The sequence below is a fragment of the Hyalangium gracile genome (assembly GCF_020103725.1).
Classification (GTDB): domain Bacteria; phylum Myxococcota; class Myxococcia; order Myxococcales; family Myxococcaceae; genus Hyalangium; species Hyalangium gracile.
On sequence record NZ_JAHXBG010000016.1, the window covers coordinates 57672 to 114452 of the forward strand.

A 56781-nucleotide genomic window follows, 5' to 3' on the forward strand; every position below is an offset into this window, starting at 1 on the left:
GCCCCCTGGCTCAGAAGAAGCTGGCGATATCCTTCACCGGCTGCGGAGCAGCCTCGGTCTGGCTCAGCGCGCCCGTGTAGGCCCCGAACAGCAGGGAGGCAGGGTTGACGCGGCCCTTCGTGAAGGCCCCGACGACGCCCTCTGCGGCTCCCTTCCAGGTATTGAGCACCCCTTCCGCGGCGCCCTTGAAGACGCCCCCGACGCCACCCTCCGAGTTACCGATGCCCGTCAGGACATTGCTGACGCCCGGGAGGAACCACAGGTGCTTGCCCGCCTCGCCGGCGAACCACTGGAAGTTGTCCTTGTTGCTCCCGTCCGCCTTGACGTGGGTGTCATTCGTGGTGGGCAGCTGGTGCTCGCCCAGGAAGGAGTACCCCTGCTCGGCGAAGTCCTTGACCATGCCGGCCTCGGTGCCGTGCCGGGCATCGCCATCCTTGGTCAGGCCCTCGATGTTGCCGTCGCCCGTGCCGTTCTGGACCTTGTTCGACCGGTCCCCGCCATCGGCGGACTTGGCGCTGTCGATGAACTCCAGCACCTTGGCCAGCCGGTAGACGGCGTCGGGGTTCTGCTTCGCGTCCTTGATGTCGAGCTTGGGGTCGACGCCCGTCTGCTTACACAGGTCGTTCCACTTGATGTCCTTCTGGCGACCCAGCTTGGCCAGCACGGGGGTGTCCTCGACGATCTCCTTCGCCGACCGGGTGTCCCCTTCCGGCCGCTTGTCGTCGGCGCTCGGGACGAGAGACTTCTTGGGCTCGGCCTTGGCAGCGGGCTCGGCCTCGACCTGCTGCTCCTCCACCGGGGCGCCCTGAAGCTCAGGGGGCACGCCCATCATGGCCGGGTCCATCATCGGCGGGCCCATCATCGGCGGGCCCATCATGGCCGGGGGCATCATCGACGGGCCCATCATCGGGGGCATCATCGGCGGGCCCATCATGGCTGGGGGCATCATCGGCGGCATCATCGGGGGACCCATGAAGCCCGGGGGCATGCCGCCGCCCATCATGGCCGGCGGCATCATCGGCGGCATCATCGGCGGGCCCATCATCGGGGGCATCATCGGCGGGCCCATCATGGCCGGGGGCATGGCGCCGCCCATCATGGCCGGGGGCATCATCGGGGCCATCATGCCCATGGCGCCGGGCAGCATGCCGGCGACCTGGGCACCCGCGCCGGCAATTCCCGCCGCGCCACTGGCCACTCCGCCCACGACGTCACCCACGGCCGACAGCCCGCCGCCGAGCACGTCGCCCAGGCCGCCGAGGCCCTTCGGCTTGAGCTTGTCCAGCCCGCTGCCAGGCTTGAAGTTGTCGAAGCTGGCGCCGGGCTTCTTGCCGGGAACGTTGCCGTTGATGTCCGGGCGAGGCGAGGGGGTGGGCTTGGTGTCCGGCTTGCCGCTCGGCTTGCCGCTGGGCTTGCTGCTGGGGAGCGAGAGCTTGGGGATTCCTTTGCCGAGGCGCATGGACGTGACTCCTGGGGAAGACGAGGGGGGCGGGTGGTCGAGGGGGCTGCCTTTGACGGGAAGACCTCACTGCAGCGCGCGTGCCATGGCGGGAGGCCTCGGAACCGGACGTGTTTCCGGGGACTTACGCGCAGCCAGGCGCACACGCGGAGCCGGCTGTCACCAGCGGTGGCCCGGCGCGCAGGGTGAATCCACTCACCAGGGCGATGACGGTTGTCACCAGGGGCGGAGTGCTGGCGTTGGAACCACGGACGGATCAACGAGGCAACGCCGGGAGCCCGCTAGGGGGAGGCCCGGCGGCCGCGTCGCGTCGCTTTCGTTGGAGGGAGGCTCGAAGGCGCCGCGCCCGTTCCAGCCGTGACGAGTCGGAGCTCCGCGAGCACCGCGCGGACGTGATGCGAGAGGTCGCCGTGCTCCCCGGTGTCCTCGACCCAGCGCTCGAACGCGTTCTTGAAGATGGCGATCCCCGCCTCGGCGATGAGGCTGGCGGCTGGCCTGGCGACGCCACGAGCTCGCAGACTGTCGGCAATCGCCGATGCGAGCGATGAGAGCTTGATCAGCTCTCGTTCTCGAAGCTCGGCGTGCTCCGCGATGAGGGCCTGTCGCTTGCGCGCGTACGCGCGGCGCTCCTCGAACCCGGGCGTCGTGGCTTCGAGAGCGGTGGCGACGGTGTCGAGCGGCGCCATCGCCGGTGGAGCACTCTGGATGGCATCGACGATGAGCTTCTCGAGCTCCTTCGAGCCAGAGAACAGAACCTCGCGCTTGTCGTTGAAGTAGCGGAAGAAGGTCCGCTCGGTGAGCCCGGCGCGCGCGGCGATCTCTTCCACCGTGGTGCGGTCGTACCCGCGCTCCTGGAAGAGCTCCATCGCGGCGTGCCGCAGCCGTTCTTGCGCGTTGGGTTCCCAGCGGCCCATGCGCCCCAGTGTAACCGATTCCAGAAAGTTGATTGCAGGAACTGACATCAGTTGTTAGATGTGATGTCAGCTTCTGACATCAGGAGATTTCCATGCGTGTCTTCGTCACCGGTGCGTCCGGTCACATCGGTTCCGCTGTCATTCCCGAGTTGCTCTCCGCGGGGCACAAGGTCGTCGGTCTCGCCCGGTCCGACGCTTCGGCCGCCGCATTGGCGTCCGCCGGCGTCGAAGTGCGGCGCGGCAGCCTCGACGACCTCGCGGTTCTCCAAGAGGCCGCTGCCGCCGCGGACGGCGTCATCCACCTGGCGTTCAAGCACGATGTGGCCTTCACCGGCGACTACGCGGCCGCCGCGACCGCCGACCTCCGCGCTGTCGAGGCCATCGGCTCGGCGCTCGAGGGCTCCGGCAAACCGTTCGTGAATACGGCGGGCACGTTCTCGCTCGCGCATGCCGTGCGTGGTCGCGCCAGCACCGAGGAGGACGACGGCGGTGGGCCGCGCATTGCTTCGGAGAACGCCACGATCGCGCTCGGCAAGCGCGGCGTCCGGGCCTCGGTCATCCGCCTCGCGCCGACGGTGCACAGTGCGCTGGACCACCAGGGCTTCGTCCCGTCTCTCGTCGCGATGGCGCGGAGGAATGGTTTCGCCGCGTACGTGGGGGATGGGGCCAACCGCTGGCCCGCGCTGCACACGCTCGACGCGGCGCGCCTGTACCGACTGGCGTTGGAGGCAGCGCCGGCGGGCTCGCGGCTGCATGGGGTCGCGGACGAGGGGGTCCCCTTCCGGGAGATCGCTGAAGCCATCGGTCGCGGCCTCGGGCTGCGGGCCGTCAGCATCCCGGCCGAGGAGGCCGGCAAGTACCTCGGCTTCCTCGCCGCGTTCGCGCAGTTCGACAACCCCACGTCCAGTGCGCGCACGCGGGAGCTCCTTCGCTGGCAGCCGACGCACCCGGGGCTGCTCGCCGACCTGGCCGAACGGCACTACTTCGAGCCGTCACCGAAGGCTCCGTGAGCGCGGCCCACGAGCTCGAGCTCCTTGCCCGCCCTACTCCCTTGCGGCGTTCGCCGGGCCGTGGCCCGAGCACGCGCCGGCAGCTGGCTTTCAGAATTGATGACACTTTCCGCCCAAGCTCATGAGGGCCACGGGAGGAGTGTGTCGATGCTGGTGCTCATGATGGGGCAGTGCTGGCCGCCACTCCCCTCATGCCCCAAGAGCTGGAGCAGCAGGCCGCGCGGGTCGTGCAGACAGACACAGGTGGTGCGGGGTGGACAGAAGCAACCGGAGTTGGATGCGCTGCTCACCCAGGCGGCGAGACGGCTGGCGCGCGAGGCGCTGAAAGCGTCAGTGACCAGCGCGCCAGACCCGCGAGCGGCCACGGTGGCGGTGAGCTGGGAGGACGGCGCGGACCTGGTGACGACCACGGCGGCGGTGCGGGCGACAGCGCCCGAGCATGCCCTCGAGCTGCTGTAGGAGAAGAAGGCCGCGCTCGGCGGAGCGGCCTCACTGCTGGGGGTGGGCGTGGCCGTGGAAGGCACGCAGGTGGCGCTCGCGGTGCTGAAGCCTTCGCGAGAGCCGTTCAGGCCCCAGGCACTGGAGACATCCTCTGCGGCGAGCTGCTAGCCCCGCTGACGCACCCGAGCGTTCAGGTCGTCCGTCCGTCCGGCGCGGTGGAGTCGGTGCGGCTGGTGAGGCAGGCGGGGCGCTCCTTCTGTGCAGGGCTGGAGCTGCCCGCAGAGGGGGTCCACACAGTGGTGGTGAGCGCCGGCAAGGACGCGGCGCTGACGGTCGCGGGCGTGTTCCAGGTGCGCGTGGGGCCGGAGGCGCCAGCACCGTCCGAGCCTTCCACGGTAGAGGGAGCGCGGAACGAGGTCCTGTTGCGCATCAACGCCCTGCGCAAGGGCCAGGGCCTGACCGGGGTGAAGCGAGACGGGCTGCTGGAGCGGGTGGCCCAGGCCTATGCCGACCGCATGGCGCGTGAGGGCTTCTACGGCCCGCAGGCGCCGGATGGCACCACGCTGCGCGAGCGCCTGCTGGAGGGTGTCTCGGTGAGCTCTTCGGTGGCCGAGAACCTGGGGTGGGGCTCCGGGCCGCTCGCGGCGCACTTCGGCATCGAGCTGCTCTCCGAGTCGCGCCGAAACCTGCTCTCGCCGAAGCTGCGCCTGGTGGGCATCGGCCTGGCCTGGAAGCCTTCGAAGGAGGGGGGGCGCGAGGCGCTCGTCGTCGAGGTGATGGCGAGCGATTCACCCGTGCATCTCCAGGCTGGCAGCCCGGGCGAGGAGGCCTACCAGACGGTGGCGCGGCTGCGCGCGCTGCCGCGCGAGGCGAAGCGCCCTGCCCTCGTGCGCAGCCCGGTGCTGGTGTCCCTGGCGGCAGAGGTGGCCCGAAGCAATCACGCGCCTGGCGAGGTGGTCCACACCGCCCTGTACGAGCGAGCGATGAAGGTGCTCCCGGAGGCGCGCACGGTGGCCATCGAGCTCTACGAGGTGGCGGATGTGCTGAACCTGCCACGCGCCGCGGCGCAGGCGGACGCACCACCTCGCACGTGGGCGCGGCAGTGGTGCGCACCGAGGCTGGCAAGGGGGCGCCCACGTAACGGGTGGCCCTCGTCTACGCCGCCGGACCAACACCATATCGCGGATTGCCGCTCGACATGGTTTCATCAGTGGATACAACTGGATTGTTCAAGAAGAGGCACAGCCCGTCCCACAGTTTGAGCATGTGCTCAAGGGCCTTGCGAAACGCGCTGCCAGGGTCGGCTCGCTAGGCGATCGCCCACTGACAGATGCGCTCGACCAAGGGGGCCGACTGTCGTCGGACAGATACCTTCGATGAGCAGGCAGCAAGCGGTGACGTCCAGGACGTAGAGGTCATCGGCCGCAGTGGCACGGTAGCGAGCGACGGCGAGGGCGAATCCCGGATTCCCGCCACCACCACTTGCACGCCATGCTTACGGTTGATTAGCAACTTCCTCCATTCGTGCTGCACGTATGTCGCACGCGAGCGCCAGTGGCAAGGTCGTGTCAGCCAATCCGCCCCCTCCCGGCCGATGCCCGCCCACTTGCGGGCACGACGCAGCGGTCACTCCAGCTTGCCCGTCGCAAGCGGCTGCCGCAGGCCCGACAAGGGCCACTACCAAAGATTACCGCTCATCAAGCTTCTCTAGTTCGGCCTTTTTCCGCTCATCTTCCCGCTCACGAACTTCATTCCGTCGAAGGCGGGCAGCAAGCATCGCCGCCCAAGATCTAAATTGCTTCGGAAAGGTTTGTTCAGAAGCCCATCCCTCAAGCGCATGCGCCTGCTTGGCATAATGCTCAGAGACAGGACCCCAAAAAGTACCCGAGAGGAACTCAGCACTGAAAGCAGAAGCAAATGTGCTCGACGCGCCAAATCGCTCGAACATTGCCAATACCATGGGCAATGGAGCAGTAGGAACTATCATAGCCAGCACAGCTTGAGCTGGCTTGCCCTTATTCTGTGCCCACTCAAGGACAGCATCGACACCAAGTGCTTCGACTACCTCGGGCCCCAACAGCCTGACAACTCTCGGGTTGTACTCTTCTCCCACAACAGCATGCCCAAGACTTCTCATTGCCAGTTTCGAACCTACAGCAACAATGCACTCCTTGAAGACTTCAACAGCTTCATCATCAAACGCAATCCAATCATGCTTGTTTACGTTATCAAGCAGCATTGCCCCGATTTCAAAGGCACGTTTGGGCAGCGCGGCTCTCGCAACCTTGGCCCATTGGTGCGAACTGTGCCGCGGAACTCCCAGTCCTCTCTCAGTAAGTTCAAGCAGCAAATCACTATCCAACGACACCTTGCCATGAATAGCCATGCGTGCCGCATCAAGCGCAACTTCAACGCCCTCTGAACTATGCTCCAAGAGTGCACGCATAAGGACAGTCAAACCAACCTTATCAACGCGCGACGTCCATCCACCCAATTGAATTCCTGCGAGCCAACTGGGTGCAATCTGATGACGTCTGATGCGTTCACCAACATCTTCAAGAATGGCGCGACTGGGCTCAATCCCTGGAAGTGTCCGGCTACCCACCTCTACAAAAAAGCGATCACCTGAGGATAGGAGAGACAGCAAGAACTCCTGCTCCTGTGAACGTGAATGAAGATTACCCGACAGGTAGATGGAAGCGACCCATGCCGCTCGACTGTTGCCCCTCTGCCGCATGACTGAGCCCCAGAGATTTCGGCCCACATCAGCTCGGCCAAGTTCATATGCAAATGGCCCTGAGTTTTGTGCCTGCTCTGAAAGCAAGATCGAGACAACCTGATCCCCTAGGTCAGAGACGAGAACACGCCGCGCAAGTTCTGCCAAGCCAGGCCGCTGCCGGAGGCCAAACTCGGAGTGTTCATTTTCAAGGAGATCCCAACCTCCCGTAGCAAATCTGACTTCAGTCAACAAATCACTTGGTAGTTCTGCATAGAGGCGCTTTACGTCCTCCATGGCTTCGGGAGTAACTCTCTTCGCATCCCACGCGATAGCATGCTCTAGTTCTTCACGAACGATTGGCAATCCAAGCCCAACCAAACGAAGCGCATTTAGCGCCTCCACATGCAAGCCAACCCACAGCAATGAGCGGAAGTTTTGCACGATCTGCTTTGCGGCATTTCCCCTGATAGAACTATCATCATCAGCCAATGCTGCGGAGACAAAGTCGAGCGCCTCCCTTTTCGCAGCAAGCTTTTCGCCAAGAGACCGCGGCCTCCAACTTTTGCGAAGGTCTCGACCAAGAGGGGAAACAATCCCAGTCTCCCGAATCTCCAATCCCGACGCCACGGCATTAACCAGCAAGCGTCGAACTGGAACAACTCCTCTAGCAAAAAACTCCCGTGCAGTCTCGACTCGCTCTACATATGAAACCTGAGTCGGAGCGAGATGAATCAAGAATACCGCCTCAATCGATCCAGTTGCATTGTTGGCAACACCCGGTTCGGCCTCATCACATGCAAGGCGAAGCATTTGCTCAAAGGCGAAGCGGAACCAATCCGGATGCCACAGAAGTTCAAGCAGCAGATAGACGAGAGCACGGCGGACTGACACAGGGACATCGTTTATTTCAACTAACCGGCCCCATCGCTCAACCAAGGCCGCCGTACTAGATGTCGCAACCCGCGCAAGGCGGCAAACAGCACGGGCCACATGCTCATTCTCAAGCGATCGTATCTCGGCGAACGTGGGACTATCAAGAACGAGTTGCCCAACCAAGTGTTGAGCTCTTTGAACTCCCTCATCGACAAACCTATTCAGGCGTGGCGCGGCCAAGTTCAAGAGTTCGGGAGGCGCCCCTTGGAGCATACGCAGCGTAGCATCAAATGAATCACGAAGAAGAACAGTAACGAGCCAGTCTTGCAGCAACTCTGGGGTCACATAGCAGTACGGTTCCGCACGTGAAACGAATCCTCTTCTTTCTGCCTCACCGCGAACGAAATCCGCGTCGACTCGCGAAACGCCAAGCCTGCGTGCCACGTATTCAAACTGCTGTGCGACTTCGCCCGAGAAGCCGACTCTGGTGAACAGTGCCATCATCTTGAAAAGCTTGAGACTCTCATCGCCCCTGAGAACAACGCGCAAGTAATCGGAGACAAGTCGCTTTTCATCCAAGCGTTCAAGACGCTCGTTGTCAGCACTGGCTATCGCATCGGCTAGCAGCAAGGCAAGCTTGACATAGCCTCCCGTCTTCAGCGCGACCCATGCTGCTCTCTCTGGTGGCATAGACGGGTGCTTTGCGAGCAGGACTCTTTCAACCGATGGCGAATCGAGTCGTTTGACAGCGATAACAGTTGTCTCTGGCCCGTATGTCCCTTCTGTCTCGTCTTCAATATGACCAATTGAAATCAGCCGTACCCTATCGAAGACATGTCCGAATGCAGACACCAGTTCTCGCAATTCGGCATCGCGGCACTCATCGACAACGAGAATGCACTCCCAATCGCTACTTGCAGCCTGCGCGAGAAATCCCCCTGGGATGGCGTTTTTGCCGGGGGCGTAGAGAACAACAGGGAGAATCTCGGCAATGCGAAGTGCTTCCAGAACAAGCCGCGTCTTGCCTATCCCAGGAGACCCTAGAACTCGAATATTACTAGCGCGAGTCGTGCTGGGTGCTCTCAGCCACTCCATGATTTGACGCATTTGCTCGGTTCGACCGCTCGACGCTTGGAACTCGGTGTCGTGCGGGTATTCCTTCGACCATTCTATCCCAGCCTTCATGCTTCCGAATGCGTCGGCCGAACCTGTCAGAGCAGCGACCAATCGAGCGATACTTGGATAACGCCGTGCGTGTTCCTCCAAGCTTGACTGACCTACAAAAACCGCACGTTCTGTCTTCGCAACCTTCTTGAGGTCTTCTCTAACGCGAACTTGTCCACTGGCTGTATTGGGCTGTTGCGCTACAAGAATGTAACTACCGTTGATTTTCAGCGCCTTCTGGACAGCCGACTTCTTAATTTCTCTTCTGATTTGCTCAAGTGTAGGTGCACGCTTTTCAGCCTTAAGTTGCCAGATAGCTACTCCTTCCGGAATCAACTTGGATGCTCGCGACGAAGAAGGAGGAACAGAGGTGCAGAAGTAAGTTGTAACTGCATCTGCTCCTTGGTCGGCAGCCTTCATTTCATCGCCGAAAGTCGCCTCTCCACTCGTGAATGATGTGTCATTTCTCTCACACCTGATCAGCGCCTTCACGAACTCCTTGAATTGCTCTTCAGGTAAATTGGCAATATCAGCGGCTCGCACCATAAACGGAACCCGATAGGCAGCCTTCTGTAACCCTCCACCTTGAGAAGCAGACCTCACTGCACCACGCTGATTTGCCGCCTGTATATCTCCGCGACTCCTCCTTCTCGAACGCGGCTTTGCCTTGCCGATGGCTCTCTTGGCAGTCTTCTTGGCGGCTTTGGCAGTCTTCTTGGCGGCTTTCGTCGCAGTCTTCTTCGTCGTCACGGCTGTTCCCGACTTCTCGCTGGCTGCTAGCTCAGTTAACGTACTAGCCATCAATGACTTTGTCGGCTCTCTAATGGTCAGGAATTCCGCAATTCAGACCTTCGCCTGATGTTTGCGCCCCACTCATCATTAGAGTGAACAATGCACACCAAGGTATATTCATTTTGCTCGAACAAATTGGACCGACTCCTGTCACTATGCCTGCTCGCCCCACCAGAAATTCCCTCCCCTCACAGTGGCTGTGTCTCTTTGAGAGCTGCGGCCGCCTCGCTCGTCACTTCATCTTTGCTGGCCTTCGAGAGCTCCAGGCTCCGCAGAACGAGCGCCTTCAAAGCCCAGATTTGCGCGATGTTATCGATGTAGACGCGTGAGACCCCAAACGTGGAGGGAGCCTCTTCAATCACGAAACCGGAAACGAGCTGCTTTGCTTCCTCTGCAGGCACCCATGTAACGATGCTCTTGCGCCTAGCGTTGCTGAAGAAGCGCAAGAACCACTTGGTGGGCTTGCGGTAGGAGATATTGAAGTAGCCCGTCGTGTCCCTGTAGAGGATCTCTTCCGGGTTGGTGCCCCCTTTGCCGCAGATGTCCCGAATGAGGCCGAAGAAGTCGAGTTCCTCCTGAGTCGTCTCGATGGCCATGCGCTGCTTCTCTTCAGCAGGAGTCGCTTTTGCATCCTCGAACGGTTTTGCTGATTCGAGCTTGATGACGTTCTGGGGCAGTTCCCCCGATGTCTCGGTTGTCTCGCGTAGGCGCTGGATGCGCTCCTTGAGCTTGTCGAGAAAGTCGTCGCCCATGACACGGAGCAGAGCGGGTTCGATCGCTTCCTTCGCGACCTCGCCGAGCCGGGTCATCACCGCGCCCGTCCGCTTTCCTTTGTAGACCTCCTCCGTCAACCACCGCATGAAGCCCTCGTTCTCGGCAGGAGCCTTCAGGGCCGCCGCGAGCCTGTCGATCATCGCCTGGCGGTAGCGGCTGTTCTCCGCATCCGTCACCAGGGTCTCGGCATTGAAGGAATCCCGGCTGAACTTTGAGAGGAACTTCGCCACTTTGGACCAGTCGGTCTTGGTGTCCTCCAGAGAGAAGCTGAAGAAGGGTTCGCGATCCATCTGGTTCGGGTTTTCGAGATCACCGAAGAAGAGGTAGTGACACCCATCCGTAATTATCCCGAAATGGAGATCCGCCATCTGCGCGATGTACCGGGCCAGTTGTTGCGACTTGGCCATCAGGTCCGTGCCGAGTGGCTTCGTCTCGATCACCATCAAAGGCTTGGTGCCTGCCTGATCGAAGATGGCGAAGTCCATCCGGTCCTGCAGGCGCTTCCCATCTCCCTGGGTGAACTCCGCCGCGTATTCGAGGCGAACTTCCTTGGGAGTATTGGGGTCGTAGCCAAGCAACCTGATGAAGGGGACCACCAGCGCCATCTTGGCGGTCTCTTCGTTGGTGATGTACTCCCGGTTCTCGTTGAATCGCTTGACCAGATCGAGCAACTGGTTGGCTTCCATTCTATACCTCCATAGGAACCTTGGGAGGTCCCCCCATTGAGCTGCTTGAGCTTACACCAGAAAGCGCGGGACCTCGCGTGCTCGGACACGAGTTCACCGCCACCGAGCGAGCAGACCGAGGCCTCGACAGAACCTCTCGGGTGGAGAGATGGCTTGGAGGATCACGAAGTATATGCGGATAGAAGTCAGTGAGCCCTGGTAAACCGGGGAACCCAGGCCGCTCGCGCTTGGAAGCGGATTGACCCATCCACGGAGGGGTACATGGGGCTGCTGGACAAGATGATCGGCCATGCCGACGTCAACGCGAAGTCGTCCTACAACCTGGAGCGATTCCTGAGCGAGGGCGAGACGGTGCTGGCCGTGTTCCGCTTCGCTCGTGACGAGATCGCCGTGACGACCAACGGCATCTTCACCGTCGACGTCCAGGGCATCTTCGGCGGGAAGAAGGAGTACAAGTACTTCCCCCTCAAGGGCGTGAAGTACGTCGCCTACGAGAGCGCCGGCACCTTCGATACCGACGCCGACATCAAGATCGGTGTCGATGGCAACACCGAGCTCGTCAACAACGTCGCGGTCAACAAGCCGCTGTCCTTCAAGATCCCCAAGTCCCAGGCGGCCGAGGGCGAGCGCTTCTTCAAGCTGCTGAAGGCTGCCCTGGACGCCTGAGCGCACAGGTTGAGTCATTCCGAGCAACTTCTTGCACCTGGAGGGAGGCGCCTGTGCCCAGGCAACTGCCCTGCCAGGGAGGAGCCCTGTGAGCGGACCGGTTCCCAACTGGTATGACAAGCAGACCAGTACGGACAAGTTGCGCCCGGCACGAGGGCGGACCGGACGCGGGGGCAGACTCGAGCGCTCTGCCCGTTTCAGGTGGCGCAGCCCTGGCAGACGTCGCGAAAGGACTTCTTCGAGCCTGCTCAGGGCCGCACGGAGCGCAGCAGCGCGTTGCCCGAGTCCGCCACGTAGAGCGTTCCGTCCGGCCCCACCGCCAGTCCCGCCGGCAGGACGAAGTCCGCGTTCTGCCCATCCCCGTCCCGAGCGCCGAACCGTCCCGAGCCCGCCAGCGTCGTCACCTCGCGGGCCTTGCCGTCGGACCGGAAGAGGATGCGCCGGATGCGGTAGTTGCCAGGGTCCGCCACCGCCAGCGAGCCATCCTCCAGCAGCGCGATGCCCAGGTACGGCAGCATCTGCGACGTGGCCGGCGCGCCATCCGCGTACCCCGGCGTGGTGCCCGCCACCGTGGAGACGATGCCGTTCTTCAGCTCCACCACGCGCGCCATGCCCGTCTCCACGATGTAGAGCGTGCCGTCCGTCTTCGACACCAGCGCCGACGGCCGGTAGAGCCACTTGTCCGCCTGCAGCGTCGTCACCGGGTTGCCCGGCGCCACCAGATCGATCCGGCGGATGAGGCCGTTGGTCATGTCCGCCACCAGCAACGCTCCGTCCGGCGCGATCGTCAGACCCGCGGGCTGGTTGAAGCGCGCGCTCGTGGCGAGCCCGTCCGACGAGCCCGCCTGCCCCAGCGCCCCGGCGAACACCGTCGCCGTGCCATCCCAGCTGATGCGGCGGATGCAGTGCTGGTCCGTGTCCGAGACATAGATGTTGCCCGAGGCATCGACGGCGGCTCCCATCGGACCGTCGAGCCCCGTCAGCACCGTCTGGATGTCTCCCATGGAGGACACGCGCTTGACCGAGTCCGAGAGCGCGTCCGCCACCACCCACCCGCCGTCAGGCAGAACCGCCACGGCGACCGGCGCGCCGAGCTGCCCCAGGCCCGCGGGCCCGTCGATGCCGCCCTTCAGCCCCGCCTGGCCGGCCACCGTCTGCACGCGGCTCGCGAAGGGCCCCTGCGGCACCGGAGGCCTCGGCGGGGGGAACTGCACCAGGTTGGAAGGCACGGAGCGCCCCAGCGCCCGGTAGAGGACGTTGGCCACGATGCGCGCGGCGCGTGGATCCGCGGCCTGCGCGTCCGACAGCGTGTGCACGAAGTCGATGCCGCCCGAGGAGAAGACCCACGCATCGCCCTGCTTGCGCAGCACCATCTGCCCGATGCCGAACGCACCCTGCAGCGAGAGGCCAGGAGACTCGGCCAGCACCTGCAGCCCCTGCGGCGACTGGCCGTTGTTGACGATCTCGTCCAGCTCGTAGCCGTTGGCCATCCAGATGGTGTCGCCCGCGCGGAAGCCCGTGCCCGCCATGGCCCAGTGGTTCGGGTCGGTGATGACCAGCGGGAACGAGAACTGGTGCCAGCGGCTGTTGAACATCACGCCGAAGAGCTTGTTCTCCGGCCGCGACACCGGCGCATCGCGGAACTTCACCGTCCGCAGCGGGCTCTGCGCCCCCACCGGATCGCGCACATCGCCCTTGTAGCAGGTGACGATGCGGCGGGGCCGGCCGTCCTTGGCCGGATCCAGGCGCACCTGCCAGTAGGCCTGGTTGGCGCCCAGGTTGATCAGCGAGCGGCCCTCCGCCACAGCCCGGTCCACCCGGTCGCGGATCGTCCCGGTCCAGTACTCGTCATGGCCCGACATGAAGATGGCCTTCGCGCCGCTGAAGAAGTCCCGCGCGTCGACGTCCTCGTTCGTGGCGTAGCCCACGTCCAGCCCCTGCGCCTCCAGCCACGTGACCAGGCTGAGATCGTCCATCAGCAGATGTCCGGCGCCATGGCCTCGGTAGTAGGGACGGTCATAGGAGGACTGGAACGCCCGGCTCACGCCGTACTTGCGCTTCATCACTCCGAGCTTGTCGTCATAGAGGCTCGTGCCTCCCCACACGTTGTACGCGGCCCACGTGGCCGTGGGGATGATCGCCACCACCTCCGAGCGCGGCCTGGCGTCACGCACGAAGAAGGGCACGTACCGCTCGTAGCCGTCCTCGCGCACCAGCTTCACCAGGTAGACGCCGCGCACCCAGTCGGCCTTCGTCTCGATCTCGATGGTGGGCGCCCACTGGCAGGCCACCACGCCCGTGCTCTCGTCGATGGGGCACTCCGGCTGACGCGGCGCCCGGAGCGGGCCTCCACGGGCCAGCTCCCGAGCGCCCTTACCGCCGTAGTGGCCCAGCCGGTACACGTACCAGCGGAAGTTGCGCGCCTCGGGCACGTTGACCGCCACTGGGACGCGCTGCCCCTGCGTCACCGTGGCCACGAGCGGATAGCCCTCGATCTCCCTGCCATTGGCACCGCGCCGGATGCGCCAGTCCTCGGTCCCCGAGCGCTGGTTCTCCTTGCGCACGGCGTCGGCGTCGGGCTCGGGCAGGGGCTGCTCCGGCGTGCCGCCATCCGGCTTCGGGGGAGGGTTCTCGGTTCCCCCATCTCCCGACTCCGGAGGCAGACCCGCGTCCGGATCGCCCGAGAGGGGCGGCGTCTCGCTCTTGCCTTCGGAGGGAGGCGGCCGGCTGGTGCGGTCCTGGCAGCCCGCAAGCCCCAGCAGGCACAGCACGATGATTCCCAGTCCCCAGCACCGCCTTGCCTGCCCCATTCCGCCCTCCGCCGGTCGACGAGTTCCGACGGTAAGCACGTGCCACGGGATCGGAAGCGCCGTGTCATGGAAAGCCCCCAGCGCTCAACACTCCACCCCCTCGTTCCGTCAGGAGATGGAGACGCGGCTACCCAGAAGGGGCACTGCCGTCACGCGCCGAGGAACTCGCGGTGCAGGCGAGCGGTGAGGGGCTTCAGGTACGCCTTGTCCACCAGCAGGGAGAGCTGGAGCGGCGAGGTGTGGACCGCATGCACCCGAGCCCCCAGCTCCTCCGCGGCCAGCAGGGCCCGGCGCAGGTACGCCCAGTCCGCGTTGATGCCCGCCCCCACGCAGGTGACGGTGCCCACCTGTTCCTGGAGCGACACATCCTGGCCGAAGCGCGTGGCCAGATCCTGCCTCACCGCCTCCAGCCCGTGGATGTCCTGCAGCGGCACCGCCAGGTAGCTCCTCGGCTCCCGCCCGAGCAGCCCGTCGAAGCTCAGCGCCCTGCCCCGCACGCCTCGGGCGTCCAGGAACTCCAGCAGCTCCGGCAGCCGCACCCGCTCCGAGGACGCCGACAGCACCGCCATCTCCTGCTCCGCCGTCACACCCTTGACGCGCGTGTCGGAGGGGACCGTCAGCTCCTGAACGGCCGTGCCCGTGCCCTGCGCATGCGCGGTGCGCGCGAGGATGACGATGCCCTTGGCCTTGGCGAACTCCACCGCCTGGGCGTTGAGCACCTTGGCGCCCGCGCTGGCCAGCTCCTGCATCTCGTCATAGGAGAGCGTCTCCAGCTTGCGCGCGTCCGGCACCACCCGCGGGTCCGCGGAGAAGATGCCGTCCACGTCGGAGTAGATCTCACACGCCTCCGCCTCGAGCGCCGCGGCCAGCGCCACCGCCGTGGTGTCCGAGCCGCCACGCCCCAGCGTCGTCACCTCCTTCTTATAGGAGACGCCCTGGTAGCCGGCGACGATGACGACCTTGCCCCGGTCCAGCTCCTCGAAGACGCGGAAGGGGCGCACCTCGACGATGCGGGCTTGCGAGTGCGTGTCATTGGTGATGATGCCGCTCTGGCTGCCGGTGAAGCTGATGGCCGGCACGCCCTGCTCCTGGAGCGCCATGGAGAGCAGCGCCATGGAGATGCGCTCGCCGCACGTCAGCAGCATGTCCAGCTCGCGCCGGGGCGGATCGGGCGACACCTGCTTGGCCAGCGAGAGCAGCTCGTCCGTGGTGTCTCCCATGGCGGAGACCACGACGACCACCTGGTAGCCCGCCTCGCGCCTGGCCTTCACGCGCTGGGCGACCTTGCGAATCTTCTCCACATCGGCGACCGAGGAGCCGCCGTACTTCTGGACCACGATGGGCATAAACGCCTCGTAACTCAGGTTGGGTGCGTCCGGAAAACCACACCATGAGTCCTTCATGCAGGACGCTGGCCAACCGGACACGCGGGGTTGTCAGGTGAGCGGTCGCCTCCTTGACAGCTCGATCCCCCCCTTTATATTCGCGCGCCGATTCCCAGGCCGTCAGAGGGAGCTGTCCTCCCACGGCCGGCGGCCTTTGGTCGAAGACTTCCGGGCTGGAGGCTTCCCATGGCGATGATCGAGGTCCAGAACCTCACGAAGAAGTACCGGGAGCGGAGCGCCATCGAGGGCCTCTCCTTCAGCGTCAACGAGGGGGAGATCCTCGGCTTCCTGGGCCCCAACGGGGCGGGCAAGTCCACGACGATGAAGATCCTCACCGGGTTCCTGCCCCCGTCCTCGGGCACGGCGAAGGTGGCGGGCTTCGACGTCTTCGAGCAGCCGCTGGAGGTGAAGCGGCGCATCGGGTACCTGCCAGAGACGCCGCCGCTCTACCCGGAGATGACGGTGCGCGGCTACCTGAAGTTCGTCGCCTCGCTCAAGCGGCTGCCGGGGCGCGGGCTCAAGGCAGAGGTGGACCGGGTGGCCGGGCTCACCGGGGTGGCGGACGTCATGGACCGCGTCATCCAGAACCTCTCCAAGGGCTTCAAGCAGCGCGTGGGCATCGCGCAGGCCCTGCTGGGCGCGCCGCCGGTGCTCATCCTCGACGAGCCCACCGAGGGGTTGGACCCTTCTCAGCGCGCCGACGTGCGCGGCCTCATCAAGGGGCTGGCCGGCAAGCACACCCTCATCCTCTCCACGCACATCCTGCCGGAGGTGACGATGACGTGTGAGAAGGTGCTCATCATCAACCAGGGGAAGATGGTCGCCTACGACGAGATCCGGAAGCTGGCCTCGGTGCACGGCCAGTCCGAGAACGTCTCGCTCGAGGAGATCTTCATCAAGCTGACGGCCGCCTGAGCCGCCCTCCCCCACGACTTCCCGAGAGGACTCCACATGCGCACCGCGCTGGCGATCGCCCGCAAGGAGCTGTCCATCTACTTCACCACCCCGTGGGCCTACGCGGTCTTCACGGCGATGGTGGGCATCTCGTCGTTCTTCTTCATGGGCCTGCTGCAGACGTTCAAGGACGTGCAGGAGATGGCCCAGGCGTTCGGCTGGGGGCAGATGCCGCCGGACACCGTGGCCTACCGCAACCTCACGGACGGCGTCGTCGTGCAATTGTGGGGCGTCATCCTCATCGTCACACTCTTCGTGGCACCGTTCCTCTCCATGCGGCTGTTCGCCGAGGAGAAGCGCAACAAGACGTTCGAGCTGCTGATGACCACGCCGGTGAGCCCGCTGGAGCTGGTGCTGGGCAAGTACCTGGGCGGGCTGGGCATCATCGGCGCGACGCTGGGGCTGACGATCGTCTTCCCGCTCATGCTGTCTGCGTTCGGGTCCAGCGCCTCCGGCACGGTGCTGGAGTGGCCCACGGTGCTGCTGGGCTACGGCGCGGTGCTGCTGTGGGGCGCCACGTGCATGGCGGTGGGGATGTTCATCTCCTCGCTCACCGAGAGCCAGATGGTGGCCGCGCTGCTCACCTTCGCGGTGATGCTGCCGTGGATGCTGCTGCGCGGGCTGGCGCAGAGCGCGGAGGAGCCCGTGCGCTCCTTCATCAACTACCTGGCCTTCGACGCGCAGCTGTCCAACCTGCTCAAGGGCGTGCTGGACCTGAAGGCGCTGGTGTTCTTCTTCTCCGTCATCCTCTTCTCGCTGCTGCTCACCCACCGCACGGTGGAAGCACAGCGCTGGGCCTAGCCCCTCCGCGAGGAACCCATGAGAACCTCCTCCGTCGGAAAGATCCTCGGCGCGCTCGGGCTGATGTTCCTGCTGTCCAGCCCGTTCACCCTCTTCTTCACCTCGGGCTCGGTGGCGCTCACGGCCGCCAAGGCGGTGGCCGGGCTGGTGCTGCTGGGCGTGTACTTCGCCACCCATTTCCAGCAGTTCGGCCAAGTCGCCACGCGCCGCTCCAGCTTCTTCTTCGGCACCTCGGTGCTGCTGGGCGTGGTGACGCTGGGCGGGCTGGTGGCCGTCAACTACATCGCCTTCAAGAAGAACAAGAGCTGGGATCTGACGAGGGCGAAGCTCTTCACCCTGGCGCCGCAGACGAGCACCACGCTCGGCGGCCTGAAGGAGAAGGTGCACGCCCTGGCCTTCCTGCCGCCCAGCCACCCCTACTACGACACCGTGGAGCAGCTGTTCCGCCTCTATCAGGCCGAGGCCCCCGAGAAGTTCGGCTACGCCTTCAAGGATCCGCAGCGGAACCCGGACCTGGCGGCGAAGTACCAGCTCAAGGAGGGTCAGGCGACGGTGGTGCTCGTGCGCGGCGAGGGCGCCAGCGCGTCCCACACCACGCTCAACACCATCTCCGAGCAGGAGCTGACCAACGCCCTCATCAAGCTCAACGCGGTGGGCACCCAGAAGGTCTACTTCCTCACCGGACACGGCGAGTGGCCGCTGGAGTCCGAGCCCCCCGCCCCCGGTCAGCCGAGCGACAGCCTCTCGGAGCTCCGCAAGCAGCTGCTCCAGGAGGGCTACACCGCCGACGAGCTGAACCTGGCCGGCCAGAAGGAGGTGCCGAGAGACGCCGCGCTGGTGATCATCGCCGGGGCGAAGACGCCCTACACGCCGCCGGAGGTGGAGGCGCTGCGCCAGTACCTGGCGGCGGGCGGGAGGATGCTCTACTTCGCGGAGGCCAGCGTCGAGCCGAAGCTGGACACGCTCCTGGCCGAGTACGGCGTGGAGGTGGACAAGGGCATCGCCGCGGACCCGCAGTTCAACAGCGGCAACCCCTATGTCCTCGTCTCCATGTTCTACGGCGAGCACGAGCTGACGCGGCCGCTGCGCCAGCGCAAGCTCAACCTCGAGTTCCCCACGGCGCGCAGCCTCACGGTGCTCCGCCAGGGCATGGCCCCGGGGGTGACGGCCCAGGCCGTGGTGCTCACCTCGCCCTTTGCGTGGGTAGAGACGACGCCGGATGCGGACGCCACGCCCTCGGATGGAGAGAAGTCCGGCCAGCTCACCCTGGTGGCCGCCGCCATGCGGGACACGAAGAGCGCCCAGGACAAGCGCTTCGACGAGGCGCGCGTGGTGGTGGTGGGTGACTCGGAGATCCTCCTGGATCCCAACTGGGGCCACGAGGCCAACCGCAACCTGGTGCTCAACGCCCTGGGCTGGGCGACGAACCAGGTGGAGAAGATCACCATCCGCCCGCCGGACCGGGAGGTCTCCACGCTGGAGATCGATCGGGACATGCTGGACAACATCCGCTTCGTGTCCACGGACCTGCTGCCCCTGTCCCTCCTGGGCGTGGGGCTGGCCATCTGGCTGTCGAGGCGAAACAAGTGAAGCAGACCGAAAAGAGCCTGATCACCCTGCTCGCCGTCACCCTCGCCGCGGGAGGGCTCGGCCTGTACGCGTACTTCGGCGTGAAGAAGCCGGAGGAGGCGCAGGTCCAGCGCAAGGAGCAGTCCGAGAAGATCTTCGCCACGAGCACGCCGGACGAGAAGCCCGGGAGCGCCAGCACCGCGGCGCCCGTCTTCACGCAGCTCACCGTGCAGGCCCAAGGCGTCACCGCGACGCTGGAGCGCCAGGGAGACACCTGGCGCCTGACCTCGCCCGTGTCGGGCAAGGCGGACAAGTGGGTCGTGGACAACATCACCCAGCAGCTCCAGTCCGCGAAGTTCAAGGCCACCGTCGAGGAGGCTCCCACCGACGCGGACCTGGAGAAGTACGGCCTCAAGACGCCCGTCTTCTCGGTGACGGCGAAGGCCTACGTCCCGGATGCCTCCGGCGGCGGCAAGGACGACCCGGCCCGCCAGCGCACGGTGACGCTGCATGGAGGCATCGAGAACACCTTCGACGGCTCCGTGTACGTGCGGCGCGATGGGGACCCGCGCGTGTACTCGGCGGACGGCTCGGTGCGCTACGCGCTGGAGAAGGACCTTTACGCGCTGCGTGACAAGGAGGTTCTCGGCCTCGACGAGGCCTCGCTGAAGGCCGTGGAGGTGACGGCGAAGGCGAACAGCTATGCGCTGGAGCGCGGGGCGGACGGGGCCTGGCGGCTGACGAAGCCCACGGCGGTGGCGGCGGACGCGGACCGCCTGAAGCTGATGCTCCAGTCGCTGCGCGAGCAGCGGGCGCTCTCCTTCCCCACGGACTCGCCGGCGGAGCGCACGAGGCTGGGCCTGGACAAGCCCGTGGCGGATGCGCGCTTCACGCTCAAGGAGGGCGAGCCGGTGCGCGTGCGGCTCTCCCAGGCGAAAGAGGGAGCGGCCACGAAGACGTACGCGCTGCGCGAGCAGGGCTCGGAGGCGACGCTCGCGGAGGTGCCCGAGGCCGCGCTCACCGCGCTGGACGTGGGGCTGCCGGAGCTGCGGACCAAGCTGCTGCTGACCTTCAAGCGCGAGGACGTGAAGCGCCTCGTCTTCCACGCGGGCGCGGGTGGCGCTCCCCTCACGCTGGCCAACACGAAGCCGGACTCGAACGCCCTGGACGGCTGGCAGGTGGAGTCTCCCAAGGCGGGCAAGGCCCAGTCGGTGAAGGTGGCCTCGCTGCTCAACACCCTGGGCAACCTGAAGGCTTCCACCCTCGGAGAAGCCAACCCGAGGAAGTGGGAGCAGTACGGCATCACCGACACCTCTCGCGGCGTGTCGCTGCAGGACGCGAGCGGCAAGGAGCTGGCGCGGCTGTGGATCGGCTCGGCGGTGCCCGGCAAGGAAGGCTCCGTCTACGTCCGGGGCTCCAGCAACCAGGTGGCAGAGGTGGAGCAGGTCCGCCTCTCCAATCTCCCCGAGCGTCCCGAGGACGTGCTGGAGGGCTCCTCCCCCGCTGCCACGGATGGTGGCAGCGCCTCGGATGGCGGAGCTCCCCTGGCTCAGCCCTGACTTCTCGCGCCGCGCTCAGAACCAGCGCAGCGTGCGATCCACCAGTACTTCGCTCTCCTTCCCCGCGGCGTCCGGCTTCGCGCCAGTGCCCGCGCAGGCATCCGCGCGAGGCGGGCCGCTCGAGGCCTGGGCAGAGGAGACGGCAGGGAGCACCCACCCGGCGAGCAGGAGCACCAGGAGGAGCGGACGACCCAGGGGGCGAAGGGAGCGCGAGTCACGCCTCGCAGCTCAAGGCATTCCGAAACAGTGCTTGCCCCCTGGAGGGAGGCGCCTGAGCCAAGGGAACGGCCTGGACAGGGAGACGCCCTGGGAGCGAACCGAGCCCCAACTGGTATGACAAGCAGACCAGTTCGGACTGGTTCCGCCCGGCACGAGGGCGGACCGGACGCGGGGGCGGACTCGGGCCCTCTGCCCGTTTCAGGTGGCGCAGCATCTGACGGGGATGGGCCGGCGCGCTCGCGCTCGTCAAGGTGTTAGGACGCCGACACCCGGCCGACTCCACGAGAGCGCACCTCCTTTCGGTAACAACCGTCGATCAAATGCAACTTGATTGCATCTGGATCACTATGGCATCTATTGGCCCGTCCTCCACATCGGAGTGAAGACACCGGGCGACAGGTGCGCCCGAGGACCGACGAGCCATGAGCCGAATCGTCTGGAGTGTGGGAGGTACCGGTCTGCTTGCGGCAGGAGCCCTTTCGCTCTGGCTGCGTCAGCCCGTCGAGCTGGCTCGGGACGAGTTCCCCGCCGAGCCCCTCCCCACCGCGGAGCCTCGAGCGCCTGGCCCCACCTCCGGCGCGGCCGCCCTCGCCGCCTCCCCCACGCCAGAGAGCAAGGCGCCCTCCTCTCCCAGGCGGACCACGAGCCCGCGTCCTGCGCCGGCCGCTCCGCCGCTGCCCTCCTCGCCAATGCAGGCCTCCGCGGTCGAGGACGCCCCCAGTCAGGCCACGCGGCTGCGCCACCGCATCGTCCAGGCGCTACGTGGCCAGTACCCCACGCCGCTGGCACGCCGGGATGCCGTCCTGGCCGAGTTCCTCTCCTCGGGCGAGAGCCAGGAGCCCTGGACGCAGCAGGCCCGCGAGGCGCTGGAGCGCTGGCGCGAGCAGATCAGCGCCTCCGTCCTGCCCGTCCGTGCCGGGCCCTCCTCCTGCTACGCCGCCGGCTGCCTGGAGCGGGTGACGTTTCCTGACTCCGAGTCCTACGCGGAGGCCCAGCGGCGGGTGCCTCATCTCCAGCTCGGAGACGTCGGGCCACACATGCAGCTCCCCCCCGAGTACCTGCCCTCGGGCGAGGTCGTCGTGTCCTGGGCCGTGCTGCGCCCCGAGGCCTTCTGAGCGCTCGCGTCCTTCCCGCGCCTGTCCCCCCCGTAGTGCCCAAGGAGTGTCACCATGAAGATGGAGTCGCTGTTCAAGAAGGCCCTGCTCGCTTCCAGCCTCTCGCTGCTGCTCGTCGGCTGCGGCCAGACGATCGAGGCCTCCGAGGAGCCGGTGCTTGCCGAGGAGGAGTCCGCCGTCCAGGCCCTCAACACGTGCGAGGGCCCGGACGAGGAGGTCGTCGAGCACGCGTGCTACCACGGGGACTTCGGCCCGTTCACGGCCGTCACGGCGGCTTCGCTCGGCAGCACCACCTTCCCCAACGTCAACCTGCCACACACCGCGTACAACATCACCCTGCCGACCCAGGGCTGGATCTACGCCGGCGCGGTCACGTACCGGCCCGCCGAGTCGGGTGAGTACGCCTTCCTGCTCTCTCGCCGGCGCGGCCTGAAGATCTACGACGGGACCACTGTCGTCTCGAAGGAGTGCTCGTACCTCATCGATGAGGCCGCCTGCGGCAGCCTGCGTCGGATGGTGACGGCGGACCTGGAGGCGGGGAAGGTCTACCGCCTCGAGTTCCAGGCCGTGTTCCCGCAGAACGCCTCCTTCACCCTCGTCATCGAGGAGGCGGGAGAGCACGACCACGAGGAGTAGTCGCTGCTGAACGCCGCCGGGTGGAGCCCACGGGTTTCCTCCAAGGTCCGTGGGCTTCCCCGGCGGTTCCCCTCCTCCCTTGCTCCGGGTTCCTGCCCATGCGCCCTTCCCAGCGTCCCCTCGTCCTCGCCGCGTGCTGCGCGCTCCTCACCGCCTGTGGTGCGTCCGAGCTCCCTCCCTCCGAAGAGCCGCCCGCGCAGCTGGAGGATCCCTGCGCTCCCCACGGCCACATCCACCGCGAGCCCACCGGTGACTGGTGTCACTGCGACCGCGGCTACCGGGCGCCCGAGCAGCAGCTGGTGTGCGAGGTGGACCCTGACTACAAGCCTCGGGAGGGCTTCGACTTCGGGGATGACGGCGTCCACGCCTGCTGGCACGTGGACAACGGCCCCTACGCCACGGTGACGGCCTCCGAGAGCCGCATGCCGCGAGCGGACGCCTTCCACACGCTCTACACGGTGAACCTGCGGCCGGTGGAGGGCGGCCAGTACACCGGCACCTTCCAGTTCAAGGCCTTCGGCACCGGGGACTTCATCGTCTACCTGAGCCAGAACGTGCCCTTCGCCGTGCGCGAGGGCGAGCGGGTGGTGGCATCCGTCGCGGAGAAGCCCACCACGGCCTGCTCCGGCCTCCAGCACATGATCGGCCTCGAGCTGACCGAGCGCGTCGTCTACACCTTCACGCTCGGCCCCACCTCCCTGGAGCAGCTCCGGATGGTGACCGAGTACTTCCCGTGACGCGCTCGAGGGCCCTGGCTCTCGCGCGTCGCACGCCCTGCCTCACCGCAGCACCCCGTGGAGGACGACGGCGCTCATGGCGAGCGCCGTGCTTCCACGGCTCACCGAAAGGGACATGACATGAAGATGAAGACGCGGAACAGCTGGGCCGCCGCACTGGGCCTCGCCCTGGCGGCCTGTGGCCCCATCGAGTCCATGGAGGAGACCCAGGCCCCCGCTCAGGAGGAGCAGGGCCTGATGGAGGCCGGCTGCACGGCGCTGGGCCCCGTGGTCATCGGCCACGCATGCGGGCACATCAACAACGGCCCCTATGCCTCGGTCACGGCGACCAGCTCAAGCACGGATCCCAGCATGCCGGGCATCAACACCACGCACACGGCCTACACCGTGACGCTGCCGGGCTCGGGCAGCTCCTATACCGGCACCGTGAAGTTCGTGCCGAACCGCACCAACTCGGCGTGGGCCTTCTTCGTCTCCTCCAACATCACCGTGGTGCTCAAGGACGCGTCGGGCAACACGGTGACGCAGGCCTTCTCGGCGCCGCAGGCCATCAGCCAGTCGGGCTGCGGCCTGAGCCAGGTGGTCGTCTACAACAACCTCACCAAGGATGCGACGTACAGGCTGACGCTGGGGCCCTCCACCTCGAGCACGGTGCAGGTCATCCCGGAGCGCGTGGAGGACAACCGCGTCTATTACTTCCAGGACGCGGACGGTGACGGCTACGGCAACACCAACGTCTTCTCGCTGACCGCGTGCACGCCGCCCACCGGATACGTGCTCGACGACACCGACTGCAACGACTCCAACCCCGCCATCCACACGGGCTGCTAGCCCGCGCGAAGCCCCGCTCCATCGGGCTTCCTTCCGGGGCGTCCTTCCACCGAGGGGCGCCCCGGTCCTTCACCCTGGTTCCCCCTCGAGGTCCTGGAATGCGCCGTCTCCCTCTTGCCCTCCTGCTCATCGCGGCCTGCTCGCTGCCACTCATCCCCGGCTGCGGCGACGATGACACCTCCCCCCAGCCTCCGAGCCAGCCCGCGCCCGATGGAGGTACCCCGGATGGTGGAGGCACTGGAACGCCGGACGCCGGGCCCGACGCGGGAGCGGGCGACACCACGGCTCCCAGCGTGATCTCCTCCAGCCCCGCCGAGGGCACCACGGGCCTCTACCCCGTCGAGGTGTACTACCGGACCACCGGGCAGGCAGGGCTGTCCGAGCGCAAGGTCTTCACCGTGGAGTTCAGCGAGCCCATGGACACCTCCGTCATCCAGGCCACGCTGTTGAACCTGACGGACAGCACGGCCACGCCGCGTTCCGTTCAGGGCACCTGGGCCGCGGACGGGCGGAAGCTGACCCTCGTCGCGCTCCAGCCCGATGAGGGCGGCCCCGTGCTCGAGGAGGACAGCTCCTACGCCCTGGACCTGAAGGGCTTCCGGGATCCATCGGGCAACCCGCTCGATGCGACCCATCCCGGGCTGGGAGATGGCCGGCTCGACTTCAAGACGGGCGCCAACGATCCGCTGCTCAACCATGCCTGCGGGCACACGCTCGTCGACACCGTGCTGCCCGTGAGCGCGTCCGCGACTCCCACGGGGACGGTGCCTCGCACGGATCAGACGCACAAGCTCTATGAGGTGACGATGCCGCAGGAGGGCAGCGGGTACTCCGGCTACACCCGCCTGCGGCTGGCGCCCGAGACCGCCTATGTGCTCTTCCTCGACCACGAGGTCTCCGTGGCCCTGAGCACGTCCACGGACGGTGCCCCCGTGGATTCCTCGATCGAGACAGCCCCCCCCGCATGCTCGGGCATCACGCACCGCGTCCTCTTCACGGCGCCGGATGCCCCCGAGGTTCGCGCGCGCTTCACCTCGCCAGACTCGAAGCTCCGAGTGATCCTCGAAGAATCCTTCTGAGCCTCCTCTTCAGGGGGCGAAGGGCTCCCAGGCGCTTGTGAAGGCGGTGTGCCGTCGCAGGTTGATGAAGAGGGCGCGGTGCACCTGGCTCTCGGGTGGAGCCGTCACCCGCCCTCCTCCCTCCGGCACTTCCAGCCGCTCGAAGAGCGCCCCGGAGAACCAGGCGTGGGGCCGCGGCTCCACGATGAACAGTCCATCGTCGTCCAGCTCCACCTGGCTGGGCACGAACTCCACGCGCTGCAGCTCCACCGGCGGCGGGAAGTCCAGCTCCACCCGGAACATCACCTCCCGCGCCTCGCGTGAGGCCGTCCCCTCCAGCACCACCGAGTGCCCGCCCAGCGACGTCGCCTCCGGGCCCAGCACGCTGGCCGGCTGGAGCAGCAACGAGAACGAGCGCACCTCCCCGGCGATGCCCGGGGAACGGCCGAGCACCTGCGTGGCCCCGTCTCCCCCGAGGAGATCGAACACCACCTCCCGGTCCCACTCCCCGAGCACCCGTCCCCCGGAGAAGAAGGTGTCGTGCGCGTGCGCGGTGGGGAGCAGCAGCTCGCCCAGCCCGCGCCACAGCCCTCGGACCGTGGTGCCCGCCAGGGGCGAGGGGTTCTCGAACAGGTAGATGGGCCCCAGCAGCATCCGCGCGGCCGTCAGCTCCACCCGCCAGCCCGTATCCGTCGTGAAGCGGCCCACCTGGGGCTCTCCGGGCGCACGCGCGGCGCGCAGCCCCATGTGGAACATCACCGAGCGGCCTCCCGTGGCCGAGAGCCCGCACCGCAGCCCCGTCAGGCCGCCCAGCAGGCCTGCTCCCAACACCTGCGCGAAGGCCCTGCGCGTCGTCTTCATGGGTGCTCCTCCTCGAAGTCCAGGTACACGGTCAGCGTTCCCCGCACGGTGCGAGGAGCTCCGGCGGAGAAGTGGCGCGTGGCCAGCAGCGACGCGGGCGCGTCCGGGCCGCGGAAGTTGGAGACGTAGTTGAACTCGGCCTCACGCCACCGAGCGTCCAGCAGGTTCTCCACCGTCAGCCCGAGCTCCACCGCCTGCCACCGGCCTCGCACCGCCGCGTCGAACAGGAAGATGGGCTCGCTGAAGCGCCCCAGCGGCAGGGGCTTGGGGCCGATGCTGCCGTGCCCGAGCGCCACGTTCCATCCCAGCCGCTCGCCCCGCAGCGTCACCTCCCCGCGCAGGGATGCATCCACCCGACCGAGGAGCTGGGGAATGTAGGGGAGCACCTCTCCCTCGAAGAGTCTCCATGGTGAGGCACCGGGCGCCGGCAGCGAGGCTCGCGCCCACGCGACGCTCGCCAGCACATCCAGTCGCTCGTGCAGCAGGAAGCGCGCCTGCACGAAGGCGCCCACCCGTTGAGAGGCGCCCACCGGCTGGTTGCGGCCCGCCTCTTCATTGAACACGAAGTCCTGCGAGACGCGGGTGGCGAAGAACGAGCCCCGGGTCTCCAGCGTGAGCCCGCCATGGCTGCCCGTGTAGCTCAGCCCCGTCTCCGCCGACGTCACCCGCGCGAAGGGAGCGAACTCCGAGTCCGACAAGGCCGCCGCATCGCTGGAGCGCGCGCCCAGGCCCACGCTGGTGAGCCAGGAGAGCCGCTCCGTCAGCCGGGCCTCCGCGGTCGCCCGAGGGCTCAGCGTGAGGCCGTATGCCTCGATGGCCTCTGACGGAATCCGCTCGCCCTGCCGATCCTCCGAGGGTCGGTTCTCGTCCTCCACCGCGAAGAGGAAGCTGTCCATCCTCACCCCGCCGCGCGCCGACAGCCAGGAGAGGGGCGCCGCCTTCAAGGACGCGTAGGCGCCCAGGTTCGTCACCCGCACCTGGTTGTCGAAGAGCGTGAGGTAGGGCGCCCCGCCCCGATCCCTCAGCCGGCGCGAGCGCGTCCGCACATTGTCGAAGCGCCCGACGTAGCCCAGCTCCAGGGGCTGCGGCTGTCCCCACACCGTCCCGCCCGGGGTGTAGCGCCCGCGCAGGCCCAGGGTCGTGCCCGTGTAGAACTGCTCCGTGTTGTCGCCGCGCTGGGACTCGCCCTCGGGGGGCACGTCGTTGAGGAAGCCCGTGAAGTTCTCCCGGACGCGCATCTGCCTCAGGACGACGAAGCCCTGCTGGAGCAGGCGCCCTCCGCCTGCCAGGCGGGTCATCAGCTCCACCGAGCCGAGGTGCCGCTGCCCGGCGCCGCCCTGGTTCGGGTCATGGAGGCAGAAGAACTGCGCGTCCTCGTCCGCGTCGCAGTCCAGCCGCCCCGCGACCTGGTCCGTCTCCCGGATGACGCCCGCCGAGGCATAGCGCGCCCCATAGCTGGCCCCGAGCACGCGGATGCGCGCCTCGTTCCCGACGCGGAACTCTCCCTGGGCCATGAGCCCCGCGTTCGCATAGGCCCGGTTGGGACCAAAGCCGTGTCCCTGGCGCAGCAGCAGGCCCACGAAGGTGGCCTCGCTCGTCTCTCGAGGTCCCCACACCAGCGCCAGCCGCCGGGAGGTGAAGCTGCCGTAGCTGGCGGACACCATCAGCCCCCGCCGCTTCAGCGCGAGCTGGTACTCCACCGTCCCCGCGACGCCGAAGTCTCCCTGCGCCGGATCGTACGGCCCCTCCGTGACTCGCAGCGAGTCCACCAGCTCCGGGATGATGAAGTAGGTGTCCGAGTAGCCATGGCCGTGCGCGTGCGACACCTCGTTGAGGGGCACGCCGTTGAGGCGGAACTCCACGTCCTTGCCCTCGCCCGCGTCGAAGCCCCGGAGGAACACCGTCTCCGCGTGGCCCTCTCCTCCGTGGTTGGCCAGCATCACGCCCGGTGCCAGCAGCAGCAGCTCCGTGGCGGAGTTGCGCGGTACGTCCGCGAGCTGTCCCACCTCGATCTGGAAGTCCCCTGCCGCCGCGGGCGGAGGCCGCGCCCCCTGGCCTCGCACCAGCGTGGAGAAGGACCGGGACGCTGGAACTGGCGGGCTCTCCTCGGCTCCTGGCGAGCTCGGCTCCGAGCCAGCCACGGCTGCCTCCGGACTGGAGGGCTCCGGCACCGGGAGCTCGGATGAGGTGGCAACGGGCAAAGGCGGTGGCGGCGCGAACGTCACGGGGATGTCCGCCTGGACCTCCACGGGCACCTCGCCCCTGCGCGCCGGGAGGAACCGCCAGCGCGTCGCCGCTCCCATGGCCGCACGATCCAGCACCCCCCCGGCGGACTCGCGCACCTCCACCCGCGACACGCTGCCTTCCGTGTCGATGGTGACCCGCAGCAGCACGGTGGCGGCGCTCTCCAGGCGCGGAGCGTCCTCGGGCAGCACCGGCGGAGCCGCCTCCTGGGGCACCGGCGGGGACACAGGCACCTCCACAGGCGCCGCGCCCAATGCCCACAACAGCACGAATGAAGTCCACACGATGGGCGCAGATAACCCACCCTCGACTTGACTTGCAACTTCGTTGCATTTACTTCACCGCTACATGAGACCTCCAGACATCCTCGGCGGAGTGGCGCGCGGCCTCCTCGCGGTGACGTTCCTGCTCTCGGGCGCCGCGTGCTCTCCGGTGGCCATGGGTGAGGCGCGGGTGATGATGAGCGGCGAGGAGGGCGCCCAGGACGGCTATTCCAGCCACCTCTTCCAGGACGACTGGTCCGTCCGGTTCACGAAGTACCTGGTGTCCGTGGGGGACTTCACCCTCACCTCCAGCTCCGGACAGACACACAGCTCCAGCCGGCACGTCCTGGTGGACCTGCAGAAGGGCGACGTGGACCTGACGCGGCTGGCGGAGGTGCCCGCGGGGCGCTGGAACGTGGGCTTCGCGGTCCGCCCGCCGGATGACGCCACCGAGCTGCCCGACGGCCAGGTCTCCGCCGCGGATCTCGAGCTCATGCGCTCGCGCGGCTACAGCTACTGGCTGGAGGGCGAGGCCGTGAAGGTGGGCCAGGGTGTCTTCCGCTTCGCCTTCGGCTTTCCGGTCAACGCGCGCATGGTGGACTGCATCAACGGCGTGGACGGGACGCAGGGCATCATCGTCCCGGAGAACTCCATCGCCGAGGCGGAGGTCACCATCCACGCCGAGCACATGTTCTACGATCGGCTGGGGACCCACCGGGGCGTGCAGCTGCGCTTCGAGGCCTTCGCCGCCTCCGCCGGCCCCGACAAGCTCATCACCTCCGAGGGTCTGGCCGGCCAGCAGCTCCTGGATCTGCGGGGAATGAACGGGGGGGAGCTGCTCGACGCGGCAGGCAAGCCCGTCATCTATGAGCCGGGCGCCTACGCCGTCCAGACGCTCTGGGAGTTCGTGACCCAGAGCATCGTGGACCAGGCCCACCTCAATGGCGGTGGTGTGTGCGCGGTGGTGCCGCTCACCCGCTGAGCGCCACCCCGCTCAGAGGCGGAAGGTGCCTGCCCCACCCTGGGGCCAGAGGACGCGAGGCTCCTGCCCTTCGGGCACCAGGGCCATGACGGCGCCCTCCAGGTACCCCTCCTCCTCGAGCGCCTCCACGAGGGTGCGCATGGCGACCTGCGGGTCCATGACGCGACAGAAGATGTTCATCCGCCCCGCCTGGGTCTCCGCCCCCTCGACCTCGCCGTTCCCCGTCCAGCCGAGGATGTCGGTGAGCAGCTCCTCCACGGCGTTGCGCTTCTCGAAGTCGTGTCCCGTGCCCTTGCCCTCCAGCGTGTACTGGACGACGAGCGGGATCAGCGAGTCCGGCTCCGGCTCGTCATAGCCCTGATCCACGAGCGGCTCGGCGGCCTGGGCGATGGCCATGTCCGGGTCCTCGTCGGGAGGAACGGGCGTCGTCTTGTGTTCGCCCATCTCGCCCACGGCGCCCCAGTGCACGGAGAGCCCGGCCTCGTCCACCCACGCCTCCCAGTAGCGGAGCGTGTCCCCTTCCTTCTTGTAGAGCCTCAGCACGCGGGCACCCTACCGCCTTGGCAGGGAGGCGTCACCGGCTCAGATCTCCATCAGCGCGAAGCGCTGATCCGGCGTGTGACGGGCCATCAACGGCATCGCCACGTTGTAGACGGGGATGCCGCCCCGCGTCTTGCCCTCCCGCGTGCCGTGGTGCGCGTGCCCGTGGAACACCGCCTCCGCCCGGTAGTGATCGATGGGCATGGCCAGGCGGCTCGTGCCCAGGAAGGGGCGGATCTCGATGTTCTCCCCCTCCAGCGTCTCCGGGATGGGGGCGTAGTGCATGATCACCACCTTCTTCGGCGTGTCCAGGTGGCTCAGCGCCGCCTCCAGCTTGAGGGACTCGGCCACCGCCTCCTGCACGAAGGACTTGGTCTGCCCCTCGCCGAACGCCTGCAGCGTGGCGTTGCCGAAGCCTCCGCCGAACCCCTTCACCCCGGCCACCCCGAGCACCTTCTCGAAGATGAAGTGGTCTCCATCCAGGATGTGCACCCCCACCTTCGCCAGCTCGGAGCAGATATCCTTCACCTGGCCGTGCTCGTAGTCGTGATTGCCCAGCACCGCGGCGCACGGCACGCGCAGGGCCGACAGCTCCTCGGCCAGCACCTTGCCCTCCTCCGCCATGCCGCGATCCGTCAGGTCGCCGCACAGCAGCAGGATGTCCGCAGAGGCGTTGACCTGCTTCACGAGCAGCCGGAAGCGGCCATGGTGGTCCTCACGGCAGTGGAGATCACCGACTGCTGCCAGCCGAATCTTCGAGCTCGGGTCGCGCGCCACGCTCTCCTCCGTGCTTCCTGTCGTTCTCGTCCCACAGCCGACCGTCTCGGAACCCCCAGTGGTGGATGTCCACGTGGTAGTTCACCCTCGAGATGAGGTTGCCGCGACACAGCGGCTCCTCCCAGTTGCCCTCGCGCACCGTCTCCAGCGTGCGCGACAGCAGCTCCGCCATCACCCAGTCCGGGACGTTGTCCCGCTGCGACGGGTAGGCGTACCGGAACATCATCAGGTGGCTGAACAGCACCTCCCAGTACCGGTCGAAGCGCCACATCAGGCGCTCCCAGTCCATCTCCCGCCCGGCCTTGAGCAGCAGGTGGTTCACGTCCGAGCCGTCATAGCGCTCGCGCTCGTTGACGAAGGCCTTGGACCAGATCATCTCCTCGGCGGGCGCCACCAGGCAGCGGTGGCCGAACACGGTGGCCGTCTTCGCGTGCTCGAACCACGCGTCGTCCACCACCGCCACGCCGTTGCCGGACGAGAAGATGAAGTCCACGAAGTATTCGCCCTTGAAGGCCTTGTAGAGCCACACCTCGTCGGTGCGCTCGGTGCGCCACCCGTCCAGCTCCAGCACCTCGAGCGCGCGGCCCGCATCGCGTTTGCGTGGGAAGAGGTCCAGGTCCTTCGTGTCCCGGTAGATGCCGGTATAGGTCGCGTAGGCATACGCCCCGCCGACGACGAAGGGCACGCCCGCATCCAGCAGCAGTCCGATGGCTCGGGCCCGAGCGTTGATCTCATCGGGAGTTCGAGCGATCTCGGCCAGGCTGGCATCGAGGCCCATCTCCCCGGGATGGTTCGGATGTCGCTTTTCCATGGGGCATAACCTAGGGACGGGGGAATTTGTCCGTCGGGCCAGCGTCGATGCGTGCCCGGTGAGCAGCCGAGCAGGCTGCAACCCCGCGTCATTACTGGCTTTTTCAGCACCGAAAAATCCGGCTAGAAATCGGGCTTTCTGTTTTCCGGGGGTGCCGTGTCCATGGGGACGCAAACACGCTGCACGGCCCCGCCGGGGGGCCGAACCCCGAAAGGAAGAACCCCATGTTCCGCAAGAGCCTGATGCTGTGCGCCGCCTCCCTCCTCGCCGTGGGTTGTGGTCAGACCCCCGAGGACGAGTTCCGCGACGGTCTCCCCTCCAAGCAGATGGTCGAGGTGAAGGAGCCGGGCGGCAGCTCCGGCCAGGGCCTGCAGAGCGACTCGGTGAGCGCGATGGAGCTCCGGCTGGGCGCCCGCAGTGACTTCTACGTGCTGACCCGTGGGGCGACGGTGACGGTCAACGGCGGCACGGCGTTCGCGCTCAACCTGGTGGAGGAGATCAGCAAGCACACGCCCACCTCCATCGAGGGCGAGGTGGCCGTGTGGGGGCCGTACACCGAGGCGCTGAGCCCCAACACCTGGAAGCTCACCATGACGAAGACGGCCGAGCACAGCTACACGTACAAGCTGGAGGGCAAGGCGAAGACGGCGGCGGACTCGGAGTTCAAGGTCGTCCTCTCCGGCACGCACACCATCGGCCTGGATGCCCAGGGCAACCGGCTGCGGGACTTCGGCTCCGGCGACATGAAGCTGGACTGGGACGCGGCGGCGACGATGCCCGAGCACGACGATGAGATTGGCGCGGTGACGATCCGCTACGCGCGCGCCAGCGCCACCGCCGTGGCCACCGTGGAGGCGGACTTCCGCAACGTGAAGGACGACGAGCGCCCCGGCACCAAGATCAACGTCGACTACCGCTACAAGGAGACGCCGGGCGCGGGCGGCGAGTTCGACTTCGCCATCAACAAGAACTTCGACAACGAGCCGACCCGCTCGCAGATCGAGCACCTCACCATCAAGAGCCGCTGGACGCAGAGCGGCTCGGGCCGCGCGGACGTGAAGATCACCGGCGGGGACTACAACATCGCCGCCGCCACCCTCAGCGAGTGCTGGGATGCGAACTTCTCCAGCCAGTTCCTGGAGGCCAGCTGGGTGCCCCTCCCGGTGTACGGCGCCGTCTCGGCGTGCGGCAGCTTCAGCACGGCCGTCTATTCGCAGCTGTGATCCGCACCTAGACTGCGACGCGCGATGGGAACCAGCCAGCCGGTCCTGAGGGTCATCCAGGGCGGTCCGACCGAGGACCGGCGAGCCTTCCTGCGCGAGCTGTACACGAAGCATGGCGGCAGCGTCCTGGGGCGCTGCCGCTACCTGTTGAAGGATCCGGCGAAGGCCGAGGACGCGATGCACGACGTGTTCGCCCGGGCGCTCAGCCACGGCAGCGACTTCCGTGCCGAGGCCTCGCCGCTGACGTGGCTGATGAAGATCGCCACCCACCACTGCCTCAACCAGATCCGCTCGGAGCGGGCCGGCTGGCGCAGCTGGTTCGAGCGCCAGGAGGCGGCGCGCCCCGAGGGCCACGGCGGCCAGCAGTCCATGGAGACGAGGGACCTGGTGCGCCGGCTGCTGTCCAAGGTGGATCTGGAGACGCAGGCCGCGGTCATCCACTACCACGTGGACGGCATGACGCTGGAGGAGGTGGCCGCGCTGCTGGGGCGCTCGGTGCCCACGGTGCGCAAGCGGCTGGAACACTTCGCGGAGCTGGGTGGAGAAGAGCTGAGGGTCCCATGAGCGCGCAACTGTCAGAGCACCCCACGGAGTGGACGCTGCGTCGCCTGCACGCGGGCGAGCTGGCCACCGACGAGGCGATCCGGGCCCGGACCCATGCCGCCAGCTGCGAGCGGTGCGGCGCGGTGCTCCGCGAGGCCGAGGAGGCCCAGCACAAGTTCGAGTCGGAGCTTCCCTTCGAGCGCTTCGAGGCGGGGGTGAAGCAGGCGGAGGAGAAGGCTCGCCGGCAGGAGGCCTCGCAGCGAGCCGCGCGCCAGCGGTGGATGGGGACGGCGGTGGCGCTGGCGGCCACGGTGCTGGTGGTGGTGGCGGCCAGGCCCCTGCTCTCCTCGAGCCCTGTGTCGGGCGTGCGGACCAAGGGCGGCGCGACGGCGGAGCTGCGCATCGGTGGTGGAGAGGGCTCTCAGCGGGTGGCGCGCACGGATGCGCCCGAGCCGCTGGCCCAGGGTGAGCGCGTGCGGCTCGGCTATGCGCCAGACGCGCGCCGGTACGTCCTGGCGTTGTCGGTGGACGCCTCGGGCGAGGTGACGCCGCTCTACCCCGAGGCCGGGCAGAGCCTGCCGGTGGAGCCCGGCGCCGGCACGCACTGGCTGCCGGACAGCATCGAGTTCACCGGCTCGGGCGCCGAGCGCGTGGTGGTGCTGCTGAGCGACGCGCCCGTGGCGGTGGAGGATGCCGCCGCCGCCGCGCGCCGGGCCTTCGAGGCGGCCGGGCGGGACGTGGGGCGGATGGCGCCCCTGGACGTGGACGGCGATCAGACCCACTGGATGCTGCTCAAGCCGTGAAGCGCTCGGGACGACAGCCGGGCGTCCTCGCCCTCGCGCTGCTGCTGGCCACCGTCGCGGGGGCGGAGCCGATGCGCCGCTTCGCCCTGGTGATCGGCAACGACGAGGGCGGCCCGGACACGCGCCCCCTGCGCTACGCCCGCGAGGACGCGCGCAAGATGCACGGCCTGCTGGCTCGACTGGGCGGAGTGGCGCCAGCGGACGCCCGGCTGCTGCTGAACGAGGACGCCAAGGACGTGCTCACCGCGCTGGCGGAGGTGGAGGCCCAGGTCCGGGCAGCCCAGGCGCGGGGGGCGCGCACGGCGCTCGTCATCTACTACTCGGGCCACGCGAAGGATGGCGCGCTGCGGCTCGGGGACACGCGGCTGCCCTTCGACACGCTCAAGCGGCACCTGGCGGACGCGCCCGCGGACATCCGCATCGCCATCCTGGACTCGTGCCGCTCCGGCGCGCTGACGCGGACCAAGGGCGCCCGGCGCGCGCCCGCCTTCGAGATCGACTCCGGCGCCACGCGCAACGCGCGGGGCATGGTCATCCTCACCTCCAGCTCGTCGGACGAGGACTCGCAGGAGTCGGACGCCATCGGCGGCAGCTACTTCTCGCACCACCTGGCCAGCGGGATGCTGGGGGACGCGGACCGCTCCGGGGATGGCCGGGTGACGCTCTTCGAGGCGTACTCGCACGCGTACGCGCGGACGGTGGCGGACACGGCCGCCAGCAGCGCGGGGCCGCAGCACCCCACCTTCAGCTACGATCTGGCGGGCAACGGCGATCTGGTGCTCACGGATCTGCGCGCCTCCGAGGGCCTCGTGGTGCCGTCCCGTGCTCCGGCGGGCGCCTACTACTTCGTGGATCCGAGCGGGCTGGTGGTCGCGGAGCTGGAGAAGGCACCGGAGGTGGAGCGGCGGGTGGCGCTCGCGGCGGGCACGTACCGGGTGAAGCGCCGGCTGGTGGATCGGCTGCGCATCGGCGAGGTGGAGGTACGGCGCGGCCAGGAGACGGTGCTGGAGGAGGCGCGCTTCCGGGACGCTCCCTTCTCGGACGATCCGGTGAAGGGCGCCAGCGCGCGAGGCTCCTACTGGACGGTGGGGCTCGCGGGTGGCTACCACTCCTTCTTCAACGAGAACGCCCGGCAGACGCTGTTCCTCTCCGTACCTCTCGTCGGCGCCGAGGCGCACCTCCACGACTACTTCCGCGAGGACTGGGTGTGGAGCTTCGACGTGGCGCTGGGCGGGCGCACCACGAAGCTGAACCTGGCGACGCTGGCGGGCGCCGGCTACCGGTACTCGGTCATCAACCTGGGCACCTCGCTCACCACCGAGTGGCACGTGGGGGACCTCTCCCCGTTCATCGGCGCGCGGCTCACCTACCTCTACACCGGCCGCAGGTTCGACCAGGACGTCTTCCCGGCCCAGTACTACGCGACGTTCTCGCCCGGACTGGTGGCGGGGCTGCGCTATCGCCTGCTGCGCAGTCTGCAGATCACCGGGCGCGGCCGGATCCACTACTTCACCTATAACGTCCACGAGCAGGGCACCAACACCCCCAACCCCAACCTCTCCGAGCGGGCCATCCAGGATCCGCCCAGCGCCCTGGGCTACTGGGAGCTCGGAGCCCTGGTGACCTATGAGCTCTAAGGAGCGCGCGATGCGAACCCCCTGGCCCGCACTCCTCTGCCTCCTCGCCGCGTGCGGCGGCAACATCTCCAACGAGGACCTCGAGTACCTCAACGCCCTGCCCACGCGCGAGGTGCTCGCCACCAAGCTGCCCGACAGCGGCTCGAGCTCCGGCAGCAACCTGACCCAGCGGCAGGATCGGCTCGTCGTCGGAGAGCTCTCGCCCATCTACGCCGAGACCCGGCAGACCTCGATCGAGTTCAACACGGCCCTGGACGAACTGCTCAGCCTGCTCGAGAACATCCGCACGGTGCCGCCCACCACCCGCGAGCCGAACCGCCGCACCTGGGGGCCCTACCCGGACAGCAAGCAGCCGGGACACGACGTCCGCTTCGTGATGACCCGCGAGGGCGACTTCTTCGACTACGAGCTCCAGTACAAGCCGTCGAAGGGCACCGAGGCCGACTGGTGGCCCTTCCTGATGGGCTCCTTCAAGGCGGACGCGGGCATCCGCAAGGGCGAGGGCGAGCTGCACCTCTTCATCAAGGAGGCGATGGCCAAACGCCTCGACGTGGGAGACCTGAAGGACCTCGAGCGGCTCGATGTCGGGTACCAGAACCGGGTGCTGCCCACGCGGGTGGAGATGATCATCACCGCGCTGCCGTCCCTGCCCTCCGCGCCCGCGCTCCAGATCCGCTTCAACTACCGCGAGCTACCGGGGGGCTTCGGCGAGATGCGCTTCCTCCAGAAGGGCATTGACGCGGTGCCCGGCGGGCTGACGGAGGACGTGGAGATCACCACCCGGTGGACGCCGGACCGAGGCGGCGTGGGGGGCTTCGTCATCCGCGCGGGAGACCTCATGGGCGCCGGCTACACCGAGTGCTGGGACGCGCAGAACCGGCTCACCTTCGCCAAACGCAGCTGGGAACTGTTCGGTATCGGTCTCGCCAGCAGCTGCCCGGACGTCCCTGGCTTCGAGGAATGAATCCGCTCGGACACGACCACCGTACAGAGGGACATGACGCGGCGTGTCCGTGCACGAAAAAATTGGCCGACGTCAGAGCTGCTTGTTAGGCAGGCAGCCCCCACCCGACAGGCTTCCGGACGGTAACCCCCAGGATCCGGGCATGACTTCGTGCCATGCCACTTCGCGCCGCGGAGCCCGGCGCACAGTGGGACAACTCAGGAGGTTTACACAATGAAGGCGAATCGTCTTTTCATCGCGTGCGTGGCGGCCCTCTCCCTCGCGGCGTGCGGTGGTGCCACCGAGTACACCGCCGCGTTGACCGGCGGCGCGCAGAAGCCCACCGCCGTCTCCACCCCTGCCAGCGGCACCGTCACCGTCAAGGTGAGCGACAAGCTCGAGGTCGAGGGCAACTTCAAGGACCTCACCTCGAACACCGCCGGCGCCCACATCCACGGCCCGATCAACGCCACAGGCGAGGGCGACATCTTCTGCAACCTGATGGTGCCCACCGGGACGACCGGTGACATCAGCGCGGGCTCGGGCGCGGGCTCCTGCGGCGACAAGGAGCTGACCGACGAGCAGCAGAAGTTCTTCGAGGACGGCAAGATGTACGTCAACATCCACACCACCACCTACGGCGGTGGTGAGATCCGCGGCGACCTGAAGAAGGCGGACTAGTCCCCGCCCGCGGTCCCCTGGGGCAGGTCGGGCGCCTGCTTGCCCGCCTGCCCCTCTTGTCGTCCTTCCTTGACTCGGCCGGGCGCGCTCTTTAGGTTCCGTCACTCCTCAGAGAAGCCCGAAGGATTTCCATGGCCCGCATCACTGTCGAAGACTGCCTCCCCCTCGTCGACAACCGTTTCGCCCTGGTGCTGCTCGGCGCCAAGCGCGCCCGCCAGCTGATGGCCGGCGCCCGCCCCATCCTCGAGATCTCCAAGAACAAGCCGCCCGTGCTCTCCCTGCGTGAGATCGCCACCGGCCGCGTGAAGTTCGACCGCGACGTGCGCGAGGCGCTGTCCGGCAAGTACACCAGCGAGGAGGCCAAGGCCGCTGCTTCCGCCTCCGCCGCCCCGGTGCCGCCGCTCGCTCCGCCGCCGGCCGTCTAGCCCCGGCTCCCCTCCGGGAGCCCTCCCGGGGGAGTCGAGTCTCCCGCGCGCAGCAGCCTCACCGCGCGCGCGGCGATGGACTTCTCCCCCTTGTAGCCCAGCACCGGGACGAGCTGCGCCAGCGGCACCCAGCGCACCTCATCCACCTCCACGCGCGGGCCGGGCGGGAGCACTCCGAGCTCCCCCGCCTGATAGCGGAACAGGTAGAAGTGCACGCGCTTGAAGATGCGCTGCCCCCGGAACTGGTAGACGTAGCGGATCTCCCCCAGCGAGGCCATCAGCGTGGCGGTGAGCCCCGTCTCCTCCCGCACCTCGCGCGCGGCCGTCTGCTCGGGCGTCTCGCCGGGATCCACGTGCCCCTTGGGCAGAGCCCACAGGTTGCGCCCGTGAGGACGGATCACGGCCACCTCCCAGCTCCCCGCATTCTCGCGGATGACCACTCCTCCGGCGGACGCCTCGCGCGGCATACGGGGAGCACCCTACCCCGAAGCGGGCCGCCAGTGGCTCACATCCCTTGCGAGAAATGACGGAGCTTGGCCTCCGCCCCCAGCCGGTAGGCGTAGCGCAGGTCCGACAGCAGCCGCTCCAGTCGGCGCTCCCCCACATGCCCCATCAGCCGCGTACAGAAGCTCCGGGACAGGCGGTTGGCCTCCTCGTACCGCCAGCGCTCCTGGGCCGACAGCCGGGGGCGGTAGGACACGCGCTCGAAGAGCCGGTGCAGCAGCTCCTCCGCCCAGCCCTTCACCCCCTCGCCCCAGCGGTGCAGCAGGCAGACGGCGAACTTGTCCACCTCCGCCTGGGCCTCCAGCTCCAGCAGCGACAGGGCCCGGCCGTGCGTCGCCGTGTGCGCCACGTAGAGGAAGTGCGAGACGCCCTCGGCCACCTGGCAGTACCCGTCCAGGTCCCCGTCCAGCACGTGCCCCACCGGGCCCGCCTCGTACGGCTTGAGCCTGTCCAGAAGCGAGGGCGCCAGGTACAGGGCCAGCTCCAGCTCGCCCTCTCCCTCGCTCACCAGCAGCTCCTCCTCGGACCGGCCCGTGCCCCCGAGCTGCACCGCGGACTCCGTGTCCACCACGAAGGTCTCGGCCCGTGCCGCGCACGTGATGCCGTAGATGGCCTCCAGGTGGTCCTGGATACGACCGATCATGCGCGCTCCTGGCTAGTTGGGCATATGGCCCTTGGGCGACAACATCCCCGCGTCCACCAGCACCCGCTCCAGCTTGTTGTTCCCGGTGCGGACCCACGTCTCGTACACCTTCAGCGTCCCGGTGGGCCCGCCCTGCACCATGCCGCGCGCGGAGATCTCCTCCAGCACCTCCACCAGCGCCCGGAACTTCGAGCACAGCTCCCGGTACACGTCCGCGAAGCCCGCCGCGGGCGACAGCTCGGCCACCTGCCCGTAGGCCGTGCCGCCCATCTGGATGTAGTAGTCCGAGCCCACCACGCTGCTCTGCAGCGCGCCCGCGAAGAAGCCGGCCTTGTACAGCGACACGTCTCCCAGGCGGCGGAGCGTCCGGATGCGCTCCTCGCGCTCCTGCTGGAGCGCCCGGTGGTACAGCACCGCCAGGGGCTCGTGGTCCTTTCGGCCCTCCTGATCCTGGCTGAACAGCTTGTCCGACGTGGCGAACTCGGTGAGCAGGTTGACCAGGTAGAACTCGGTGAGCTCCGCGATGACTACCCGCTGGCGCCGGATGACCTCGTCCAGGACCGACTTGAAGAACTCCTTCAAAGAAGAACCCGTCACCAGTTCACTCATGGACATCGGCCTCCTTCCCCTCGAGTTCGGGGATATCCAAAGACTACCAACGGGCGATTTTTGCCGCAAAGGTAGACCCCAGTCTTTTCAAGGACTTACACTGGCACTCTCACAGAGAGAGTGCCAATTCCCGGACGTGTGAGTGCCCTGGAGTCGGGGATGCTCCGTCCGGGAGCGAGCTGGAAAATGGCAGTCAGGACGGCTGTTTAGCCGGACACAAGGACCCGCATTCGGGTCGCTTGACGGGGTGACTTCGCTGGTTATTATCCCGCGCGCTCGAGCCTTAGCACTCGGTGGTTATGAGTGCTAAAGCCCCCGGGCCCCCAGGCCCTATCCCACCCAGGCGCACGGTCATCCGGGCGCCTTTTCGAAGGAGACCGAACCATGAAGATTCGCCCCCTGCAGGACCGCCTCATCGTCAAGCGCGTGGCCGAGGAGAACAAGACCAAGGGTGGTCTGTTCATCCCCGACACGGCCAAGGAGAAGCCCCTGGAGGGCAAGGTGGTCGCCGTGGGCAACGGCAAGGTCCAGGAGGACGGCAAGGTGCGTCCGCTGGACATCAAGGCCGGTGACACCATCCTGTTCAGCAAGTACGCCGGCACCGAGATCAAGCTCGACGGCGAGGAGCACCTGATCCTCCGTGAGGAGGACGTGCTGGGCGTGATCGAGAAGTAGTCCCCCCGCTTTCCCCGCTCCCCTTTCAAAGGATTCCCAATCATGGCGAAGGACATCGTTTTCGACGTACGCGCGCGTGAGGCCATTCTGCGCGGCGTGAACATCCTGGCCGACGCGGTCAAGGTCACCCTGGGCCCCAAGGGCCGCAACGTGGTCATCGAGAAGAGCTTCGGCTCCCCCACCATCACCAAGGACGGTGTGACGGTGGCCAAGGAGATCGAGCTGGAGAACAAGTTCGAGAACATGGGCGCGCAGATGGTGAAGGAGGTCGCCAGCAAGACCTCCGACGTGGCCGGTGACGGCACCACCACCGCGACGGTGCTCGCGCAGGCCATCTTCCGCGAGGGCGCGAAGCTGGTGGCCGCGGGCCACAACCCCATGGACATCAAGCGCGGCATCGACAAGGCCGTGGCCCTGGTGGTGGGCGAGCTGAAGAAGCTGGCCAAGCCGACCAAGGACAAGAAGGAGATCGCCCAGGTTGGCACCATCTCCGCCAACGGTGACACCACCATCGGCCAGATCATCGCGGACGCGATGGAGAAGGTCGGCAAGGAGGGCGTCATCACCGTGGAGGAGGCCAAGGGCCTGGAGACCACGCTGGACGTGGTGGAGGGCATGCAGTTCGACCGCGGCTACCTCTCCCCGTACTTCGTGACGGATCCGGACCGGATGGAGGTCGTCCTCAACGATCCGTACATCCTCATCCACGAGAAGAAGATCTCGTCGATGAAGGACCTGCTGCCGATCCTCGAGCAGGTGGCGCGCGGCGGCAAGCCGCTGCTCATCATCGCCGAGGAGGTCGAGGGCGAGGCCCTGGCCACCCTGGTGGTGAACAAGATCCGTGGCGTGCTGAGCGTGGCGGCCGTGAAGGCGCCGGGCTTCGGTGACCGCCGCAAGGCCATGCTGGAGGACATCGCCACCCTGACGGGCGGCCGGATGATCGCCGAGGACCTGGGCATCAAGCTGGAGACGCTGACGCTGGCCGACCTGGGCCGCGCCAAGCGCATCACGATCGACAAGGACAACACCACGATCGTCGACGGCGCCGGCGCGCAGAAGGAGATCGAGGCGCGCGTGAAGCAGATCCGCGCCCAGATCGAGGAGACCACCAGCGACTACGACCGCGAGAAGCTCCAGGAGCGCCTGGCCAAGCTCGTGGGCGGCGTGGCCGTCATCAACGTGGGCGCAGCCACCGAGACCGAGATGAAGGAGAAGAAGGCTCGCGTGGAGGACGCGCTCAACGCCACCCGCGCGGCCGTCGAGGAGGGCGTGGTGCCCGGCGGCGGCGTGGCCTACCTGCGCTGCGTCAAGGCGCTGGACGGCCTGAAGCTCGAGGAGGGTGAGAAGTTCGGCGTGGACATCATCCGCCGCTCGCTCGAGGAGCCCCTGCGCCAGATCGTCGGCAACGGCGGCCTGGAGGGCAGCGTGGTGGTGAACAAGGTCAAGGAGAGCAGCGGCTCGTTCGGCTTCAACGCCGCCACGGGCGTGTACGAGGACCTGCTGGCCGCGGGCGTCATCGACCCGGCCAAGGTGAGCCGTACCGCGCTGCAGAACGCGGCCTCCGTGTCCTCCCTCATGCTGACCACCGAGGCGATGGTGGCCGAGCGCCCGAAGGCGGACGACGACAAGGCCGCCGCCGGCGCCGGTGGCATGGGCGGCATGGGCGGCATGGGCGGCATGGGCATGTAATGCCCCCTCCCTCGGCGCTCGGTGCGCCAGGGTGAGCACGGCCTCCGGTTCCCTCGTGGAGCCGGGGGCCGTCTGCTTTTGGGGGCAAGGTGGCGCGCCGTCGCCCTGCCCCTTAACTTTCCGGGAAGGACGATCAGGAGGCATTTCGTGAAGCCCGTGAAGATCTACACCACCAACTACTGCGGCTACTGTGTCCGGGCGAAGGACCTGCTCAAGCGCAAGGGCGTCACCTACGAGGAGGTGGACGTCACCGGGGATGACGACATGCGCGCCAGGCTGGTGGAGATGAGCGGCGGCCAGCGCACCGTGCCGCAGATCTTCATCGGCGAGACGCACGTGGGCGGCTACACGGACCTGGCGCAGCTGGATCGCGACGGCCGGCTGGAGCCCATGCTCCAGGGCTGAGCAGCCGAGCAGCCGGCCATCCCAGGCGCTCCCCTGGCGTGCATAGGTTCCTGACTACCACAAGGAACTTCACGGAAGAGGGAGGCAGGCCATGGCCGGCGAAGAGCAGCAGACGGGAACCCGGGACGAGCACTTCAACCTGATCAGCGTGCTGTACCACCTGCTGGAGGGCGCGGCGACGGTGGATCAGTACATCCGTGATGCCCAGGAGGCAGGCGATCAGGAGCTGGTCCAGTTCTTCCAGGACTGGCAGGAGGAGCAGCGCAACTTCTCCGAGCGGGCGAAGAACCTCCTCGGCAGCCGCATGGTCACCGCCGGGGCCGGCGTCGGCGGCACCCAGCCTGGCTCGAAGCGCAAGGCGGGTTCCAGGAGTGACAGGGACGTCACCAACGCCAATGTGAACTCCGGCGGCAACAGTCGCGACGACATCGTGGACGAGCAGTCCAAGGAGTCCTTCCCCGCCAGCGACTCGCCCGCGAAGTACTGAGGGCTCTCCCCAGCCCGCGGCATCCGGCTGGATTCCGCGGGGCCGATGATCTTGACTCACCGGCCGTGAACCGAGCCGGTGTGTCACTCCTTGGCGCCGTCCTGCTGCTGGCCCTCGCGGGCTCCGCGTGCGGCGCCACGTACAAGGTCCAGCGTGAGGTGCCCGAGGAGCTGTCCGCCTCCGCGGTGGTGGTGTACCCGTTCCTCTTCCGGTGGCCGGAGCCGGCGTTCCGCTCCTTCGAGCTCTCCGGACGGCTGCTGGACGTGGCGCTGGCCGAGGCCGGCGAGCGCGCCCTCTTCTTCGGTCCCTCCGAGTTCAAGGTCTACCGTCCGGAGGATGACAACGCCTGGGCGGCCAGCACCGCCGTCACGCGGCTGGCGCCCTACGGCGTCCGGCCGGAGCAGGCGCTGGTGCTGCGGGCCTGGGCGGAGCGGCGCGTCCAGTCCGCGCAGGGAGAGCTGCTCGACGCGAAGGGCCGCGCCGTGGGCCAGAACCTGGTGGAGGAGACCACCTACCTGGGCCATGTGGAGGTGGTGCACCCCTCCACCCGCAAGCGCGTGCTGGAGCTCTCCGGCGAGGTGAAGGTGGATCCGTTCGCCGAGCGCACCGATGACGGGGCGGACCCCGCGCCGGAGCTGACCCGCTTGATGGAGGACCTCACCCGCGAGGCGCTCCGGGCCCTGGACGATCACCTGCGCGCGCCGCGCGAGCCCTCCCCCGCCCCCGCCCGGGTGGCTCGCGTCCCCTGGCAGGCCTTCGAGTACACGGAGCAGGGCCGGCCCGCCCACGTCGGGGCGCTCGCGCTGATGGACCCGCTGGATGCCGAAGTGCTGCGCCAGCAGCGCCTGCGTTTCGCCAACCCTGCACTGGAGACATCCCTGCTGGATCGCATGGTGCGGCTCCCCGCGGGCCTGTACGTCCTCTCCGCACCCGAGGGGGGAAAGCTGGCTCCGGGCGACGTCATCCTCCAGCTCGAGGGGCAGCCCGCGCTGCCGCAGGTGCTGGCCCGGGCCCGACTGGCGCCCGCTCCGGTCCAGGCGCAGGTGCTCCGCCCGAGCGGAGGAACGTTCCAGATTCACCTGCCTTGAGTTTGTTTGACTTGCCCCTCACGTCCAAACGCCCCTAAACAGGGCGCACCCAGAGCTGACCGGGCCTGTGCTTCTGCCCGGGGTTGAAGGCGAGCACCATGAGCGAAAAGCCCGAAGTCACCCAATCCGTCCTGACGGAAGTCGAAGCCCGCCCCGTGCGCATCCAGGTGCGCGAATGGACGGTGGAGGTCTCCTCCGGGCCCGACAAGGGCAAGAAGATCACCACCCAGGACTCCCTGGTGCGCGTGGGCTCCGATCCCGCCAGCGATCTCGTCCTCACCGATCCCACCGTCAGCCGGCGGCACCTGGAGATCGAGCGCGGCGCCAAGGGGCTGGTGCTGAGGGATCTCGGCAGCCGCAACGGCACCTACCTGGACGGGCGGCAGGTGTTGCAGGTGGTGCTCCAGTCCGGCGACAAGGTGCAGCTGGGCAAGACGAAGCTGTCCATCAAGCCCGACACGCGCACCACCGAGGTGGAGGTGCCCGCGGGCGCCGACGCCTTCGGCTCGCTGGTGGGCGCCTCCGAGCGCATGCGCGTGGTGTTCGCGGATCTGCGCCGCATTGCCCGCGAGGACATGAACCTGCTCATCGAGGGCGAGACGGGCACGGGCAAGGAGCTGGCGGCGCGCGCGGTGCACCAGCACTCGGCGCGGCGGCACGGGCCCTTCAAGGTCGTGGACTGCAACCTCATCACCGAGGAGAAGGCGGAGCGGGAGCTGTTCGGCTCCATGCGCGCGGCGGATGACGAGGAGAAGGGCGTGCGCGGCGTCTTCGAGGCGGCCCAGGGCGGCACGCTCTTCCTGGACGAGGTGGGCGAGCTGCCCCTGCCGCTGCAGCCCAAGCTGCTGCGCGTGCTGGAGACGCGCGAGGTGCCCACCCTCAATGGCGGCGCGGTGCCGGTGAACGTGCGCGTCATCGCCTCCACCCACCGCAACCTGGAGGAGGACGTGCGCCAGGGCCGCTTCCGGGCGGACCTGTACTTCCGCCTGGCGGTGGCGCGCGTGCGCCTGCCGCCCCTGCGCACCCGGCGCGAGGACATCCCCGTGCTGGCGCACTCGCTGCTGCAGGCGCTGCGGGCCAACTTCGAGCTCACCTCGCAGACGCTGGCGCTCTTCGAGGGCTACGACTGGCCGGGCAACGTGCGCGAGCTGCGCAACGTGCTGGAGCGCGGCGCCCTCATGCAGGAGACGGGCAACACCAGCTGGCTGGACTTCATGGCCCAGCCCCAGCGCAAGGCCGACGCCGACGCCGCCCCGCAGACGAGCGTGGGCGCCCTGGTGGTGGGCATGAACTACCACGAGGCCAAGGACCGCGTGCTCGCGGACTTCGAGCGCTTCTACTTCGCCGAGATCATGAAGGAAGTGGGCTTCGACATGAAGGCCGCCGAGCAGCGCACCGGCCTGTCCATGCAGAGCCTCTATCGACTGTTGAAGAAGAACGGGCTGCGCCTCAAGGACCTCAAGAACGCCGAGGGGCTTGATAAGTAAGCGCTCGCATTCAGCCGCACGGAGGGGAAACCACACATGTTGCGCCGTCTTGCCATTGCATCCGTCATGATCACCGCCGCCTGCGCGGGCCAGCAGAAGGCCGCGGGTCCCGCCGCAACCGCCTCGGTGCAGGAGCGGATGCGCATCACCAACCAGCCCGTCTACGACGTGGCGCTGTGCCACCCGCGCCAGCTCACCCTGCCCCAGCCGCCCAACCAGGCCACGCTGGTGGGTGCGCTCATCTCCACCCGCCCCCAGGTGATGGAGTGCCTGGTGGATCCGAAGAACCGCGGCCAGGGTGCCACCACCAAGGCCACGGTGAAGACGCACATCACCGAGACGGAGGCCACCCACGCCGTCACGGGCGAGAACCTCACGCCCGAGGGCCAGAAGTGCATCCAGGACGCGGTGAACAAGGCCGTGGCCATCCAGCCGCTCACCACCAAGGGCGCCCAGCCGGTGGATGCGCAGGCGGAGTTCATCCACGAGCTGAACAACAGCCCGGCCATCACCTTCGGCATCAACGAGGGCTCGGACTTCTCCGGGCAGATCCGGCTCGCCCAGGAGCAGTGGTGTGACTGCTACGCGGCGTACGCCACCCAGGCGCCGCCGGTGCTGACGGCGAAGATCACCCTGAAGAAGGCCTCGGCGACGCCGGCCGACATCACCTTCGAGCCCAGCGGGAGCACCGAGGGTGACCAGCTGGCCGCCTGCCTGAAGGCGAAGATCGCCGCCCTGCCGGCGAAGCTGACCTCGGACGAGCTGAGCTTCCCCCACCGCTTCGTGCACTTCCACTCGCTGGCCACCGAGGCGGCCACGAGCCTGCCGCCCGAGCTGCGCTTCTACCAGCTGGAGCTGGTGCGCGGGCAGCGCGCGGCGAGCACGGCCATCGCTTTAGGCGTCCGCGCCAACGCGGCCGAGGCGTATGACGCCATCGTCACCGAGTACAAGAAGGACCCGAAGAAGAACTGGAACATGGTGTCCCAGCTCAAGGACAAGTGCGCCGCGCTGGTGAAGGCCGCCGACGAGTGGATCGCCGCCATCGAGGCGCAGCAGTCCGCCGAGCAGCAGACCGTGACGATCGTCCAGGAGCTCAAGGCCAAGGACGAGGGCTGGGCCAACGTGGAGACGGCCAGCCAGGCCGCCCTCGCCAACACCCAGAAGGACCTCGAGGCGGCCAGGCAGCGCCGCACCGAGGACCAGGCCGCCTGCCCCAAGGAGCGCGGCAAGTAGTCTCTCGGAAGTGAGGCGACGAAGGCGCGGGAGCCTCCTGGGGCCCGCGCCTTTTTCGTGCCCGGAGGTGCGCGGCCAGGGCCGTCAGTCCACGGGCCCCTGCGCGATGATGACCCAGCCCGGAGGGTTGATGGGCACGCTGCCCATCTGGCCCGGAGGGATGGCGCGCAGCTTCTGGACGGTGGCCGGCCAGTCCTGCTCGGGGCCATAGGGCCGCAGCTTGCGGCGGTGCAGGGAGAGCGCCACGAAGCTCACGCACAGCGCCAGCGCGAGCGCGGGCCTCCAGCGCACCGGCCCCAGGGTCTGCAGCGCTACCAGCCAGAGCAGCAGCCCCAGCGGTGTCCCGCCCCACGAGTGCCGGTCCCGGAAGGTCGCCGTGGTGTGGATGAGCCCGAACGAGGGCTCCCCCTCGCTGCCCGGCCGCACGTACCAGGTCAGCGGCAGCATCCCCCAGAGGCACAGCGCCGCCACCACCAGCAGCAGCACCGTGACGCTGCGAGTCCGGAGCAGCCTCCACGCCAGCAGCGCCAGCAGCACCGCGGAGAGCGCCAGGAACGCCCCCGGGCTCCGGTGCAGCCAGAGGGTCGCGTGGTCCCCGACGAGCGGATGGACGAGGAAGCGCGTGGAGAAGACGTAGAGCGCGCCGAGCACGTAGTCGATCGCGTCCCATCGCTCCGCGGGCTTGAACGTGCCCAGGCTCTGCTGGTGGTGCCACGTCACCGTGTTGACCACGACCCAGCCGAGGATGATGGCCAGCGCCAGCCACTCCATCCGCTGCGCGCGGGGCTCGTCGCCGCGCCGCCAGCGCACGAGCGCGCGCAGGGCGAACACCGGGGTGAGCACCACCAGTTCGCCCGCCGTCGAGCCGATCACGAAGAGCAGCCCCAGCTGCCAGGCCCTCAGCGGGACGGCCAGATCCTCGAGGCACAGCAGCACCGCGGCCAGGAAGACGGCGGAGTGGAGGTTGGCGAGGTTGCCGGCGATCTCCCCCAGCCCGGGCAGGAAGCACAGCGCCACGGCCGCCAGGACCCGCAGCCCATCGCTCGGGAGGAGCGCCCTCATCGACGGCCGCGCCAGCATGGACGCCGAGGCCGCATAGAAGGCCAGGCTGGTGACGGTGACCAGCCTCGCGAAGGCCTCCAGGGGGAGCAGCGTGAAGGTGGCGGCGAGCAGCCGGGGCAGGACGTGGAAGTAGCCGGCGTACTGCTCGAGCGTGGCGCCGTACCCGCGCGCCAGCGCGTCCGCGAGGAACAGGGCCCCATCCTCGGCCCACAGGTGCGCGTGGATGAGCCGGCCCCGGCTCCGCAGCAGCAGCACCCCGAGGCAGAGCAGGAAGGTCAGCGGGACGACCCATCGCCGGGAATCGGCTCTCATTCGAGGCGCACCTTAGTGCGCGAGGTGCGCCTCGGCACGCGCGACGGTGGGGAGCGTGAAGAAGAAGGTGCTCCCCAGGCCGGGCCTGCTCTCCACCCAGACCTGCCCGTCGTGGGCCTCGACCAGGCCTTTCACGATGGCCAGCCCCAGCCCGGCCCCGTTCCTCCTGCCCCCCTGGGCCTGCCAGAAGGGCTCGAAGAGGTGCGGCAGGCTCTGCTCCGGAATCCCCAGCCCGGTGTCCTGGACCGAGAGGCGCAGCATGTCCCCGGCTGGCTCGACCCGGAGGGAGATCTGCCCTCCCTCGGGCGTGAACTTGAGCGCATTGCCGAGCAGGTTCGAGAGGATCTGCACCAGGCGGTCCCTATCGGCCAGGACGTCGGGGCAGTCCTCCGGAATGGAGACCGTGAGCTGGATGGACCGGGCCTCCGCGAGGGTGCGATGCAGCTCGAGCACCTCCCTGACGAGCGGAGCGAGCGGCTCGGGGCGGCGCTCCACGGCGATACGTCCGGCTTCCAGGCGGGCGACGTCCAGCAGATCCTGGATGAGCCTGTTGGAGCGCGCGACCGCTTTCTGGATGCTCTCGAGCTGCTTCCTGTCCGCGGGGCGCTCTTCCGGCAGCCGCTTCAGGAGGGTCTGCGTGCTCAGGGAGACGACCTGGAGGGGAGTCCGGAGATCGTGCGCGACGATCCGGAGCACCTCGTCGCGAACCCGGGTGGCCTGCTCGGAGCGCATGTAGAGGCGCGCGTTGTCGATGGCCAGCGCGGCGCGGCGCGCCAGCTCCTCGGCCAGCATGAGGCTGCGAGCATCGTAGCGGCGCCCGGACTCGGAGGCCGCCAGGATGATGGCGCCCAGGGTGTGCCCACGCGCGAAAAGCGGCACGACCATGCCCGAGCGCGGCTCGAGCTGAAGGAGCAGCTCCAGGTGCCGCTCGTCCTCCGCCGTCTCCTCGAGCACCTCGTGGGGTATCTCGGGGAGGAGCGCCGGCTCACCCGTGCGGATCACCCGGGAGGCGATGTGTCCGTGCCGGGCCGGATCATGCGAGTAGAGGGAGAGCAGTGTTCGCAGGGTGGCTTCCTGCCTGGCGCTGGCGGCGGCCCCCTCCACCGCCACCACCTTTCCCTCCTCATCCAGGAGATCGATCACGCACCAGTCCGCCAGGGCGGGCACCACCAGGCGCGCCACGATGCCGAGCGTGGCTCGCGAATCGAGCGAGCCCGCGAGCTGGGGCCCCGTGTCCGCCAGGAAGCGCCAGTCCTGCTCGAGCCGCTTGCGCTCGGAGATGTCCTGGATCTGCGCGATGAAGTAGAGCGGCTCTCCGCGGGAGTCATGGACGAGCGAGCCCGTCAGCAGCACCGTGACGAGGTGTCCCTTCTTGTGGATGTAGCGCTTCTCGAGTTGATAGGAGCTGATCTCTCCCTCTCGGAGCCGGCGCGCGTTCTCGAGGTCCACCTCCAGGTCCGCCGGCCAGGTGATGTCCTGGAACGTCCGGGCCAGGAGCTCCCGCTCCGAGTAGCCGACGATCTCGCACAGGGAGCGGTTCACGTTCAGGAACCGGCCATCCAGACCCACCAGGGCCATCCCGATGGCGGCATTCTCGTAGGCCGTGCGGAAGCGCTCCTCGCTCTCGCGGAGTGCCTCCTCGGCTCGCTTGCGCTCGGTGCTGTCGCGCAGGATGGCGGTCATCAGCATCGTCCCGCCCACGTCGACCTTCGAGACGCTCGCCTCCGCCGGGAACTCCTCACCGCTCTTGCGCAGGCCCAGAAGGGTCGGCCGCTCGTCCAGCCGCCGCGTGGTCCGCGGCCCCGCCGCGAAGTCCCGGACGTGTTGCCGGTGGATGGCCCTGAGCCGGGGGGGCAGGAGGATGTCCAGCGGCTGTCCGAGGACTTCCCCCGCGGAGTAGCCGAAGACGCGCTCCGCGCTCGCGTTGAAGAGGGCAATCCGCTGGTGCTCGTCGATCGAGATGATCGCGTCGGCGGCGTTGGAGACGATGCCGGAGAGGCGGGCCTCCGACAGACGTGCCGCCTTCTCCAGCTCGCGCCGCCGCAGGTCCAGCCGCCGGAGGCTCGCCGCGTTCCACGCGATGAGGATCAGCAGGACCGACGTGGTGATGACCACGAAGATGGCGACCCCGCCCGAGCTCCCATACATCCCCCGTCGCATTCCCATCAGCTGGAAGGCGCCCACCACCGTGGGAACGAAGATGGCGGCCGGGAGCAGCCGCCGCGCCATGAAGCCGCCCGCGTCATCCCCGGTGAAGACCTTCATCAAGCCGCGCTCGGGCCGGGCACAGAGCAGCCCCAGCGACAGCGCCAGGAACGTGGCCGCGGTATGGACCGACAGGCGGGTGAAGAGCGGGAACGAGGCGCCCTCTCCCTGGGAGGCCACCAACCCCTCCTCCATATACAGGTAGCCGAGGAGGGCCAATGAGGCGACGCCTCCGAGCAGGAGCGCGAGGTACTGGGCCGGGCGGTGCCCACCCCGTGTCTCGGCGTCCAGCCACCGGAGGGAGAGCCCGGTCAGGATGAAGCAGAGCGTGGTCGCCGGCGCGGCCCGCCCCGGACGATACGGGGCCAGGCTCCGGACCGTCTCCGGGAAGAGGATGAGATCGATCCCGAGATCGACTCCAAAGAGGTACTCGGAGAGCGTCAAGCCTCCCAGCACGACCGCCGCGAGCGCGAGCGCGTGGCTGACTCCACGACGGAGTGAGCTCGCACCTGGCTTGCGCGCCAGCCAGAGCGAGGCGCCGCAAAGGAAGAGGCCCACCGCCGTGTTCGGCATCATCACGCCGGAGTGCGGCATGGGGACGACGCGGACGAGGCTCAGCTGGCCCAACCACCAGCCGATCAGATCGAGCACCGCCACCAGCATGGCAAGAAGGCTCACGGCTGGAGTCAGCCTGCCGAGCACTTGCTGGAGTCGCATGAACCCTCCCTTCTCGAAGGGCCCTGGGCATGTTCACGGTGAGGATGCTGTCCGAGACAGAACGTGGTCATGGTGCACGCGAGGGCAATCGACCCTGGGGGGCAGGCCCGTGTGGCGCGCTGGGCCGCTCGAGCAAGCCTCAGCCGTGTGGCCCTCACTCCATGCGGGCCCTCCCGCCCTGCCTGGCCAGCGGGTCGCGGAGTGCCTTCTTTAGCTTGTGCGGGTTGTGGCTTCTCACGGGGGAGGAACCATGCGCTTCGTGGATCGGGAAGACGCGGGACGGCGGCTTGCTTCATTGCTCCTCGACTACGAGCGCGAGCAGCCCATCGTCCTGGCGCTCCCACGAGGAGGTGTCCCCATTGGCTACGAAGTGGCCAGGGCGCTGAGGGCCCCGCTGGACGTCTGGGTCGTCCGCAAGGTGGGAGCCCCGGGACACTCGGAGCTCGGACTGGGAGCGGTCGCGGAGGGAGGCATCGTCTACCTCAACCGGGAGCTCATGGAGGAGGTGGGCGCCACCGACGAGGACATCCAGGAGCTCGTTCGGGAGCAAGCCGAGGAGGTCTCCGAGCGGGTGAAGCGCTTTCGAGGGACACGGACTCCACCTCGGCTCCAGGGCCGCACCGTCATCCTCGTGGACGACGGCATCGCCACGGGAGGAACCATCCGGGCCGCCATCGAGGCGCTTCGGCAGATCGGCCCACGGAAGATCGTGATCGCGGTCCCCGTGGGGGCTTCTCAGTCCCTGGAGGAGCTGCAACCCCTCGTGGAGGATGTCGTCTGGGTGCATGCCACGCCCTCGCTCTATGCCATCGGGGCCTGGTACGAGGACTTCCAGCAGGTGCCCGACGCGGAGGTCGTGCGGCTTCTGGAGCGTGCCCGGCAGAGGCACGACGCCTCGGAAACCCGCCCCGCCATGGGCGAGGCTCCGGGAGAAGAGCAGGAGGTCTCCATCTCCGCTGGAGACGCGCTCCTGGGTGGAACGCTCGGTGTGCCGCTGGCCCCCCGGGGGCTGGTGCTGTTCGCCCATGGGAGCGGCAGCAGCCGGTTCAGCCCGCGCAACCGCCACGTCGCGGCCATCCTGCGGCGGCACGGGCTGGCCACGCTCCTCTTCGATCTGCTGACGAGCGAGGAGGAGACCATCGACGAGGTGACGGCGGAGCTGCGCTTCGACATCGACCTGCTGGCGCGGCGGCTGGTCCAGGTCACGGACTGGGCCGCCTCCTTCCCGGCCACCCGAGGCCTCGCCATCGGCTACTTCGGCTCGAGCACCGGAGCGGCCGCGGCCCTGCTGGCGGCCAGCGAGCGGCCCATGCGGGTGGGCGCCATCGTGTCGCGGGGCGGTCGCCCGGATCTCGCATGGGACAGGCTGGAGGCCGTCCGCGCCCCCACGCTCTTCATCGTGGGGGGGCGGGACAGCTCCGTCATCGAGTTCAATCGGTGCGCGAGCGAGCGGATGAGCGCGCCCCGGGAGCTACAGCTCATCCCCGGCGCCTCCCACCTCTTCGAGGAGCCGGGGGCGCTGGACTCGGTGGCCGAGCTCGCGGGCAGGTGGTTCATCCAGCACCTCTCGAGGGCAACCCTCGAGGAGGAGGCCTCTCCCGCCTGACCGGTGCCCTGCTCCATCGCGGGAGCATGCTCCACCCAGGGCGGCTCGGGCCCCCGGCTCAGGCGGGCTGCGGCTGGCCAGTGGCACCTGGCGGGCGCCGGCCCCGCGCCGCCGTGAGGACGAGCGCCCCGAGCCCGAAGAGCAGCGTGGCCAGCACGATCAACGCGCCGAGCACCGGGACACGGCCCACCAGCGTCAGGAGCACCAGCCCCACCAGCAGCGTCAGGAGGAGGGGCGTGCCCGCCTTGCCGAAGCGATCCGTCAACCACCGGCCGATGAACATCCCCACCACGGGGAAGCACAGCGCCAGCGCCAGCGCGTACAACCCCAGGGCCAGCAGGCCGATCCACCAGCCCCCGAGCAGCACTCCCAGGAGGAAGATGAGCCCCGCGAGGATGGGAGTGCCCACGAACACGGCGGCGCCCCAACCCAGGCTCTTCCAGGGGGATTGTCGCAGCGTGGCTGGCACCCGGCGCGCGAAGTCCGGCGAGAGCAGGACGAGCAGCAGCCCCAGCGCGAAGAGGCCCACCAGCGAGCGGACCCAGCCGATGAGGTAGAGCAAGGGCAGCGATCTCGCCTGCTCCCGCGGGCTCAGCCGCTCCACGATCCCCGCCACCGGGACGCCGCTGGCGATCTTCGCCTCCTGGGCGCTGCGGTAGCGGAGGCTCCCGCCGACACTCGCCGTCTGGGAGAGCTGGAGCGTGCCCACCTCGGCCCAGAGGTCGCCGCTCACGGGAGCCCCCACCGTGAGCGCCTCCGCCGCCGCTCGCACCTCACCGCCCACCGGGCCCTGGATCTCCGCCTGGTTGGCCGCCAGGAAGACGTCACGGCCCACCTGCGCGCCAGGCACGATGCGCACCAGCCTGCCGGCGAGCAAGCCGTCCTCCCGCACCTGGCCCGCGATGACGACTGTCTCCCCCGCCGACCGGATGCTCCCCCGCACCTGGCCGGTGGACTTGAAGTCCGCGGCCATGGACATCACATCCCCTTCCACGTTGCCGGAGATGTCCACCGTCCTCGCCATGGTGAGCACGTCTCCCCTCACGGTGCCTCGGATGAGGACCGTGGTTCCGAACGCGTAGAGGTCCTCCTCGATGATCTCCTCCGGGCCTATCGTCACCACGTCTCCCTGGCGCACCTCCACGGCCAGAGCCTCCGCGGGAAGCAGGACTCCGAGCAGCGCCCCGACCAGGAGCAGGGCTGACAGCCCCCGCCTGTGAACTGCGCGATTCGCGAGCGTGAACATGGCACGCACCTCCCTGCACCGATCTCCGAACGGTCAGCACATGGTGGGGCGGCCCCGAGCGCCGCGCCAACGGATGGCACTCGCTCGATCCTCCCGCTGCCCCCGGCGTCCAGGGATCTTGCGCGGCCTCAGCGGCCCTCCGTACCTTTCCCGGCGCTGCACGGAGGAACCCTTCATGGAAGAGGCCCCGAAGTGAGCTGGATCTGGCCGCTGCTGGCAGGCTTCCTCGTCAGCTCGGCGGCGCTCGTGGGCAGCAGCGCCATCCTGCTACTGGGGCAGAAGGCGGAGCAGGCCTCGACCTGGCTCCTCTCGTTCGCGATCGGGACACTGCTCGGGGCGGCGACGCTCGGACTGCTGCCAGAGGCCCTGGAGCATGCGCCGGCCGAGCGGGTGATGCCCCTGCTGCTCTCGGGGATGCTGGCCTTCATCCTCCTGGAGCGCGTGCTGCGGTGGCGCCACCCGCATGAGCATCACGCCGGCCTGCACCACCCGGAGGTCGAGCAGGCGACCGCCACCATGCTCTTGTGGGGGGATGCGGTCCACAACTTCATCGACGGCCTGGTCCTCGGAGCCTCCTTCAGCGTGAGCCCGGCGGCCGGCCTCACCGCCTCGCTGGCGGTCTTCGCCCACGAGGTGCCCCAGGAGCTCAGCGACTTCGCCATCCTCCTGCGGACAGGCATGTCCCGGCGCCGCGCGCTCCTGCTCAACTACCTGTCCGCGCTCAGCCTCATCCCCGGGGTGCTCATCGCCTTCATGGGCGCCTCCTTCTGGAGGGAGAGCATCGGCTGGCTGCTGCCGCTCGTCGCGGGGGGCTTCATCTACATCGCCCTGGCCGATCTCGTCCCCGCGCTCCACCACCGGCGCGGCGTCCGGGCGGGCATCCTCCAGATGCTCCTGCTCCTGGCGGGCATCCTGGTGCCGTGGGGGCTCGGCCGGCTGCCCCATGGCGCATGAAGGCGCCGCCGTGAGGACTGGCTCCCGTCACGGAGAGTGGACAGGGTACGAAGGCTCGCGGGAGGCACCATGCCCATCGTCTGCGCCACTCATTTCTCCGAGGCCGCCCATGCGGCCTGTGAGGCAGCGGCCCTGCTGGCCCGGAAGGCGGGCGACACGCTGTGGGTCGTCCATGTCCTGCCCAAGGACACGGTGAAGGCGCTCGGAAAGCCCCTGCTGGTGGCGGCCGAGGGAGCGCTCGCCGCCGAGGCCCGTCGCCTGGAGGAGTCTGGCGCCAGGGTCCAGTACCAGCTCCTGACGGGCGAGCCCGCCGAGGTGCTCCAGGAGTTCGCGGTGAAGCAGGGGGCCACCCTGGTGGTCACCGCGGCCCCGAGCCGGGACACTCCGTTCCTGGGACTCGGAGGCACGGTGGATCGGCTGGCGCAGGCGCTCGAGGTGCCGCTGCTCGTCGCCCGAGAGACACGCGCGCTGGAGGCGTGGGCGCGCGAGGAGAGGCCCCTCAAGGTGCTGCTGGGAGTGGACCGCTCGCGGCCCTTCGAGGCGGCGCGAGACTGGGTCAAGGCGCTGTGCGGGCTGGGGCCGGTGGAGCTGGTGGGAGGCCGCGTCTTCTGGGCGCACGCGGAGGCGCAGCGGTTGGGGCTACAGCACCCCGCGGGCTTCGGGGAAGCGACCCCGGAGCTGTGCCAGGCGCTGGAGCGGGAGGTGGAGGCGCTGGTGGAGCCCTTGTCGAAGAGCTGCCCCCAGGTGCGCGTGCGGCTGGAGGAGGGCATCGGCCGCATCGCCGATCACCTCGTCACGCTGGCGCAGAAGGAGGAGGCGGACCTGCTGGTGGTGGGGACCCACCACCGCCGGGCGATGGCCAGGCTCTGGAGCGTGTCGCACCACGCGCGGAGGCTGGCGCCGATGTCCGTGGTCTGCGTGCCAGCGCATGCGGCGACGCGTGGAGCGGGCGCGGAGCTGCCCCGGGTCCGCACCGTGCTGGCGACGACGGACCTCTCCGAGCTGGGCGACCGCGCCATCGCCTACGCGTGCGCGCTGCTGCCCCCGGGAGGCACGCTGCACCTGCTGCACGTGGCCCCACCCCAGGCGACACCCGAGCAGCTCAGCGCAAGGAGGCAGCAGCTCGAGCAGAGCCTCCCCCGCGCGGCGACCGAAGGCGGACGCACGGTGGAGCTGAGCGTCGTGTCGGGACATGAGGTGGCCGACCTCATCACCCAGGCCGCCGAGAGACACTGCGTGGATCTCCTCTGCCTGGGCACCCACGGCCGGACGGGGATGAAGCGGGCCGTGCTGGGCTCGGTGGCGCAGGCGGTGCTGGCTCGCAGCGATCGCCCGGTGATCCTGGTGCGTACCCCCACCGCCTGAGCCCCGTCCTCACGCGTGCGCGGGGCGGCGAGCGCCCTTCTCGCATCTCGGGGACGAGGGAGTGCTCCATCGCCCGCGACCGCTTCCCACGTCGAGCAACAACGCGACAACCAGCCCCACGACGGGCCACAGCGTCCACTGCCCGCCGAACCACCGCTGCACGGCCGAGTACCAGAGCAGCGTCGTGGGCAGGAAGAAGAACCCGAGGATGGGCCAGAGCCGCGTGGGGAACATGCCCTGGAACCAGCTCGTGAAGAACCAGAGGATGAGCACCACCAGCCTCGGGACGAAGAGCGAGAGGCACCCCAGCAGGACGGGCATGTCCGCCTCCTGTCAGGCCGAGCGGAATCGCCGGGCGGCGAAGACTCCCGAGCCGACCTGCCTCCAGGAAGTCCGCCCTTGAAGGTGCACCGGGGCGGTGGCGCCCGCCAGCGAGAGCGGGCAGTCCTCCCCGGCGCCCCCCCGTCCGTCAGCCCTGGCCCCACCTGGAACCGGGGCGAGGGCCAGCAAGCACCGCTACTCCTGCGCGAGGTAGATCTGACCGCGCATCTCTCCGTAGTAGGTGTGGGCCTTGGTGTGGAGGTTGAAG

The 56781-nt window shown here is 68.2% G+C and carries 51 protein-coding genes (1 of these 51 cut by a window edge); 31 read left to right on the forward strand and 20 right to left on the reverse strand.

What is annotated here, in order from left to right:
- Positions 1 to 10: 10 nt before the first annotated feature.
- Positions 11 to 1459: a hypothetical protein gene (locus KY572_RS29065; protein WP_224246252.1), complete on the reverse strand. Its 1449-nt coding sequence runs from the start codon at positions 1457 to 1459 to the stop codon at positions 11 to 13.
- 281 nt (positions 1460 to 1740) lie between these two features.
- The gene (locus KY572_RS29070) at positions 1741 to 2373 is read right to left on the reverse strand and encodes a TetR family transcriptional regulator (protein WP_224246253.1); all 633 of its coding nucleotides are present in this window, start codon (positions 2371 to 2373) and stop codon (positions 1741 to 1743) included.
- A 92-nt stretch (positions 2374 to 2465) separates the two neighbouring features.
- Between KY572_RS29070 and KY572_RS29075 the strand changes: the two genes are divergently transcribed.
- The 3 genes from KY572_RS29075 (at position 2466) to KY572_RS29085 (ending at position 5086) form a co-directional block, all read left to right on the forward strand.
- The gene (locus KY572_RS29075; protein WP_224246254.1) at positions 2466 to 3383 is read left to right on the forward strand and encodes an SDR family oxidoreductase; all 918 of its coding nucleotides are present in this window, start codon (positions 2466 to 2468) and stop codon (positions 3381 to 3383) included.
- Between the two features lie 273 nt (positions 3384 to 3656).
- Complete coding sequence (locus KY572_RS29080; protein ID WP_263452090.1) at positions 3657 to 3842, forward strand: hypothetical protein; 186 nt, start codon at positions 3657 to 3659, stop codon at positions 3840 to 3842.
- Positions 3843 to 4048: 206 nt separating this feature from the next.
- The gene (locus KY572_RS29085; protein WP_224246490.1) at positions 4049 to 5086 is read left to right on the forward strand and encodes a CAP domain-containing protein; all 1038 of its coding nucleotides are present in this window, start codon (positions 4049 to 4051) and stop codon (positions 5084 to 5086) included.
- Positions 5087 to 5511: 425 nt separating this feature from the next.
- On the opposite strand, the gene KY572_RS29090 is transcribed toward KY572_RS29085, so the two are convergent.
- Positions 5512 to 9330 carry a P-loop NTPase family protein gene (locus KY572_RS29090; RefSeq protein WP_224246255.1) on the reverse strand — a complete coding sequence of 1273 codons (3819 nt, stop codon included), beginning with the start codon at positions 9328 to 9330 and terminating at the stop codon, positions 5512 to 5514.
- 230 nt (positions 9331 to 9560) lie between these two features.
- Positions 9561 to 10832 carry a type I restriction enzyme HsdR N-terminal domain-containing protein gene (locus tag KY572_RS29095; RefSeq protein WP_224246256.1) on the reverse strand — a complete coding sequence of 424 codons (1272 nt, stop codon included), beginning with the start codon at positions 10830 to 10832 and terminating at the stop codon, positions 9561 to 9563.
- Between the two features lie 261 nt (positions 10833 to 11093).
- Between KY572_RS29095 and KY572_RS29100 the strand changes: the two genes are divergently transcribed.
- Entirely contained in the window at positions 11094 to 11498 is a 405-nt protein-coding gene (locus tag KY572_RS29100) for a PH domain-containing protein (RefSeq protein WP_224246257.1), read from the forward strand.
- 248 nt (positions 11499 to 11746) lie between these two features.
- On the opposite strand, the gene KY572_RS29105 is transcribed toward KY572_RS29100, so the two are convergent.
- Both KY572_RS29105 and KY572_RS29110 read right to left on the reverse strand, forming a co-directional pair.
- The gene (locus tag KY572_RS29105; protein ID WP_224246258.1) at positions 11747 to 14308 is read right to left on the reverse strand and encodes a N,N-dimethylformamidase beta subunit family domain-containing protein; all 2562 of its coding nucleotides are present in this window, start codon (positions 14306 to 14308) and stop codon (positions 11747 to 11749) included.
- Positions 14309 to 14457: 149 nt separating this feature from the next.
- On the reverse strand, positions 14458 to 15654 hold the full coding sequence (locus KY572_RS29110; RefSeq protein ID WP_224246259.1) for an aspartate kinase: 1197 nt from the start codon (positions 15652 to 15654) through the stop codon (positions 14458 to 14460).
- 225 nt (positions 15655 to 15879) lie between these two features.
- Between KY572_RS29110 and KY572_RS29115 the strand changes: the two genes are divergently transcribed.
- Genes KY572_RS29115 through KY572_RS29130 form a run of 4 tightly spaced genes read left to right on the forward strand, consistent with a single transcriptional unit; the run spans position 15880 to position 20576 of the window.
- Positions 15880 to 16608, forward strand: a complete 729-nt coding sequence (locus KY572_RS29115; RefSeq protein WP_224246260.1) for an ABC transporter ATP-binding protein — start codon at positions 15880 to 15882, stop codon at positions 16606 to 16608.
- A 36-nt stretch (positions 16609 to 16644) separates the two neighbouring features.
- A complete protein-coding gene (locus tag KY572_RS29120; protein ID WP_224246261.1) occupies positions 16645 to 17448 on the forward strand; it encodes an ABC transporter permease in 804 nt (267 codons plus the stop codon).
- Positions 17449 to 17466: 18 nt separating this feature from the next.
- Positions 17467 to 19038, forward strand: coding sequence for a GldG family protein (locus KY572_RS29125; RefSeq protein ID WP_224246262.1), 1572 nt, complete (start codon positions 17467 to 17469; stop codon positions 19036 to 19038).
- Complete coding sequence (locus KY572_RS29130) at positions 19035 to 20576, forward strand: DUF4340 domain-containing protein (protein WP_224246263.1); 1542 nt, start codon at positions 19035 to 19037, stop codon at positions 20574 to 20576. The genes KY572_RS29125 and KY572_RS29130 overlap by 4 nt, the downstream gene beginning before the upstream one ends.
- Before the next feature lie 15 nt (positions 20577 to 20591).
- Here KY572_RS29130 and KY572_RS29135 read toward each other — a convergent pair whose 3' ends face one another.
- Positions 20592 to 20750 carry a hypothetical protein gene (locus KY572_RS29135; protein ID WP_224246264.1) on the reverse strand — a complete coding sequence of 53 codons (159 nt, stop codon included), beginning with the start codon at positions 20748 to 20750 and terminating at the stop codon, positions 20592 to 20594.
- Positions 20751 to 21217: 467 nt separating this feature from the next.
- Between KY572_RS29135 and KY572_RS29140 the strand changes: the two genes are divergently transcribed.
- The 5 genes from KY572_RS29140 (at position 21218) to KY572_RS29160 (ending at position 25193) form a co-directional block, all read left to right on the forward strand.
- Positions 21218 to 21910, forward strand: coding sequence for a hypothetical protein (locus tag KY572_RS29140; RefSeq protein WP_224246265.1), 693 nt, complete (start codon positions 21218 to 21220; stop codon positions 21908 to 21910).
- Between the two features lie 54 nt (positions 21911 to 21964).
- Entirely contained in the window at positions 21965 to 22546 is a 582-nt protein-coding gene (locus KY572_RS29145; protein ID WP_224246266.1) for a hypothetical protein, read from the forward strand.
- Positions 22547 to 22644: 98 nt separating this feature from the next.
- Entirely contained in the window at positions 22645 to 23283 is a 639-nt protein-coding gene (locus tag KY572_RS29150) for a hypothetical protein (RefSeq protein WP_224246267.1), read from the forward strand.
- A 120-nt stretch (positions 23284 to 23403) separates the two neighbouring features.
- Positions 23404 to 24114 carry a hypothetical protein gene (locus tag KY572_RS29155; protein WP_224246268.1) on the forward strand — a complete coding sequence of 237 codons (711 nt, stop codon included), beginning with the start codon at positions 23404 to 23406 and terminating at the stop codon, positions 24112 to 24114.
- A 98-nt stretch (positions 24115 to 24212) separates the two neighbouring features.
- On the forward strand, positions 24213 to 25193 hold the full coding sequence (locus KY572_RS29160; RefSeq protein WP_224246269.1) for an Ig-like domain-containing protein: 981 nt from the start codon (positions 24213 to 24215) through the stop codon (positions 25191 to 25193).
- Positions 25194 to 25202: 9 nt separating this feature from the next.
- Here the strand turns inward: KY572_RS29160 and KY572_RS29165 are convergent, their stop codons facing one another.
- Together KY572_RS29165 and KY572_RS29170 are read right to left on the reverse strand one after the other, a co-directional pair.
- Positions 25203 to 26033, reverse strand: coding sequence for a hypothetical protein (locus KY572_RS29165; RefSeq protein ID WP_224246270.1), 831 nt, complete (start codon positions 26031 to 26033; stop codon positions 25203 to 25205).
- Complete coding sequence (locus KY572_RS29170; RefSeq protein WP_224246271.1) at positions 26030 to 28504, reverse strand: TonB family protein; 2475 nt, start codon at positions 28502 to 28504, stop codon at positions 26030 to 26032. Before KY572_RS29170 ends, KY572_RS29165 begins: the two co-directional genes overlap by 4 nt.
- A gap of 121 nt (positions 28505 to 28625) precedes the next feature.
- Here KY572_RS29170 and KY572_RS29175 point away from each other — a divergent pair, with 121 nt between their 5' ends.
- Positions 28626 to 29522 carry a hypothetical protein gene (locus KY572_RS29175; protein ID WP_224246272.1) on the forward strand — a complete coding sequence of 299 codons (897 nt, stop codon included), beginning with the start codon at positions 28626 to 28628 and terminating at the stop codon, positions 29520 to 29522.
- Positions 29523 to 29534: 12 nt separating this feature from the next.
- Here the strand turns inward: KY572_RS29175 and KY572_RS29180 are convergent, their stop codons facing one another.
- Genes KY572_RS29180 through KY572_RS29190 form a run of 3 tightly spaced genes read right to left on the reverse strand, consistent with a single transcriptional unit; the run spans position 29535 to position 31650 of the window.
- A complete protein-coding gene (locus KY572_RS29180; protein WP_224246273.1) occupies positions 29535 to 30065 on the reverse strand; it encodes a hypothetical protein in 531 nt (176 codons plus the stop codon).
- Between the two features lie 39 nt (positions 30066 to 30104).
- Positions 30105 to 30809: a metallophosphoesterase family protein gene (locus KY572_RS29185; protein WP_224246446.1), complete on the reverse strand. Its 705-nt coding sequence runs from the start codon at positions 30807 to 30809 to the stop codon at positions 30105 to 30107.
- Positions 30793 to 31650, reverse strand: coding sequence for a nucleotidyltransferase (locus KY572_RS29190; RefSeq protein ID WP_407660015.1), 858 nt, complete (start codon positions 31648 to 31650; stop codon positions 30793 to 30795). Before KY572_RS29190 ends, KY572_RS29185 begins: the two co-directional genes overlap by 17 nt.
- 224 nt (positions 31651 to 31874) lie before the next feature.
- Here KY572_RS29190 and KY572_RS29195 point away from each other — a divergent pair, with 224 nt between their 5' ends.
- The 7 genes from KY572_RS29195 (at position 31875) to rpoZ (ending at position 37905) form a co-directional block, all read left to right on the forward strand.
- Positions 31875 to 32873: a hypothetical protein gene (locus tag KY572_RS29195; RefSeq protein WP_224246274.1), complete on the forward strand. Its 999-nt coding sequence runs from the start codon at positions 31875 to 31877 to the stop codon at positions 32871 to 32873.
- A gap of 24 nt (positions 32874 to 32897) precedes the next feature.
- Complete coding sequence (locus KY572_RS29200; protein WP_224246275.1) at positions 32898 to 33437, forward strand: RNA polymerase sigma factor; 540 nt, start codon at positions 32898 to 32900, stop codon at positions 33435 to 33437.
- Positions 33434 to 34219, forward strand: coding sequence for a DUF4384 domain-containing protein (locus KY572_RS29205; RefSeq protein WP_224246276.1), 786 nt, complete (start codon positions 33434 to 33436; stop codon positions 34217 to 34219). Before KY572_RS29200 ends, KY572_RS29205 begins: the two co-directional genes overlap by 4 nt.
- Positions 34216 to 35856 carry a caspase family protein gene (locus tag KY572_RS29210; RefSeq protein ID WP_224246277.1) on the forward strand — a complete coding sequence of 547 codons (1641 nt, stop codon included), beginning with the start codon at positions 34216 to 34218 and terminating at the stop codon, positions 35854 to 35856. The genes KY572_RS29205 and KY572_RS29210 overlap by 4 nt, the downstream gene beginning before the upstream one ends.
- Before the next feature lie 10 nt (positions 35857 to 35866).
- Positions 35867 to 36820: a hypothetical protein gene (locus KY572_RS29215; RefSeq protein WP_224246278.1), complete on the forward strand. Its 954-nt coding sequence runs from the start codon at positions 35867 to 35869 to the stop codon at positions 36818 to 36820.
- Positions 36821 to 37033: 213 nt separating this feature from the next.
- Positions 37034 to 37480, forward strand: a complete 447-nt coding sequence (locus tag KY572_RS29220) for a CHRD domain-containing protein (RefSeq protein WP_224246279.1) — start codon at positions 37034 to 37036, stop codon at positions 37478 to 37480.
- Positions 37481 to 37611: 131 nt separating this feature from the next.
- Positions 37612 to 37905 carry a DNA-directed RNA polymerase subunit omega gene (rpoZ, locus tag KY572_RS29225; protein WP_224246280.1) on the forward strand — a complete coding sequence of 98 codons (294 nt, stop codon included), beginning with the start codon at positions 37612 to 37614 and terminating at the stop codon, positions 37903 to 37905.
- Here the strand turns inward: rpoZ and KY572_RS29230 are convergent.
- From KY572_RS29230 to KY572_RS29240, 3 genes are read right to left on the reverse strand one after another with little or no spacing between them, the layout of a single operon-like run.
- Positions 37902 to 38372 carry an NUDIX hydrolase gene (locus tag KY572_RS29230; RefSeq protein ID WP_224246281.1) on the reverse strand — a complete coding sequence of 157 codons (471 nt, stop codon included), beginning with the start codon at positions 38370 to 38372 and terminating at the stop codon, positions 37902 to 37904. The genes rpoZ and KY572_RS29230 overlap by 4 nt on opposite strands.
- A 38-nt stretch (positions 38373 to 38410) precedes the next feature.
- Positions 38411 to 39052, reverse strand: coding sequence for a hypothetical protein (locus KY572_RS29235; RefSeq protein ID WP_224246282.1), 642 nt, complete (start codon positions 39050 to 39052; stop codon positions 38411 to 38413).
- Between the two features lie 12 nt (positions 39053 to 39064).
- Positions 39065 to 39661 (reverse strand): hypothetical protein, encoded by a 597-nt coding sequence (locus tag KY572_RS29240; protein ID WP_224246283.1) that lies wholly within the window; start codon positions 39659 to 39661, stop codon positions 39065 to 39067.
- A gap of 384 nt (positions 39662 to 40045) precedes the next feature.
- Between KY572_RS29240 and groES the strand changes: the two genes are divergently transcribed.
- The 7 genes from groES to KY572_RS29275 all read left to right on the forward strand — a co-directional run bounded on the left by groES (position 40046) and on the right by KY572_RS29275 (position 46725).
- Positions 40046 to 40336: a co-chaperone GroES gene (gene groES / locus KY572_RS29245; RefSeq protein WP_013941457.1), complete on the forward strand. Its 291-nt coding sequence runs from the start codon at positions 40046 to 40048 to the stop codon at positions 40334 to 40336.
- Positions 40337 to 40378: 42 nt separating this feature from the next.
- Complete coding sequence (gene groL / locus KY572_RS29250) at positions 40379 to 42025, forward strand: chaperonin GroEL (RefSeq protein WP_224246284.1); 1647 nt, start codon at positions 40379 to 40381, stop codon at positions 42023 to 42025.
- 147 nt (positions 42026 to 42172) lie between these two features.
- Positions 42173 to 42430, forward strand: coding sequence for a glutaredoxin 3 (grxC, locus tag KY572_RS29255; RefSeq protein ID WP_224246285.1), 258 nt, complete (start codon positions 42173 to 42175; stop codon positions 42428 to 42430).
- 91 nt (positions 42431 to 42521) lie between these two features.
- Positions 42522 to 42917 (forward strand): hypothetical protein, encoded by a 396-nt coding sequence (locus KY572_RS29260; RefSeq protein ID WP_224246286.1) that lies wholly within the window; start codon positions 42522 to 42524, stop codon positions 42915 to 42917.
- Between the two features lie 80 nt (positions 42918 to 42997).
- Positions 42998 to 44005, forward strand: coding sequence for a hypothetical protein (locus KY572_RS29265; RefSeq protein WP_224246287.1), 1008 nt, complete (start codon positions 42998 to 43000; stop codon positions 44003 to 44005).
- A 98-nt stretch (positions 44006 to 44103) separates the two neighbouring features.
- Positions 44104 to 45492: a sigma 54-interacting transcriptional regulator gene (locus KY572_RS29270; RefSeq protein ID WP_224246288.1), complete on the forward strand. Its 1389-nt coding sequence runs from the start codon at positions 44104 to 44106 to the stop codon at positions 45490 to 45492.
- Between the two features lie 36 nt (positions 45493 to 45528).
- Positions 45529 to 46725 (forward strand): hypothetical protein, encoded by a 1197-nt coding sequence (locus KY572_RS29275; protein WP_224246289.1) that lies wholly within the window; start codon positions 45529 to 45531, stop codon positions 46723 to 46725.
- Between the two features lie 84 nt (positions 46726 to 46809).
- Here the strand turns inward: KY572_RS29275 and KY572_RS29280 are convergent, their stop codons facing one another.
- Both KY572_RS29280 and KY572_RS29285 read right to left on the reverse strand, forming a co-directional pair.
- Positions 46810 to 48099, reverse strand: a complete 1290-nt coding sequence (locus KY572_RS29280; RefSeq protein ID WP_224246290.1) for a hypothetical protein — start codon at positions 48097 to 48099, stop codon at positions 46810 to 46812.
- A gap of 12 nt (positions 48100 to 48111) precedes the next feature.
- Complete coding sequence (locus KY572_RS29285; protein WP_224246291.1) at positions 48112 to 51021, reverse strand: sensor histidine kinase; 2910 nt, start codon at positions 51019 to 51021, stop codon at positions 48112 to 48114.
- 250 nt (positions 51022 to 51271) lie between these two features.
- Between KY572_RS29285 and KY572_RS29290 the strand changes: the two genes are divergently transcribed.
- Positions 51272 to 52627 (forward strand): phosphoribosyltransferase family protein, encoded by a 1356-nt coding sequence (locus tag KY572_RS29290; RefSeq protein WP_224246292.1) that lies wholly within the window; start codon positions 51272 to 51274, stop codon positions 52625 to 52627.
- Positions 52628 to 52685: 58 nt separating this feature from the next.
- Here the strand turns inward: KY572_RS29290 and KY572_RS29295 are convergent, their stop codons facing one another.
- A complete protein-coding gene (locus KY572_RS29295; protein ID WP_224246293.1) occupies positions 52686 to 53873 on the reverse strand; it encodes a bactofilin family protein in 1188 nt (395 codons plus the stop codon).
- A 192-nt stretch (positions 53874 to 54065) separates the two neighbouring features.
- Here KY572_RS29295 and KY572_RS29300 point away from each other — a divergent pair, with 192 nt between their 5' ends.
- Together KY572_RS29300 and KY572_RS29305 are read left to right on the forward strand one after the other, a co-directional pair.
- Positions 54066 to 54827, forward strand: a complete 762-nt coding sequence (locus KY572_RS29300; protein ID WP_224246294.1) for a ZIP family metal transporter — start codon at positions 54066 to 54068, stop codon at positions 54825 to 54827.
- A 69-nt stretch (positions 54828 to 54896) separates the two neighbouring features.
- On the forward strand, positions 54897 to 56192 hold the full coding sequence (locus tag KY572_RS29305) for a universal stress protein (RefSeq protein WP_224246295.1): 1296 nt from the start codon (positions 54897 to 54899) through the stop codon (positions 56190 to 56192).
- A 9-nt stretch (positions 56193 to 56201) separates the two neighbouring features.
- On the opposite strand, the gene KY572_RS29310 is transcribed toward KY572_RS29305, so the two are convergent.
- Together KY572_RS29310 and KY572_RS29315 are read right to left on the reverse strand one after the other, a co-directional pair.
- Positions 56202 to 56513 carry a hypothetical protein gene (locus tag KY572_RS29310; RefSeq protein WP_224246296.1) on the reverse strand — a complete coding sequence of 104 codons (312 nt, stop codon included), beginning with the start codon at positions 56511 to 56513 and terminating at the stop codon, positions 56202 to 56204.
- A 195-nt stretch (positions 56514 to 56708) separates the two neighbouring features.
- Positions 56709 to 56781 carry the 3' end of a CHRD domain-containing protein gene (locus KY572_RS29315; RefSeq protein WP_224246297.1) on the reverse strand. The gene runs 635 nt beyond the window's last position, so only the last 73 of its 708 coding nucleotides appear in the window; the start codon falls outside the window, past its right edge — the gene reads right to left on this strand; its stop codon occupies positions 56709 to 56711.

Coding starts and splice junctions, on each gene's coding strand:
- KY572_RS29075 (WP_224246254.1), top strand. CDS start 2,466: ATGCGTGTCTTCGTCACCGGTGCGTCCGGTCACATCGGTTCCGCTGTC.
- KY572_RS29310 (WP_224246296.1), bottom strand. CDS start 56,513: ATGCCCGTCCTGCTGGGGTGCCTCTCGCTCTTCGTCCCGAGGCTGGTG.
- groL (WP_224246284.1), top strand. CDS start 40,379: ATGGCGAAGGACATCGTTTTCGACGTACGCGCGCGTGAGGCCATTCTG.
- KY572_RS29110 (WP_224246259.1), bottom strand. CDS start 15,654: ATGCCCATCGTGGTCCAGAAGTACGGCGGCTCCTCGGTCGCCGATGTG.
- KY572_RS29105 (WP_224246258.1), bottom strand. CDS start 14,308: ATGGGGCAGGCAAGGCGGTGCTGGGGACTGGGAATCATCGTGCTGTGC.
- KY572_RS29140 (WP_224246265.1), top strand. CDS start 21,218: ATGAGCCGAATCGTCTGGAGTGTGGGAGGTACCGGTCTGCTTGCGGCA.
- KY572_RS29195 (WP_224246274.1), top strand. CDS start 31,875: ATGTTCCGCAAGAGCCTGATGCTGTGCGCCGCCTCCCTCCTCGCCGTG.
- KY572_RS29290 (WP_224246292.1), top strand. CDS start 51,272: ATGCGCTTCGTGGATCGGGAAGACGCGGGACGGCGGCTTGCTTCATTG.
- KY572_RS29070 (WP_224246253.1), bottom strand. CDS start 2,373: ATGGGCCGCTGGGAACCCAACGCGCAAGAACGGCTGCGGCACGCCGCG.
- KY572_RS29155 (WP_224246268.1), top strand. CDS start 23,404: ATGAAGATGAAGACGCGGAACAGCTGGGCCGCCGCACTGGGCCTCGCC.
- KY572_RS29145 (WP_224246266.1), top strand. CDS start 21,965: ATGAAGATGGAGTCGCTGTTCAAGAAGGCCCTGCTCGCTTCCAGCCTC.
- KY572_RS29220 (WP_224246279.1), top strand. CDS start 37,034: ATGAAGGCGAATCGTCTTTTCATCGCGTGCGTGGCGGCCCTCTCCCTC.
- KY572_RS29125 (WP_224246262.1), top strand. CDS start 17,467: ATGAGAACCTCCTCCGTCGGAAAGATCCTCGGCGCGCTCGGGCTGATG.
- KY572_RS29305 (WP_224246295.1), top strand. CDS start 54,897: ATGCCCATCGTCTGCGCCACTCATTTCTCCGAGGCCGCCCATGCGGCC.
- KY572_RS29120 (WP_224246261.1), top strand. CDS start 16,645: ATGCGCACCGCGCTGGCGATCGCCCGCAAGGAGCTGTCCATCTACTTC.
- KY572_RS29295 (WP_224246293.1), bottom strand. CDS start 53,873: ATGTTCACGCTCGCGAATCGCGCAGTTCACAGGCGGGGGCTGTCAGCC.
- KY572_RS29115 (WP_224246260.1), top strand. CDS start 15,880: ATGGCGATGATCGAGGTCCAGAACCTCACGAAGAAGTACCGGGAGCGG.
- KY572_RS29200 (WP_224246275.1), top strand. CDS start 32,898: ATGGGAACCAGCCAGCCGGTCCTGAGGGTCATCCAGGGCGGTCCGACC.
- KY572_RS29285 (WP_224246291.1), bottom strand. CDS start 51,021: ATGCGACTCCAGCAAGTGCTCGGCAGGCTGACTCCAGCCGTGAGCCTT.
- KY572_RS29230 (WP_224246281.1), bottom strand. CDS start 38,372: ATGCCGCGCGAGGCGTCCGCCGGAGGAGTGGTCATCCGCGAGAATGCG.
- KY572_RS29235 (WP_224246282.1), bottom strand. CDS start 39,052: ATGATCGGTCGTATCCAGGACCACCTGGAGGCCATCTACGGCATCACG.
- KY572_RS29205 (WP_224246276.1), top strand. CDS start 33,434: ATGAGCGCGCAACTGTCAGAGCACCCCACGGAGTGGACGCTGCGTCGC.
- KY572_RS29095 (WP_224246256.1), bottom strand. CDS start 10,832: ATGGAAGCCAACCAGTTGCTCGATCTGGTCAAGCGATTCAACGAGAAC.
- KY572_RS29160 (WP_224246269.1), top strand. CDS start 24,213: ATGCGCCGTCTCCCTCTTGCCCTCCTGCTCATCGCGGCCTGCTCGCTG.
- rpoZ (WP_224246280.1), top strand. CDS start 37,612: ATGGCCCGCATCACTGTCGAAGACTGCCTCCCCCTCGTCGACAACCGT.
- KY572_RS29190 (WP_407660015.1), bottom strand. CDS start 31,650: ATGGAAAAGCGACATCCGAACCATCCCGGGGAGATGGGCCTCGATGCC.
- groES (WP_013941457.1), top strand. CDS start 40,046: ATGAAGATTCGCCCCCTGCAGGACCGCCTCATCGTCAAGCGCGTGGCC.
- KY572_RS29150 (WP_224246267.1), top strand. CDS start 22,645: ATGCGCCCTTCCCAGCGTCCCCTCGTCCTCGCCGCGTGCTGCGCGCTC.
- KY572_RS29270 (WP_224246288.1), top strand. CDS start 44,104: ATGAGCGAAAAGCCCGAAGTCACCCAATCCGTCCTGACGGAAGTCGAA.
- KY572_RS29175 (WP_224246272.1), top strand. CDS start 28,626: ATGAGACCTCCAGACATCCTCGGCGGAGTGGCGCGCGGCCTCCTCGCG.
- KY572_RS29065 (WP_224246252.1), bottom strand. CDS start 1,459: ATGCGCCTCGGCAAAGGAATCCCCAAGCTCTCGCTCCCCAGCAGCAAG.
- KY572_RS29275 (WP_224246289.1), top strand. CDS start 45,529: ATGTTGCGCCGTCTTGCCATTGCATCCGTCATGATCACCGCCGCCTGC.
- KY572_RS29240 (WP_224246283.1), bottom strand. CDS start 39,661: ATGAGTGAACTGGTGACGGGTTCTTCTTTGAAGGAGTTCTTCAAGTCG.
- KY572_RS29280 (WP_224246290.1), bottom strand. CDS start 48,099: ATGAGAGCCGATTCCCGGCGATGGGTCGTCCCGCTGACCTTCCTGCTC.
- KY572_RS29165 (WP_224246270.1), bottom strand. CDS start 26,033: ATGAAGACGACGCGCAGGGCCTTCGCGCAGGTGTTGGGAGCAGGCCTG.
- KY572_RS29260 (WP_224246286.1), top strand. CDS start 42,522: ATGGCCGGCGAAGAGCAGCAGACGGGAACCCGGGACGAGCACTTCAAC.
- KY572_RS29100 (WP_224246257.1), top strand. CDS start 11,094: ATGGGGCTGCTGGACAAGATGATCGGCCATGCCGACGTCAACGCGAAG.
- KY572_RS29215 (WP_224246278.1), top strand. CDS start 35,867: ATGCGAACCCCCTGGCCCGCACTCCTCTGCCTCCTCGCCGCGTGCGGC.